Raw genomic sequence first — 57,671 nt, 5'->3', positions numbered from 1 at the left:
AAGTAGCTGGTCATGGAGCCGTGCGGATCGAGATCGACCACGACCACGCGCTTGCCCGCCTCCGCCAGTAAACCGGCTAAAGCGATAGAGGAAGTGGTTTTACCAACACCACCCTTTTGATTGGCAACGGCCCAGACTCTCATTCGGATTGTTCCTCCCGATCGACAAGGTCGATCGAGAAATAGCTCAACGTGTTAATACAGGTGACGGAGAATTGACGGCGCTCTCTCGTCCCGGCGACTTGACCGGGGTCGGTGCAGTTTGTGTGCCAGCACGCTTCAACGCGGCGTCCGGTTTTGCATTAGCGGTTCCGGTGCCCGTGAGGCTGCGGCGTACATCGAGATTTCGCGACACGACCAGCACAACGCGACGGTTGCGTGCCCGGCCCTCGGCGGTGGCGTTATTGGCCACTGGCTGGAACTCGCCGTAGCCCACCGACGCCAGGCGACCCGGGTTGACGCCCTGCATCGCCAGCATGCGCACGATGCTCGCCGAACGAGCCGAGGACAGCTCCCAGTTGGTCGGGTATTGCGCGGTACGAATCGGCTGATCGTCGGTAAAGCCTTCGACGTGAATCGGGTTGTCGAACGGCTTCAGAATATGCGCAACCTTGTCGATGATGTTGAACGCCATGTCGCTGGGCATGGCGTCGCCGCTGCCGAACAACAGGCTGGAGTTGAGTTCGATCTCGACCCACAACTCGTTGCCGCGCACGGTCATCTGGTTGGACTTGATCAAGTCGCCGAACGCCGCGCTGATGTCATCGGCGATGCTTTTCAGCGGATCGCTGGCTCCGGCAATACCTGCGTCAACCTGCTCGGCGTCTTTGACCAGCGGTTTGGCCGGGGTCACCGTCAGCGGTCGCTCTTCACCGATCGGAATCGGCTTGAGGGCGTGATCGCTGTCGGTAAAGACTCCGATCAGCGCCTCGGAAATGACCTTGTACTTGCCTTCGTTGATCGACGAAATCGAGTACATCACCACGAAGAACGCGAACAGCAACGTGATGAAGTCGGCGTAGGAAACCAACCAGCGCTCGTGGTTTACATGCTCTTCAGGTTGGCGACGACGAGCCATGATCCATATCCCCCATCAATCCATGAAGCCCTGAAGCTTCAACTCAATAGAGCGAGGGTTTTCACCTTCGGCGATCGACAGGATCCCTTCCAGCAACATTTCGCGATAACGCGACTGGCGCAACGCGACAGACTTGAGCTTGGCGGCAATCGGCAGCAACACCAGGTTGGCACTGGCCACGCCGTAGATGGTCGCAACGAAGGCCACGGCAATGCCGCTGCCCAGTTGCGAAGGATCGCCCAGGTTGCCCATGACATGAATCAGGCCCATCACCGCACCGATGATGCCGATGGTCGGCGCGTAGCCGCCCATGCTTTCAAAGACTTTGGCGGCCTCGATGTCGCGGCTTTCCTGGGTGTAGAAATCCACTTCCAGAATGCTGCGAATCGCTTCCGGTTCGGCGCCATCCACCAGCAGTTGCAGTCCTTTGCGCGAGTAGCTGTCGGGTTCGGCATCGGCCACACCTTCCAGACCGAGCAAACCTTCCTTGCGAGCCGTCAGGCTCCAGTTCACTACGCGATCAACGCCACCGGCCAGATCGACGCGGGGGGGAAACAGAATCCAGCCAAGGATTTGCAAGGCGCGCTTGAAGGCGCTCATCGGCGATTGCAACAAGGCTGCGCCAATGGTCCCGCCGATGACGATCAGCGCGGCCGGGCCGTTGGCCAGCGCCCCAAGGTGACCACCTTCCAGGTAGTTGCCACCAACGATGGCGACGAACGCCATGATGATCCCGATAAGGCTTAAAACATCCATCAGATGCACGCCTCGGCCAGGTGCCTGCCAATGTCGTCCAGGCTGTAAATCGCGTCAGCGAGGTCAGCTTTGACGATGGCCATCGGCATGCCGTAGATCACGCAGCTCGCTTCATCCTGGGCCCAGATTGCACTGCCACCCTGTTTGAGCAGACGCGCCCCTTCACGACCGTCGGCGCCCATGCCGGTCAGAACGACCGCCAGAACTTTGTCGCCGTAGGATTTGGCTGCCGAACCGAAGGTGATGTCCACGCACGGTTTGTAATTGAGGCGCTCGTCGCCCGGCAGGATTTTCACCGCGCCACGGCCGTCGATCATCATTTGTTTACCACCCGGTGCCAGCAGCGCCAGGCCCGGACGCAGGATGTCGCCATCCTCGGCTTCCTTGACGCTGATGCGGCACAGCTTGTCCAGACGCTCGGCGAACGCCTTGGTGAAGGCGGCCGGCATGTGCTGGATCAGCACGATCGGAGCCGGGAAATTGGCCGGCAGCTGGGTCAACACCCGTTGCAAGGCAACCGGACCGCCCGTGGACGTGCCGATGGCCACCAGTTTGTAGGCTTTGCGTTTCGGCGCTGGAGAGGACGGGCCCGTCGATGTCGGGGCCGATGTCGGGGCGTAGCTACGCGCCGGAACCGGTGCCGCTGCCGGACGCGCAGGCACGCTGCTGCCGTAGCTACTGACGCTCGAAGGCGCAGGGGCTGGCGCGGCGACCGGGGCCGGCGCGCTGTAGGTGTTGGCACGACGATTACTGCGCGAGATGCTGAGAATCTTCTCGCACAGCAGTTGCTTGACCTTCTCCGGGTTACGGGAGATGTCTTCGAAATTCTTCGGCAGGAAATCCACTGCACCGGCGTCCAGCGCATCGAGGGTAACGCGAGCGCCTTCGTGGGTCAGCGAGGAGAACATCAACACCGGGGTCGGGCAGCGCTGCATGATGTGCCGCACCGCTGTGATGCCATCCATCATCGGCATCTCGTAGTCCATGGTGATCACGTCTGGCTTGAGGGCCAGCGCTTGATCGATCGCCTCTTTTCCGTTGGTCGCCGTACCGACGACCTGGATATTCGGATCCGCTGAAAGAATTTCCGAGACGCGGCGGCGGAAAAACCCCGAATCGTCCACCACCAGGACTTTGACTGCCATAAACACTCCGTTAGACGGAGCGAGGCTTGGTCGCCCCGCTCCACCAGAATCAAATACGCCGCGTGGCGTAACGCTTGAGCATGCTCGGAACATCGAGAATCAGCGCGATGCGACCGTCACCGGTAATGGTGGCGCCCGACATGCCCGGGGTTCCCTGGAGCATTTTGCCCAATGGCTTGATGACCACTTCTTCCTGGCCCACCAGTTGATCGACGACGAAGCCGATCCGCTGAGTGCCCACCGAAAGGATCACCACATGGCCTTCGCGCTGCTCTTCGTGAGCGGCGGAGCTGACCAGCCAGCGCTTGAGGTAGAACAACGGCAGCGCCTTGTCCCGCACGATCACCACTTCCTGGCCGTCCACCACGTTGGTGGTCGAGAGGTCGAGGTGGAAGATCTCGTTGACGTTCACCAGCGGGAACGCAAACGCCTGGTTGCCGAGCATGACCATCAGCGTCGGCATGATCGCCAGGGTCAACGGGACCTTGATGACGATCTTCGAGCCCTGGCCCTTGGTCGAGTAGATGTTGATCGAACCGTTGAGCTGGGAAATCTTGGTTTTCACCACGTCCATGCCCACGCCACGGCCCGACACGTCGGAGATCTCGGTCTTGGTCGAGAACCCGGGTGCAAAAATCAGGTTGTAGCACTCGGTATCGCTCAGGCGATCGGCCGCGTCCTTGTCCATCACACCGCGTTTTACCGCGATGGAACGCAGGACGTTCGGGTCCATGCCTTTGCCGTCATCGGAGATCGACAGCAGGATGTGGTCGCCTTCCTGTTCGGCCGCGAGGATCACTTTACCGCCGCGGGACTTGCCCGAGGCTTCGCGCTCTTCCGGCGACTCGATGCCGTGGTCGACCGCGTTGCGCACCAAGTGGACCAGCGGGTCGGCCAGGGCCTCGACGAGGTTCTTGTCGAGGTCGGTTTCTTCGCCGACCAGCTCCAGGATGATCTCTTTCTTGAGCTGGCGAGCCAGGTCGCGAACCAGACGCGGGAAGCGCCCGAAGACCTTCTTGATCGGTTGCATCCGGGTCTTCATCACCGCGGTCTGCAGGTCGGCCGTGACCACGTCGAGGTTCGACACGGCCTTGGACATGGCTTCGTCGCCGCTGTTGAGGCCCAGACGGACCAAGCGGTTACGCACCAATACCAGTTCGCCCACCATGTTCATGATTTCGTCGAGACGCGCGGTATCGACCCGCACGGTGGTCTCGGCTTCACTCGCCGGTTTTTCCGGTGGCGGCGCGGACGGCGCGGCGCGAGCCGGTGCCGGTGCAGCAGCGGCAGCCGGTTTCGGCGCTTCAACTTTAGGTTCTGGTTTCGCTGCGGCAGCAGGCGCCTTGGCGGCAGGAGCGGTCACCACGGTGCCGGTGCCCACTTCGGTGAACTTGCCTTTGCCATGCAATTCGTCGAGCAGTGATTCGAATTCGTGATCGGAGATCAGATCACCGCCAGCCGCTTTAGCGGTCGGCGCAGCCGGGGCTGGAACCGAGGCAATGGCCGACTCCAGCGCATCAACGGCAAAGTTACCCTTGCCGTGCAACTGGTCGAGCAATGCCTCGAATTCGTCGTCGGTGATGTCGGAGCTGTCGCCTGCCGCCTTCGGGGCAGCCGGTGCCGCAGGAGCAGGCGCTGCCACCGCATCGACAGCAAACTGGCCTTTGCCGTGCAGTTGATCGAGTAACGACTCGAACTCGGCATCGGTGATTTCGTCACTGGCCGCCGCTTGTGCCGATTGCACCGGCGCAGCCGCCGGCGCCTCAGCCTGAGCCTTGACGGCGTTCAGCGAGTCCAGCAGTTGTTCGAATTCGTTATCGGTGATGTCGCCCGACTCTTCAGCGACCGGAGCCTGGACCACTTCGGCCACCGGTGCAGCTTCGTCGGCCATCTGCGGCTCGGCCAGACGGGCCAGTGCCGCAAGCAATTCTGGCGTCGCAGCCGTAATCGGGCTGCGTTCGCGGACTTCGGTGAACATGCTGTTCACCGCATCCAGCGCTTCGAGAACAACGTCCATCAGTTCCGAGTCGACGCGCCGCTCACCCTTGCGCAGGATGTCGAACACGTTCTCGGCGATGTGACAGCACTCCACCAGCTCGTTGAGCTGGAGGAAGCCGGCGCCCCCTTTTACAGTGTGAAAACCGCGAAAAATTGCATTGAGCAGGTCCGCATCATCAGGTCGACTTTCAAGCTCGACCAGCTGTTCGGACAGTTGCTCTAGAATCTCGCCGGCCTCAACCAGGAAATCCTGAAGGATCTCTTCATCGGCGCCGAAGCTCATTAAGGGGGGTGCTCCTAAAGGTCTAAAAACCTAAAAAACCTAGAATGCTGAAACTCTAAAATCCTAGGCTGGATAACAAATCGTCCACATCGTCCTGACCGGACACAACGTCTTCTCTTTTATCGGCATGAATCTGCGGACCTTCACCCTGAGAGAGATGTTTTTGTGGATCTTTTTCAGCCAGCATCGCTTCACGGTCATGCTCGATGCCCGCAAAGCGGTCTACCTGGCTGGCCATGAGCACGAGCTTGAGCAGATTGCTTTCAACTTCGGTGACCAATTGGGTCACACGCTTGATCACCTGACCGGTGAGGTCCTGGTAATCCTGAGCCAGCAGGATGTCGTTGAGGTTGCTCGACACCGTGCGATTGTCTTCGCTGCTGCGTGTCAGGAAACCGTCGACCCGACGAGCCAGTTCGCGGAACTCTTCAGCCCCGACTTCACGGCGCATGAACCGCCCCCAATCCGCGCTCAACGCCTGGGCTTCCTGGCTCAGGCCGTTGACCAGCGGTGTGGCGTTCTCCACCAGATCCATGGTGCGGTTGGCGGCGGCCTCGGTCAGCTTGACCACGTACCCCAGACGCTCGGCGGCATCGGTGATCTGGGACACTTCCTCGGCTTGCGGCATGTTCGGGTCAATCTGGAAATTGACGATCGCGCTATGCAGCTCGCGAGTGAGCTTGCCCACCTCCTGATACAGGCCGCGGTCACGGGTCTGATTGAGCTCATGGATCAGTTGCACTGCGTCGCCGAACTTGCCCTTTTCAAGGCTGTTGACCAATTCGACCGCGTGTTTTTTCAGGGTCGATTCAAAATCGCCCTGTGAAGATTCGTTATTGTCCATAGCTCCCCCGGTGACGCAGTGTCTCAACCGATGCGTTCGAAAATCTTTTCGATTTTTTCTTTCAACGCCTGGGCCGTGAAGGGTTTGACCACATAGCCGTTAACACCGGCCTGGGCCGCTTCGATGATCTGCTCGCGCTTGGCTTCAGCGGTGACCATCAGCACTGGCAGGTGCTTGAGCTTTTCATCGGCGCGCACGTGGCGCAGCAGATCGATGCCGGTCATGCCAGGCATGTTCCAGTCCGTTACCAGAAAGTCGATGCTGCCGCTGTTGAGAACCGGAATGGCGGTAGTGCCATCGTCAGCCTCGACCGTGTTGGTGAACCCAAGGTCACGCAACAGGTTTTTTATGATCCGCCGCATCGTTGAGAAGTCATCAACGATGAGGATTTTCATGTTCTTGTCCAATTCGACCTCCAAGCAGTCTTAAACGCGCCCAGCACCTGGACACGCCATTTCAATCAATCCGGCAATGCACTCGATGACTGTCTGGAGCACAACAGATCGCGACCGGTGCAGCTAATCCCGCACCGGTCCCGCTCGCAGTGTCCCCACACTGCCTTCAGCGCGCTCGCCACTCCCCCAAACGCCCCCGCAAGCGGGCCGCGCACTGGCTGTGTAACTGGCTGACCCGGGATTCGCTGACCCCAAGGACCTCACCGATTTCCTTGAGGTTCAGCTCTTCGTCGTAGTACAGCGCCAACACCAGTCGCTCACGCTCCGGCAAATTGGCAATCGCGTCCGCCAGCGCCGCCTGGAAGCGTTCATCTTCCAGATCGCGTGACGGTTCCAGATGTGCACTCGCGCCATCCTCGTGCAGCCCTTCGTGTTCGCCGTCCTGCAACAGATCGTCGAAACTGAATAACCGGCTGCCCAGGGTGTCGTTCAAAATCCCGTAATAATCGTCGAGACTCAATTGGAGTTCGGCCGCAACTTCGTGATCTTTAGCGTCACGACCGGTTTTAGCTTCAATAGAGCGAATTGCGTCGCTGACCATGCGGGTATTGCGGTGGACCGAACGTGGCGCCCAGTCCCCCTTGCGAACTTCATCGAGCATCGCGCCGCGGATTCGAATGCCCGCGTATGTCTCGAAACTCGCGCCCTTGCTGGCGTCATATTTGGTCGACACTTCAAGCAGGCCGATCATTCCGGCCTGGATCAGATCTTCAACCTGAACACTGGCTGGCAGACGTGCCAGCAGGTGGTAAGCAATGCGTTTGACCAGTGGCGCGTAACGCTCGATCAGCTCGTACTGCGCGTCACGTGCCGACTTCTTGTAGAGGTTGTAGCCACTGGCTGTCATAGGACGGGTCCTGCGGTCTGTTGCACGAGACGCTCAACGAAAAACTCCAGGTGCCCACGCGGGTTGGCAGGCAACGGCCAGGTATCGACCTTCTGCGCAATCGCCTTGAACGCCAGGGCGCATTTGGAGCGCGGGAAGGCTTCATAGACGGCGCGCTGCTTCTGCACGGCCTTGCGTACGCTTTCGTCGTAAGGCACGGCGCCGACGTATTGTAGGGCGACGTCAAGGAAGCGATCCGTGACCTTGGTCAACTTGGCGAACAGGTTGCGACCTTCCTGCGGGCTCTGCGCCATGTTGGCCAGCACGCGGAAGCGGTTCATGCCGTAATCGCGGTTCAGCAACTTGATCAGTGCGTAGGCGTCCGTGATCGAGGTCGGCTCGTCGCACACCACCAGCAAGACTTCTTGCGCGGCGCGAACAAAACTGACTACCGAGTCACCAATACCTGCAGCTGTATCGATCACCAGGACATCGAGGTTGTCGCCGATGTCGCTGAAGGCCTGGATCAGGCCGGCGTGTTGAGCCGGGCTCAGATGAACCATGCTTTGGGTGCCGGACGCGGCCGGGACGATGCGGATGCCGCCGGGGCCCTGCAACAGAACGTCGCGCAGCTCACAGCGGCCTTCGATCACGTCGGCCAGGGTACGTTTGGGTGTCAGTCCCAGCAGGACGTCAACGTTCGCCAACCCCAGGTCGGCGTCCAACAGCATGACGCGACGGCCGAGCTCAGCCAGGGCCAGTGACAAATTCACTGACACGTTAGTCTTGCCGACGCCACCCTTGCCGCCGGTCACCGCGATCACCTGTACGGGATGCATGCTGCCCATGTTATTTCTTTACCTTGTCTTGCATAGACGGAGGCCACATTACTGGCTGCGCGTTCTCAAACGGAACAATGCATGGCAGACCATCGATGTAGGTATGAAAACTGTTCATTACTACCTCAGCCAACCTGCTTGGTCGGACTGTGGTAAATATCAGCGAACATGTCAGCCATGGCTTCTTCGCTGGGTTCTTCCTGCATTTGCACGCTAACGGCGCGACTGACCAACTGATGACGACGCGGCAGATGCAAATCATCCGGAATCCGCGGGCCATCCGTCAGGTAGGCCACCGGCAATTCATGACTGATTGCCAGGCTTAACACCTCTCCCAGACTTGCCGTTTCATCCAGTTTAGTCAGGATGCAGCCAGCGAGCCCGCAGCGTTTGTAACTGTGATAAGCGGCGGTTAGAACCTGTTTTTGGCTGGTGGTTGCCAACACCAGGTAATTTTTTGATTTGATGCCTCGTCCGGCCAGGCTTTCGAGCTGCATGCGCAGTGCCGGATCGCTGGCCTGCAGGCCAGCGGTATCGATCAGCACCACGCGTTTGCGCAGCAAGGGTTCCAGTGCCTGGACCAGCGACTGGCCCGGATCAACGTGGGTCACCGACACATTGAGGATCCGGCCCAGCGTCTTGAGTTGTTCCTGAGCACCGATACGGTAGCTGTCCATGCTCACCAGCGCGATGTTTTGCGCGCCGTACTTGAGCACATAACGCGCCGCGAGCTTGGCCAGGGTGGTGGTCTTGCCCATGCCGGCGGGGCCGACCATGGCAATCACGCCGCCCTCTTCCAGTGGCTCGACTTCCGGTGTGGCGATCATCCGCGCCAGGTGCGCCAGCAGCATGCGCCAGGCCTGACGAGGTTCTTCAATATCGGTAATCATTGCCAGCAGATCGCGCGACAACGGACCGGACAAGCCGATGCGTTGCAGTCGACGCCAGAGGTTGGCCTGGGCCGGGCGGCTGCCTTGCAGCTGATTCCAGGCCAGGGAGCCGAGTTGTACTTCCATCAGTTCGCGCAGGCTGTTGAGCTCGAAACGCATCGAGTCGAACGCCCGAGGATCGACGCCGCCTGCCGCTGGCGCAGGGGCCGGCGCTGCACGACGGGGTTGGGTGTAAGTTGGCTCGATCAGCGGTTCGGCGGCGGTCAACGGCAGACCGGCGAACAACTGCCGATTGGTGGTTTTGTCGCCGTCGGTCTCGCCTTCGCCACGCAGGCTCAATTCGGCCTGGGCGGTGACGATCCGCGACTGGGTCTTGCGCAGCTCATCCTCGAGTTCCATGTTCGGAACACGAGGGGCCAGCGCCGACAATTTGTAATCGAGGGCAGCCGTCAGTTCGACACCGCCGGCGATCCGGCGATTGCCGATAATGGCGGCATCAGCGCCCAGCTCATCACGAACCAGTTTCATGGCCTGACGCATATCGGCGGCGAAAAAACGCTTAACTTGCATAAACCACTACCTCAGCCGTTGGGCCCTACTGTCGCAACGATGGTCACTTGCTTGTTGTCAGGAATTTCCTGGTAAGCCAACACATGCAAACCCGGGACTGCCAGTCGGCCGAATCGCGACAACATTGCGCGAACCGGACCGGCCACCAGCAGAATCACCGGCTGACCTTGCATCTCCTGACGCTGCGCCGCTTCGATCAACGAGCGTTGCAGCTTCTCAGCCATGCTTGGCTCCAACAGAACGCCCTCTTCCGAGCCTTGTCCTGCCTTCTGAAGACTATTGAGCAATATCTGTTCCAACCTTGGCTCCAGAGTGATAACTGGCAGCTCGGAGTCAGTCCCCACAATGCTTTGGACGATTGCACGGGATACGCCGACGCGCACCGCAGCGACCAGCGCGGCGGTATCTTGACTCTTGGCGGCATTGTTGGCGATGGCCTCGGCGATGCTGCGAATGTCGCGCACCGGCACCTGTTCAGCCAACAACGCCTGCAACACCTTGAGCAGTTGCGACAGCGACACCACACCCGGCACCAGCTCTTCAGCCAGCTTGGGTGAGCTTTTGGCCAGCAATTGCATGAGTTGCTGGACTTCTTCGTGACCGATCAGTTCGCTCGAGTGCTTGTAAAGAATCTGGTTCAAGTGGGTCGCCACGACCGTGCTGGCATCGACCACGGTGTAACCCAGCGATTGAGCCTGGGCGCGCTGACTGATTTCGATCCAGACCGCCTCCAGACCAAAAGCCGGATCTTTGGCGGTTATGCCATTGAGCGTGCCGTAGACCTGCCCCGGGTTGATCGCCAGTTCGCGATCCGGGTAAATCTCCGCTTCCGCCAGGATCACCCCCATCAACGTAAGGCGATAGGCACTCGGCGCGAGGTCGAGGTTGTCACGGATGTGCACAGTCGGCATCAGGAAGCCCAGGTCCTGGGAGAGCTTCTTGCGCACGCCCTTGATCCGCGCCAGCAACTGACCACCCTGATTGCGATCAACCAGCGGGATCAGGCGATAGCCGACTTCCAGCCCGATCATGTCGATCGGCGTCACGTCGTCCCAGCCAAGCTCCTTGGTTTCCATGGCGCGGGCCGGCGATGGCAGCAGCTCCTGCTGGCGCTTGACCTCTTGCAAGGCCTGAACCTTGACCACGTTCTGTTTTTTCCAGAACAGGTACGCACCGCCGGCCGCCAGGGCTGCCATGCTGAGAAAGGAGAAGTGCGGCATGCCGGGCACCAGCCCCATCACCGCCATCAAACCTGCGGCGACGGCCAACGCTTTCGGCGAGGCGAACATCTGGCGACCGATCTGCTTGCCCATGTCTTCCGAACCGGAAGCACGGGTCACCATGATCGCGGCCGCTGTGGACAACAGCAGTGATGGCAATTGCGCCACCAAACCGTCACCAATGGTCAACAGCGCGTAAACCTTGCCGGCGTCGCCGAAGCTCATGCCGTGCTGGAAGATCCCGACCGCCATGCCGCCAATCAGGTTGATGAACAGAATCAGCAGACCGGCGATGGCGTCACCGCGCACAAATTTGCTGGCACCGTCCATGGAACCGTAGAACTCGGCTTCCTGGGCGACTTCCATGCGGCGCAGCTTGGCCTGGTTCTGATCGATCAGGCCGGCGTTGAGGTCGGCGTCGATGGCCATCTGTTTGCCGGGCATCGCATCGAGGGTGAAGCGCGCGCTCACCTCGGAAATCCGCCCGGCACCCTTGGTCACCACGACGAAGTTGATGATCATCAAGATCGCGAAGACCACGATACCGACCACGTAGTTACCGCCGATCACCACCTCACCGAAGGCCTGGATCACCTTACCTGCGGCGGCATGCCCTTCCTGACCATGGAGCATTACCACCCGCGTGGAGGCCACGTTCAGCGCCAGGCGCATCAACGTCGCCACGAGCAGGATGGTCGGGAAGACGGCGAAATCCAGCGGCCGCAAGGCGTACACGCAAACCAGCAGTACGACGATCGACAGCGCAATGTTGAACGTGAAGAACACGTCCAGCAGAAACGGCGGCACCGGCAACATCATCATCGCCAGCATGACCAGCAGCAACAACGGCACACCCAGGTTGCCCCGACTTAACTCGGCAACGTTTGTGCGGGCAGTGTTGAGTAACTGAGAGCGATCCACCGGTTTTCCCCGTTTCTTTAAAGCAAACTTTTGACGCCCAGAGCAGGCGCAGGGCGGCTATTGCAAGAAGCCTTCCAACTTTTGCAGACGTTTGAAATAGAGGGTTTACCTGGGGACATTGTGCTGCCTGGGCTGACCTCATCGCGGACAAGCCCGCTCCCACAGGCAACCGAGTTCTTCCTGAGGAAATGCGAACAAATGCGGGAGCGGGCTTGCCCGCGATGGGGCCGGCACTGCCAGTGAGTTTTTCAGGAATCGCGACGCAGATCCGGTGGAATCGGCAAGTCGTCCTTGAGCGGGTCCGGGCGCTTGCCCTTGCCCGCGCGGTGCTGGCGAATCTGGTAGACGTAGGCCAGTACCTGGGCAACCGCCAGGTACAGCCCACCGGGAATTTCCTGCTCCAGCTCTGTGGAGTAATAGATCGAGCGCGCCAGGGCCGGCGATTCGAGCAGAAGCACGTTGTTGGCCACGGCGATTTCACGAATCTTCAACGCCAGGAAGTCGCTGCCCTTGGCCAGTAGCATCGGCGCGCCACCCTTCTCCGGATCGTATTTGAGGGCGACGGCGTAGTGGGTCGGGTTGGTGATGACCACGTCGGCCTCCGGGATCGCCGCCATCATCCGGCGCTGGGACATTTCGCGCTGCAGTTGACGAATCCGCTGCTTGACCTCCGGTCGCCCTTCCTGATCCTTATGCTCGTCGCGCACTTCCTGCTTGGTCATCAGCAGTTTCTTGTGGCTTTCCCACAGCTGCACCGGCACATCGACGGCAGCGATGATGATCAGCCCGCAGGCCATCCACAACGTACTCCAGCCCACCACTTGCAGGCTGTGAATGATCGCCATTTCCAACGGCTCATGGGCGATGCGCTGTAAGTCAGCGATGTCCGACGACAACACTGCGAGCGCCACAAACAGGACGATGATGAATTTGGCAAACGCCTTGATCAGCTCCACCAGCGCCTTGGTGGAAAACATCCGCTTGAGGCCACTGAGCGGGTTCATCCGGCTGAACTTCGGCGCCATGGAGCTGAACGCAAACAGCCAGCCGCCCAAGGAAATCGGGCCGATGATCGCCGCCAGCACCAACGAGATCATGATGGGCTGAATCGCCCACAAGCCGATTTGCCCCGAGCGCAGCAAGTAATTGGCCATGGATTTCTGGTCCATGATCACTTCCCGAGGCAGCGAGAAGTTGATGCGCATCAGCTCCATCATGTCTTGTGCCAGGGCACCGCCGAAAATCAGCAGCGCACTGGCGCCAACAAGCATGATCGCCAGGGTGTTGAGTTCCTTGGATCGCGCCACCTCGCCTTTGTCGCGGGAGTCTTTCTTGCGCTTGTCCGTGGGGTCTTCTGTTTTGTCTTGACCGCTTTCGCTCTCAGCCATGACTCAGCGCGCCTGTGCCAGTTCGCGCAACAACTGCAAGGCCTCGATGGCCATGGGTTGGTACTGATTGAGGATGTCACCCAGGCTGACCCAGAGAATGAACATCCCGAGTACCAGGGTCAGCGGAAAACCGATGGAGAAAATGTTCAGCTGCGGCGCCGCCCGGGTCATCACGCCAAACGCGATATTGACCACCAGCAACGCGGTGATTGCCGGCAGCACCAGCACTAACGCGGCACCCAGCACCCAACCGAGCTTACCGGCCATTTCCCAGTAATGATTGACCATGAACCCACTGCCGACCGGCAGCGTGGTAAAGCTTTCGGTGAGCACTTCGAAGACCACCAGGTGACCATTCATCCCCAGGAACATCAGCGTCACCAGCATGGTGAAGAACTGCCCGATCACCGCCACCGACACACCGTTGGTAGGGTCGACCATGGACGCGAAGCCCATGCCCATCTGAATCGCGACAATCTGCCCGGCCACCACAAAGGCCTGGAAGAACAACTGAAGGGAGAAACCCAGCACTGCACCGATAAGGATCTGTTCGCCAATCAGCAGCAGGCCGCTGAGGTCCAGCGGATTGACCGGCGGCATCGGCGGTAGTGCCGGGGTGATCACGACCGTAATCGCCAGGGCCAGATAGGCCCGCACCCGCCGGGGGACCAGGGTTGTGCCAAAAATCGGCATGACCATCAGCATCGTGCCGACGCGAAACAGCGGCAACATGAACGTCGCCACCCAGGTGCTGATCTGGGTATCGGTCAGTTGCAGCAGCGACGACATGAATTAGCCGATGACCATGGGAATACTGCCGTACAAGCGCTGGATGTATTCCATGAAGGTCTGCACTAGCCAAGGGCCGGCGACGATCAGCGTCACCAGCATCACCAGCAGACGCGGCAAGAAGCTCAGGGTCTGTTCGTTGATCTGGGTCGCCGCCTGGAACATCGCCACCAACAGGCCGACCAGCAGACTCGGAATCACCAGCACCGCGACCATCATGGTGGTCAGCCACAGGGCGTCGCGAAAGATGTCTACGGCGACTTCTGGCGTCATGGCGAAACACCTCCGAAACTGCTGGCCAACGTACCGATTATCAACGCCCAGCCATCCACCAGCACAAACAGCATGATCTTGAATGGCAGGGAAATGATCAGCGGCGAAAGCATCATCATGCCCATCGCCATCAGCACACTGGCCACGACCAGGTCGATGATCAGGAACGGAATGAAGATCATGAAGCCAATCTGGAACGCGGTTTTAAGCTCTGACGTGACGAACGCCGGGACCAGAATGGTCAGCGGCGCCTGATCCGGCGAAGCGATGTCGGTGCGCTTGGACAGGCGCATGAACAGCTCGAGATCGCTGCTGCGCGTCTGGGCCAGCATGAAATCCTTGATCGGCACCTGGGCCTTGGCCACGGCATCCTGGGCGGTGAGTTTTTCCGCCAGGTACGGCTGCAAGGCGTCCTGATTCACCCGGTCGAATACCGGCGCCATGATGAACAGCGTCAGGAACAGCGCCATGCCGGTGAGGATCTGGTTCGACGGCGTCTGCTGCAAGCCCAGGGCCTGACGCAGGATCGAGAAGACGATGATGATCCGGGTGAAACTGGTCATCAGCATGACGAACGCCGGGATAAAACTCAGCGCGGTCATGATCAGCAGGATTTGCAGACTGACCGAGTATTCCTGGGCGCCGTTGGCATTGGTGCCCAAGGTGATCGCCGGGATCGACAACGGATCGGCGGCGAACGCCAGCGGCGCGGCCAGCACCAGGGCCAGCGTCAAGACGATGCGTAACGCACCCATTACTTCTTATCCTTCTGATCCTTGCCGAGCATCCTTAACAGATGCTGGGCAAACTCCGGAGTCGCTTTCTCGGTACCGCCAGGCACTTGCACCGGCTCCTTGAGCACGTGCAGCGCGGTGATGGTGCCAGGGCTCAAGCCAAGCAGGATCTGCTCGTTGCCGACCTGTACCAGCATCAAACGGTCACGCGGGCCCAGCGCGCGCGAGCCGATCAGCTCGATCACCTGCCCTTTGCCCGCCGGCCCGGCCTGCTGGACCCGGCGCAACAGCCAGGCGAGGAAGAAAATCAACCCCAGTACCAGCAGCAAACCGAACACCAACTGCGTCAATTGCCCGGCCACACCACTGTTGACCACCGGCGCAGCAGCGACCGTCGCAGCGCTCACCACCGGCTCGGCAGCCAGAACACTGAACGGCAACGCCAGCAGCAATCCCGGCAAAGCACCCAGAACCTTTTTCACTTAGCGCAGCTTCTTGATGCGTTCGCTTGGGCTGATCACGTCGGTCAGGCGAATGCCGAACTTCTCGTTGACCACAACCACTTCGCCGTGAGCGATAAGGGTGCCGTTGACCAGTACGTCCAGCGGCTCACCGGCCAGGCGATCCAGCTCGATCACCGAGCCCTGGTTGAGTTGCAGCAGGTTACGGATGTTGATGTCGGTGCTGCCCACTTCCATGGAAATCGACACCGGGATGTCGAGGATCACGTCCAGGTTCGGACCGTCCAGGGTGACCGGCTCGTGATTCTTCGGCACGCTGCCGAACTCTTCCATCTGCAGACGGTTGGAGCCCGACGAACCGCTATCGGCCGCCAGCAGCGCATCGATATCGGCCTGCCCGGCGTCTCCGGTTTCTTCCAGGGCCGCGGCCCATTCATCAGCCAGTGCCTGGTCGTCCTGGGCGTTCATATCGTCGTTCATCATGTGTCCTCGGCGGGCAACTGCTCAATCAAGAGCAGCGAATTAAAGGGGGGATTGGAGCGCCGGTCAGCGGCGCTCGATCGGCTCGATCACCTGCAACGCGAGGTTGCCTTTGTGCGAGCCCATCTTGACCTTGAAGGCCGGCACGCCGTTGGCGCGCATGATCATTTCTTCCGGCATGTCGACCGGGATCACGTCCCCCGGCTGCATGTGCAGAATGTCGCGCAAACGCAACTGGCGACGGGCAACCGTGGCACCGATCGGCACGTCGACATCCAGCACGTCCTGGCGCAAGGCGTTGATCCAGCGCTCGTCCTGGTCGTCCAGGTCCGACTGGAAGCCGGCATCGAGCATCTCGCGCACCGGCTCGATCATCGAGTACGGCATGGTTACGTGCAGGTCGCCGCCACCACCATCGAGTTCGATGTGGAACGTCGACACGACGACGGCCTCGCTCGGGCCGACGATGTTGGCCATGGCCGGGTTCACTTCGGAGTTGATGTACTCGAAGTTCACTTCCATGATCGCCTGCCAGGCTTCCTTCAAATCGACGAAGGCCTGCTCCAGCACCATGCGCACCACGCGCAGTTCGGTGGGGGTGAATTCACGTCCTTCGATCTTGGCGTGACGACCGTCGCCACCAAAAAAGTTGTCCACCAGCTTGAACACCAGCTTGGCGTCGAGGATGAACAGAGCGGTGCCGCGCAACGGCTTGATCTTGACCAGGTTGAGGCTGGTCGGGACGTACAGCGAGTGCACGTACTCGCCAAACTTCATCACCTGCACACCACCGACGGCAACGTCTGCCGAGCGGCGCAGCATGTTGAACATGCTGATGCGGGTGTAGCGGGCGAAACGCTCGTTGATCATTTCCAGGGTCGGCATGCGTCCGCGGACGATACGATCCTGGCTCGTCAAGTCGTAGCTTTTGACGCTGCCGGGTTCAGCAACGTTATCGGTCTGTACCAGACCATCGTCGACACCATGCAACAGCGCATCGATCTCATCCTGGGACAGCAGGTCTTGCACGGCCATGTCGTGTTCCTACTGCAGTACGAAATTAGTGAAAAGCAGCTGTTCGATCACCACTTTGCCGAGTTCTTTCTGCGCCACTTCCTGGACGCTGGCCGTGGCCTTCTGACGCAACATCTCCTGGCCGACCGGCGTCGCCAGCGTGGCGAAATCCTGGCCGGAGAACAGCATCACCAGGTTGTTGCGGATCACCGGCATGTGCACTTTGAGCGCTTCGAGGTCGGCCTGATTGCGACCTTGCAGGGTGATGCTCACCTGCATGTAGCGCTGGCGACCGTTCACGTTGTAATTGGCCACGAAGGCCGGGGCCATCGGTTCGAAGATCGCTGGCTGCTTGCCGACCACGGCCGGTTGCGCCTCAGCAGGTTTGCTCTGGGCGCTGTGCATGAAAAACCAGGTCGCCCCCACAGACACGCCAATCGCCAGCAGCAGAGCCACCACGATCAAAATGATCAGCTTGATCTTGCCTTTGGTTGCGGGGTCTTTTACTGCTGCGTCGCTCTTCGCCATGCCAATAATCCGTCACTATTCGGGTTTTCACAGTCGCACGGCAAGGCAAGAGCAAGTGTTATGCCAGAAGTGTCTGACGAGGGCTGGGCGGGGATTGATGGACACCATAAAACAAATGTGGGAGCGAGCCTGCTCGCGATAGCGGTGTGACATTCAACATGCTCGTTGACTGCTACACCGCTATCGCGAGCAAGCTCGCTCCCACAAGAGCGGGTATTGCGTTTGATCAGGCGTAGTAGTCGACGGCGCTGGAGCCGATGACACTGGTGGCCGTGGCGGCGGCCACTTCGGCGACGCTCGGAGTGATCTCGTCATCCATTGCGTCGAGGCGACCACCACTGGCATTGGTACGGCCACCCTGCCCTTGCTGCGCCTGTTCCTGGCCCTGCCCCTGACCTTGCCAGCCACGCGACTGGTCGGACACGTTGACGTCAACCTGACCCATGCCCTGTTGCGCGAACATGTCGCGCAGGCGATGCATTTGCCCGTCCAGCGCCTCGCGCACGCTTGGATGGGCGCTCATGAAGGTGATCTGGGTCTGCTGATCGGGAATCATGTTCACCCGAATGTCTAGACGCCCCAGTTCAGCGGGTTGCAACTGAATGTCCGCTGCCTTCAGGTTGGCGCTGGAGAGGTACATGACCCGGTTGACCACCTCTTCGGTCCAGCCGCTCTGGTGCATGGCGATTGGCTGGTTCACCGGCAAGGCATTGGCGGTTTTGGGGGTGGCCGCCTGGGTCAATGCCGCCAGACGGTTGGCAAAGTCATCGACACGGGTGTCGCTGGTGGCGCTCTTCAGGTCCTTGAGACCGTCATCGATCAGACCGCTGAAGGCTTTCTCGCCACCCTGGCTGGTGCTGTCCTTGTCGGCTTGCACATTGAGCATGTTGGCCATGCCAGCGGTAAAACTCTGCGCCGAGGTCAGTTCGCCGTCGGCCTGAGTCTGTGCGGGCGTCGCTTTAGGCTGAGCCTGGCTGCTGGCTGAGACGTGACCACTCTGCTCCATGGCCATGCGTACGGCTGGCAGCGCATCGAGCGGGTCAGCTGCAGGATCGAAATCGCTATCGGCAGCGGTAGCGGCGGCCGCCGGCGCTGGCGTAGGTGCGGCAATGACAGAGGCCACTGACGCTTCAACCTGCGGCTGACCACTCTGGGCAACCGGCGGGGCCGATGGCGCGACCGGAACGGTTACCAGCGGCAGCACCCCCGTCATCAAGGCAGGGTCCACCGGCGTCGTATCGGCCACAGGTGTTGCAGTGACGTCAGTCTTGTCATCGCTGGTGGTCGTGTCGTTAGCCTGCGCCGGTTTATCGGCAGGCAAGGAATTGCCGCTATCGGCAACCGCCGGCTCCGGGGCGGCAGGCTTATCGTTGCTGACATCCTTTTTGCCCGACCCCTTTGGGCCGCTGTCAGTAACAGGTTTGGCAGGTTTATCCGCTACCACAGAAGGCTTGTTCTGGGCTTGGTGAGCGTAAACATCAGCGAAGCTGGACGCCTTTCCCGCTGGTTCAGAGGCCGGTGCCGGGGTATTGGCGCTGGCGGCTTGAGTCTTGGCCGTGGCAACAGCCTGAAGAAGCGAATGTGGGGTAACGGGCATTAAACAGTCTCCGCTGCACTGAGATCGTAGGTACAGTTGAGAGAGTTGATTGCAAAGGTCGAGCCAGGTCTGACCGACCGATGTCAAAAGTGCCGAGTGGTCGCTTTAGTCAGCGAGAGAGCGTTGGCGCTCCGCCTCATACAGCGGCCGGATAACGGCGAACTCGTCGTCGATTTCCCCGACCAGTTTTTCAATGCCAGCGAGTTTTTTTTGCTCGGCGCGCTGCTCAAGTTCATTGCACAGCTCAGCGAGGCGTGTAGCGCCCATGTTGCTGCTACTGCCCTTGAAACTATGGGCGGTCTCCTTTATCTGGACGGTATCTTTAGCCTTTCGCAACACGCGCAAACGTTCTTCGGAATCGGCGATGAAGGTATCCAACAACATCGGATACTCATCTTCCATAATTTCCCGCAACGAGCTCAGCGCCTCGCGGTTCAGGTGTGTGTCAGCCACTTGCTCACTCCTTGATCAAGAATGGGTGAATTATGCCAGAGCCTCCCAGAAAAACTCCACGCGTGCACTACGACCATTGTCGGTCCAGCTCGCGTTGCGGCTCAACTGACGGATCAGACTGACGCCGCGCCCCGACAGACGACCGCCATCGACGGGACGCTCCATCACCCGGGCCACGTCAAAACCTTCGCCGCTGTCTTCTACCCGGATAATCAGATGACCGCCTTCGCCGTGTGGCGCGACCTGCAGATGCACCCGCACGCAACCGTCTCGCAGCTCATCCAGCCGCTCATTGCGCTGCTGGTAATAGCGGGCGAAACCCGCCGCATCGCGTTTGAGGCTGGAATCCAGGCCGAGCACGCCATGCTCCAGGGCATTGGAATAAAGCTCTGCCAGTACACTGTAGAGCGCACCACTCTGAGCCCGCAGGCCATGCACCTCAAGCAGTAATTGCAACAGGTACGGCAACGGGTTGTACCGTTTGAGGGTATCGGCACGAAACTCGAAACTTACCGACCAGTCCAGCGGGCATGACTGACCACTGTCGGAGTACACCAACGCTGGCGGGCTCAGTTGCGCCGCTTCCAGCAGACTGATCTCCACCATGCTCACGTCATCGCGCGCTTCGCCACGGAAATCCCGCAACGCCTGCTCGATCTCCTCGAACAGCGCATCAGGCTCTCGATTGGCCGCAAACACCCGCTGCAAGCGTTCCACGCCAAACAACTGTTCGTTGGCATCGCAGGTGTCGATGACCCCGTCGGACAACAGGAATACACGATCGCCAACGGCCATCGGAAACACTTCGGTGCTGTCATTGAAGGTTTGCGGGCTAAGCACCCCCAGCGGTAAATGTCGCGCCAGCAGCGGCGTGCGCTCACCACTGGCGATGCGGTGCAGATAACCGTCCGGCATCCCGCCGTTCCAGACCTCCACCGAACGTCGCTGAAAGCTCAGGCACAGCAGCGTCGCGCAACAGAACATATCCACCGGCAGGATGCGTTTGAGCTTGGCGTTCATCTCGCGCAGGGTTTCTGCCAGGCCGTAGCCCTTGGCCGTCATGCCGTAGAAGACTTCAGCCAGAGGCATGGCGCCAACAGCGGCGGGCAGACCATGACCGGTGAAATCGCCCAGCAGCACGTGCATGTCGCCGGCCGGAGTGAACGCCGCGAGCAGCAGATCGCCGTTGAACAGCGCATAAGGCGATTGCAGGTAGCGGATGTTCGGTGCGTTCAGACAGCCCGAATGCGCCACCTTGTCAAACACGGCTTTGGCTACCCGCTGCTCATTGAGCAAGTAGTCGTTGTGCTTGGAGATCAGGTCGCGCTGCTGCAGCACCGTGGCCTGCAACCGTCGCAAGCGGTCCATTGCCTTGATTTTGGCGGCGAGGATCACCTGGTTATAGGGTTTTGCCAGAAAATCGTCGCCGCCGGCCTCCAGACAACGGGCCAAGGCTTCGCTTTCAGTCAGCGAGGTCAGGAAGATGATTGGCACCAGGGTTTCCCCGGCCAGATCCTTGATCTGCCGCGCCGCTTCGAATCCATCCATGACCGGCATCATGGCGTCCATCAGCACCAGGTGCGGCCGTTGCAGGCGAAAAACCTCGACGGCCTCGGCACCGTTGGCGGCTGTCAGGACTTGATGCCCCTGGCGACGGACGATGCTCGACAGCAGCATGCGATCGGCCGCGCTGTCTTCAGCGATGAGAATTGTCAGCGGCTCGAGTGACGGCTGTGGGGCAGTCATGCAACGTCGAAAATTTGTTCGAAGTTGGAGATCGCGAGAATCTTGCGCACATCGGCGTTGGCATTGGTCAACTTGATTTCGGCATTCTCACCACCGGCGTGATCACGCAACAGCAAGAGCATCCCGAGCGCCGAACTGTCGAGGTACGTGGCATCCTTCAAATTCACTTCGAAGGATTCCGGTTTTGGCTCAAGGTTTTCGTAGGACTCACGAAATTCCGAATGTCTGGCGAAATCGAAGCGCCCCTTGATCGAAATCGTCAGCTTGGTCCCGTCCTTGGAGGTTTCTGTAGTAACTGACATCTAACGGCTTCCTTGTCATGGGTGAGCGTACGTGTACAAGGTTTAGCACTTGCTTGGTACGGCGGCAAGAACAACTCTTAATACGGATCATGCCGCGGCAACCGCTGAGACAATTCATCCAGCAACTTCTGCTCGCGCTTGTCTTCGAGCTTGCGCGCTTCGGCCATGTAACGTTGTACAAGTTTTCGCAACCCTTCAACCCGTGCAAACGCCTGCTGCCAGGACTCGCGCGCCTTGTTGAGGTTGTTCTGGTGCCAGTTCAGGCTCTGGCGCTGTTGATCGATGGCCGTGCCCAATTGTGCAAGAAAGCCTTGATAGCCGAGCAACCATTGGCCGGAAACGCCACTGCTGCCGCGTACGATCCATTGCTCCTGATAATCGAGGCGAAAGCTTTCGAGGTCGGCGAGTTTGCTCTCCGCCAGACGCACCTGGCCCTGAAAGTGCCCAAGGCGCATGACCGCGGTTTTTTCGGCCTTTTCAGCCATTTCCACCACGGGTGCCAGGCGTGCCGCACGGCTCTGGGCCATGGCCGGTTAACCGCCCGCTGCCGGGGCGAAGATGGTAGCGAGATGGTTCTCGCTGGCCGCCATGCCGATGTTGTCGTTCAAACCCTGACGCAGATAGGTGGTCATGGCCGGTTGCAGCGAAATCGCGATGTCGGTTTCTCGGTCACCGCCCGGCACGTAGGCACCGACGCTGATCAGGTCGCGACTTTGCTGATAGCGCGACCAGTACTGCTTGAACATCTGCGCGCGCGTCATGTGCTCGGGACTGACCACTGACGGCATAACCCGGCTGATGGACGCTTCGATATCGATGGCCGGGTAGTGACCTTCTTCAGCCAGACGCCGGGACAGCACGATGTGCCCGTCGAGCACGCCTCGCGCCGAGTCGGCAATCGGGTCCTGCTGGTCATCGCCTTCGGACAATACGGTGTAGAACGCGGTGATCGAACCACCGCCCTTCTCGGCATTGCCGGCCCGCTCTACCAGCTTCGGCAGCTTGGCGAATACCGAAGGCGGATAGCCTTTGGTAGCCGGAGGCTCGCCGATGGCCAGGGCGATTTCCCGCTGGGCCTGGGCGAAACGGGTCAGGGAATCCATGAGCAACAGGACATTCTTGCCCTTGTCGCGAAAATACTCGGCGATGCGCGTGCAGTACATTGCGGCGCGCAGACGCATCAACGGTGCATCGTCCGCCGGCGACGCGACGACCACCGAACGCTTGAGCCCTTCTTCACCGAGGATGTGCTCGATGAACTCTTTAACTTCACGACCCCGCTCACCGATCAGCCCGACGACAATAATGTCGGCCTCGGTGAAGCGCGTCATCATGCCCAGCAGCACGGATTTACCGACACCGGTACCGGCGAACAGGCCGAGACGCTGACCACGACCGACCGTCAACAATCCGTTGATGGTGCGAATCCCCACGTCCAGCGGCTCGCTGATCGGTTCACGCTTGAGCGGGTTGATGGTCGGGCCATCCATCGGCACCCAGTCTTCGGCTTTCATGCCACCCTTGCCGTCCAGCGCACGACCGGCACCGTCGAGCACCCGCCCGAGCATGCTCATGCCCATCGGCAAGCGACCGGTATCGGCCAACGGCACGACGCGGGCACCCGGCGCAATGCCGGCGACGCTGCCGACCGGCATCAGGAAAACCTTGCTGCCGGAAAAGCCCATGACTTCAGCTTCGACCTGCACCGGCTGATAACTGTCGTCGTTGATGACCATGCAGCGACTGCCCATGGCGGCGCGCAAGCCCTCGGCTTCGAGGGTCAGGCCGACCATGCGCAGCAAGCGACCTTCAAGGATCGGCGTCCCGGCGAGCTCGGTAACCTCGGCGTAGCTGCCCAGGCGCTTGGCGAAGCTGGTGCGATCAAGGCGCATCGGGATCGTCCGCGCGCCCTTCTACCGGCGCCACTGCCGGTTTGTCGTCGATGGGCAATTCCAGGCTCAGATCCGGCTCCGCCGGGTGCAAGGCCTGGTCATGCAACTGATCGAACAGTTTGACCATGACTTGCGCCACGCGGGTTTCGACGGTGGCGTCGATGCGACTGTGTTCAGTTTCGACCCGGCAACCGCCGGGCAACAGGGACACGTCCTCGACGATGCGCCAGGTTTCTTCATGGCGCTCGCGCAGGGCTTTGACCTGTTCGAAATCTTGCGGGTTGATGTACAAGCGCACATTGGTCGCGCCCAACGGCAAAAGCTTGAGGGCCTCGCGCATGACGTGTTCGATCTGCGTCGAGTCGATGGCCAGTTCGCGCTGAATCACCTGCTTGGTGATGTGCTGCACGAGGTCGATCAGCGACTTTTCGATCTGGGTGTCCTGCTCGGCGATGGGCTCGAACAGGTTGACCATCATCTGCTCCAGGCCTGCGACTTTGGGCGCCAGGATCGCTTCCGCTTCCTGACGAACCTTGAGCGTGGCGCTGTGAAAACCTTCTCTCTCGCCCACCGCGAAGCCTTCGTTGTAGGCCTCCTGGCGAATGCTTTCGAGCTCTTCCAGGGTCAGTGGCTGGACTTCGTCCAGCGGCACCTCTTCCATTTCCGGCGGCTCGGGCTCGGGTTCCGGCTCGGGCTCTGGCACAAAAGGGTCGAAACTGGGCAACGCCCAGACGTCAAAACCGGCGACGGCCTTGCCACGGATCAGGTCGGTCTGGGACTCATCATGTTTGGACGACATAGTGACCTTAGATCATCTCTTCGCCGCCCTTCCCGCCGAGAACGATTTCTCCGGCTTCGGCCATACGGCGGGCAATGGTGAGGATTTCTTTCTGTGCGGTTTCCACGTCGCTGACGCGCACCGGGCCCTTGGCCTCGAGGTCGTCGCGCAACAGTTCGGCCGCACGCTTGGACATGTTCTTGAAGATCTTCTCCTTGACGCCTTCGTCCGAACCCTTGAGGGCCAGCACCAGCACGTCGGAAGACACTTCGCGCAGCAATGCCTGGATCCCGCGGTCGTCGACATCGGACAGGTTGTTGAACACGAACATGAGGTCTTCGATCTGACCGGACAGGTCTTCGTCGACTTCGCGAATCGAGTCCATCAACTGGCCTTCGATCGAGCTGTCGAGGAAGTTCATGATATCGGCCGCGCGCTTGATGCCACCCAGGGTGGTGCGCGAGGCATTCGAGTTACCGGAGAACTGCTTCTCAAGAATCTGGTTGAGTTCTTTCAGTGCGGCTGGCTGCACCGTGTTCAACGAGGACACTCGCAGAATGATGTCCAGGCGCACCTTGTGGTCGAAGTTGCCCAGCACTTCACCGGCCTGGTCCGGATCGAGGTACGCCACGACGATCGCCTGGATCTGTGGGTGCTCGTAACGGATCACGTCGGCGACGGCGCGCGGTTCCATCCACTTCAGGCTGTCTAGGCCACTGGTGTTGCCGCCCAGCAGGATGCGATCGATCAGGCCGTTGGCCTTGTCTTCGCCCAGTGCCTGGGTGAGCATCTTGCGCACGTAGTCATCGGAACCGACGCCCAGGCTGGTCTGGTCGCCGACGATGTCGACGAACTCGCTCATGACCTGCTCGACCTGTTCGCGGTGCACGTTGCCCATCTGGGCCATCGCCACGCCCACACGCTGGACCTCCTTGGGCCCCATGTGGCGCAGCACTTGCGCAGCATCGGTGGAACCGAGGGACAGCAGCAGAATCGCGGCTTTGTCGACCTTGGTCAGTTTGGCGGCAACGGCTCGGTTATCACTCATCTGCGTTAATCCACTCTTTCACGACCTGGGCCACACGGCCCGGATCTTCTGCCACCAAACTCTTGATTGCGTTCAACTGCGCGTCATAGCCTTCGCTCGGGCTCGGCAGCAGGATGCTGGTCGGGCCACCGAGGCTGACGCGGTCGTTGGACAGTTCGCCGTCCAGGCCGCCCATGCCACCGAGTTCCACGTCGCTGCCCAGACCTGCAAGTTGCTTGCCTTTGCCGCCACCGGTGATGTTGTTGAGCACCGGGCGCAGCACTCCGAACACCAGCACCAGGATGAACAAGACACCCAGCACTTGCTTGACGATGTCCCAGAACCACGGCTGGGAGTAGAACGGAATATCGGCAATCACTTCACCGCGCTCGGCGGAGAACGGCATGTTGATCACGCTCACGCTGTCACCACGGCTGGCGTCGAAACCGACGGCGTCCTGGACCAGGCGAGTGAAGCGCGCCAATTCGTCGGCGCTCCACGGTGCACGGGTGGTTTCGCCGTTGGCTGCGTTGACCTTGACCTGATCGTCCACCACCACCGACACCGACAAGCGATTCAAACGCCCCTGCTGCTGCTTGGTGTGGCTGATGGAACGGTCAAGCTCGAAGTTCTTGGTGGACTGTTGACGCTTGTCCGCCGGGTACGGTGCAAGCATCGGCTGACCGGTAGCCGGGTCCATGATTTGCTGGCCGTTGGCATCGATCAATGGCTGGCCTGGCTGAACCATGCCGGCCGCTGCGGTGCTGCCACCGGTGGTTTGCGGCGCAGAGGCCGGCGATGGCGGCTGGTTGCTCAAGGCACCCGGCACACCTTGCGGGCCATTGCTGGCGGTGCGTTGTTCGTTGACCGACTGCTCGCTGCGCAACGCCGGTTGATCCGGGTTGAATTGCTCTGACGTCGACTCGATGGCGCTGAAGTCCACGTCGGCCGAGACTTCGGCTTTATAGCGATCGTTGCCCAGCACCGGTTGCAGGATGTTGTGCACGCGCTGGGTCAGCATGCTTTCCATGCGACGGCTGTAATCGAATTGCTTGCCGGCCATGGTCAGTTCAGAATTTTCCGCCTGATCGGACAGCAGGTTGCCCTTCTGGTCGACCACGGTGATCTGCGATTTGCTCAGCTCGGGAACACTGGTTGCCACCAGGTTGATGATCGCCAGTACCTGGCCCGGCTCCAGCGAGCGGCCGGAATACAGTTCAACCAGGATCGACGCGCTTGGCTTGCGCTCGTCACGCACGAACACCGAGCTTTTCGGAATCGCCAGGTGCACGCGGGCACCCTTGACGTTGTTCAGGCTGGAAATGGTGCGCGCCAGTTCGCCTTCCAGGCCGCGACGATAACGGGTCGCTTCCATGAACTGGCTGGTCCCCAGGCCCTGGTCCTTGTCGAGGATTTCAAAGCCGATGTTACCGTCGCTGGGAGTGACACCAGCAGCCGCGAGCTTGAGCCGCGCACGGGACACGTCATCGGCCTTGACCAGCAAGGCACCGGAGTTGGGTTCAACGGTGTAGGGAATGTCGGCAGCGGCCAGGGTTTCCATGACCTGTTTGGCATCCATGCCGGCAAGACTGCCGTACAGAGGCCGGTAATCCGGCTGCTGGGACCACAACACCACGGCAAAGCCAATCGCCACGCTCGCAGCCAGGCCGACCAACAGGCCCACCTGACGCAACATGGTCATCTCGGAGAGGTTTTCCAGGAAGGACAATCCGAACAGCGGCGGTTTGCCGTCTACCGGAGTGGCCTTGGCCGGAACGTTATCGGCGATTGCTTCTGCCATGACTCAATACGTCCTTAAACCGGCATCTGCATGATGTCTTGATAGGCCTGAACCAACTTGTTGCGCACTTGGGTCAACGCCTGGAAAGACACGCTCGCCTTCTGCGAGGAAATCATCACGTCCGTCAGGTCGACGCCGCTCTTGCCGATCTCGAAGTCGCTGGCCAACTGATTGGATGCTTGCTGCGTGTCATTCACTTTATTGACAGCCTGACCGAGCATGTCGGAAAAGCTGCTGCCACCCAGTTCTGGAACGGCGGCAGTCGATTTCGGCGCAGACATGGCATCCATTTGCATGGAACGCATGTCCAGCATCAACCGATTGAATTCAATACCTTGGCTCATGGCTTCTCTCTTTGACGAGCTTACGTCGTTGGCGACCCGCAATTTTTTGACACTCACTCGGCGGGTAGTGAGGTGTTAGCAACAAGGGTGCCAGCTCCGTCGCCGTTCTGAACAAAAGCCCTTCCCGAGCGTTGTCCCTGACGAATCAGGTGGCGAACAAGTAGGCTTCGACGTCCATTCCGGCGTCGCGCATCTGCGCCAACTTGTAGCGCAAGGTGCGCGGGCTGATTCCCAGCCGCTCGGCCGCTTCCTTGCGACGACCACGCTCAGCACGCAAGGTGTCGATGATCATCTGAAATTCACGACGTCGCAGGTCATCGCCCAGCGCTCCGCCCGACTCGGCTTCAACCTCGACTGCGCGCACGGGTACCGCCGCCAACACCGGCAACGGCGCGCAGGCCACCGGCCCGGACAGGCAAAAATCCTGCGGCTGGATCAAACCGCCCTGCTGCAGAATCAGCGCGCGCTGGATAGCGTTATCCAGCTCACGCACATTGCCCGGCCACCGATAAGCAATCAGGCACGCTCGCGCTTCGGGCGAGAGTGTTGCCGCCGCATGCTTCATTTTATTGACGTGTTTGGCCAGCAGGCGCTCGGCCAACGGCAGGATGTCGGCGGTACGCTCGCGCAACGGACGCCAGGCCAGCGGGAACACCGACAGCCGATAATAAAGGTCTTCACGAAAACGTCCCGCCGCCACTTCACCGGCCAGGTCGCGATTGGTGGTGGCCACGACCCGAATATCCAGGGTGATCGGTTTGCGCGCGCCGACACGCTCGACTTCGCGCTCTTGCAAGACGCGCAGCAACTTGGCCTGCAGGCCGAGGGGCATCTCAGAAATTTCGTCGAGCAGGATGGTGCCGCCATCGGCCTGTTCGAATTTGCCAGCCTGCGCCGCTATGGCGCCGGTGAACGAACCTTTTTCATGACCGAACAACGTGGCTTCGAGCATGTTGTCCGGGATCGCGGCGCAATTGATCGCAATGAATGGCTGAGTGGCGCGATGGGAATGCTGGTGGATATAGCGCGCCAGCACCTCTTTGCCGGTACCGGACTCGCCAGAGATCAACACGGTGGAGTCACTGCGCGCGACCCGCGCCGCCAATTCCAGCAGTTGCGCACTGGCAGGCTCGAACGCAATCGGCCCTTCGCTTTCGCCCGCACCGAGATTACCCAGCGCGTGTCGCGCCACCAGATCGAGCAAGGCCTTGGGCTCGAACGGCTTGACCAGATAATCCGCCGCACCTTGACGCATCGCATCGACCGCACGCTCGACAGCGCCGTGAGCGGTCATCAGCAACACCGGCAACTGTGGCTGTCGCGCTCGCAGCAAGCCGAGCAATTGATGCCCGTCCATGCCCGGCATATTGACGTCGCTGATGACCAGGTTGAACGCCTCGACAGCCACCGTCGCCAGCGCCTCTTCGGCCGAACCGACCGCCGTGTAATCGTGCCCCGCGAGCAGCAGCGTATCGGCCAGCGCTTCGCGTAGCGCGCGGTCGTCCTCGACCAGTAAAACCTTGATTGCCATGTCCTTCACTCGGCTCCCTGAACGCTGGTTTGTTCACCCGAAAAAAGCGGCAGGATGACCTGCGCACACGTGCCGCGACCTGGCCTCGAACGCAATTGCAATTCTCCTTGATGAGCGCGGGCCACCGCTTTGACCACGGTCAACCCCAGGCCTGTGCCGGTGGTCTTGGTGGTAAAAAACGGCTCGCCCAGACGCGCCAGGACACTTGCCTCGATACCACTGCCGCTGTCACTGACGCACACGCGCAGGGTGTTTTCACGGGTATAGAGATGAACCTTCAGACGCACATTGCCGGCACTGGCCTGAATCGCGTTCTCGATCAGGTTGAGGATCGCCCCGATCAGGGTGTCGCGATTGCATAGCAATTCGCCAGCATGACTGTCGCACTGCCAACGGATCGGTAACTCCTGAACATGGGTCAGCGCCGCCGATTGCAGCGACTGCATCAACACCCTGGGCGTGACGCGATCTGTCAGCGGCAACTCGCCGCGAGCGAACACCAGCATGTCGCGCACCTGATGTTCGAGCTCGTGCAAACGCTCTTTCAAGCGTCCGGCAAATCGCTGCTGCGTGGCCACCGGCAGTTCCTGCTCGGTCAAGTGACTGGCATAGAGCAAAGCGGCCGACAACGGCGTACGAATCTGATGAGCCAAGGAAGCGACCATCCGGCCGAGAGACGACAGGCGCTCATGGCGAGCCAGCTGGCCTTGCAGTTGACGGGTTTCAGTCAGGTCGTTGAGCAACACCAACTGACCCGGCTCGGCATCCAGCGAGCGGGTGGCAATCGATAGACGCCGACCGTCCTTGAGAGAGATTTCGTGACCGTCGTCTTCGCGAGGTGCAAAGCAGCGGGCAATGACATGGCGCCAGAGTTCGCCTTCGAGGGGCAGACCCAGCAGTTCGCATGCCGCCGGGTTGGCTTCGCGCACGATGCCTTGGGCGTCGATGACGATAACACCGCCGGGCAACAGATCGAGGAGGTTTTGCAGGCGGTTGGCCAGGCGTTCTTTTTCCGCCAGCTCCTGCATGCGCTGGGCACTGACCACCGCCAGCTCACCCTTGAGCTCGGTGACCCGGGCTTCGAGCATACTGTAGGAATCGGTCAACTGGCTCGACATCTGGCTGAACAGCGCAAACGCCTGCTCAAGGCCAAGCCGGCTTGCCTGCTCTACGGACGACGGTTGCCCCGAAGTGTCAGGGACAGGAGACATCTGGGCGGCTTGGGGCATCGTGCTCTCTCGCTTGGCTGACCGTCAGTTAAACGGAACGTTGCGAGGGATGTAGCAATACCCGTGCCTAAAAAAAAACGCCCATAAATGAACGACTTGAAAAACAGGCGTCAATCATCCGCCTGTTCATCTCCATCGCGACGGCTCATGCCGTACTTGCGCATCTTCTCCACCAGCGTGGTGCGGCGAATGCGCAGGCGTTCAGCGGCACGGGCGACGATACCGTTGGCATCATCCAGCGCCTGCTGAATCAGACCCTGCTCCAGACCACCGAGGTAGTCTTTCAGGTCCAGACCTTCAGGTGGCAGCATGGCGTTAGCGGTGAAGTCCGGAGTGTGACCATTGATGGCCACCCGCTCTTCAAGATCGCTGCGCAGGCTGTCGACCATCTGTTCGTCTTCGTCATCGACGTAACGGAATTTCTTCGGCAACTCGACCACGCCGATCACCCCGTACGGATGCATGATCGCCATGCGTTCCACCAGGTTGGCCAGTTCGCGAACGTTGCCCGGCCAGCCGTGGCGACACAGCGACATGATCGCCGCCGAGTTGAAACGGATCGAACCGCGTTTCTCGTGCTCCATGCGCGAGATCAATTCGTTCATCAGCAGCGGAATGTCTTCGACACGTTCGCGCAGGGGTGCCATCTCGATCGGGAACACGTTCAGGCGATAGTACAAGTCTTCGCGGAAGGTGCCGATCTCGATCATGCTTTCGAGATTCTTGTGGGTCGCCGCGATGATGCGCACGTCGACGCTCTGAGTCTTGTTACTGCCCACGCGTTCGAAGGTGCGCTCCTGCAACACGCGCAGCAACTTGACCTGCATCGGCAGCGGCATGTCGCCGATTTCGTCGAGGAACAGGGTGCCACCATTGGCCAGTTCGAAACGCCCGGCGCGGCTGGTGATTGCGCCGGTGAAGGCACCCTTCTCGTGACCGAACAGTTCGCTTTCCAGCAACTCGGCCGGAATCGCCCCGCAGTTGACCGGCACGAACGGCGCATCGCGACGCTTGGAGTGATAGTGCAGGTTACGCGCAACCACTTCCTTGCCGGTCCCGGACTCGCCAAGGATCAGCACGCTGGCGTCGGTATCGGCCACTTGCTGCATCATCTGACGGACGTGTTGAATCGCCCGGCTGGTGCCGACAAGGCTACGGAAAAGATTGGGTTCGCGATGACGACCGCGCTCGCGGGCCTGGTCATACATCTCGCGATAGACCTGGGCACGGTGCAGTGAGTCGAGCAATTTGCTGTAGCTGGGTGGCATTTCGAGGGTCGAAAGCACTCGGCGACGCTGGTCTTCCGGCAATTCAACGGAAGAATTATCGCCCATCAGCAAAACCGGAAGGAACTCATCCCAGGTTGCGAGTGTCTTTAACAGGCCCGGAAGTGCGCCAGGAGCATTGACCGTCCCGATAAGGACACAGATCACTTCACGACTTGATGACAAAGAGCCGACCGCCTGCTGCCAGTCATGGCTCCCGCAGGGTAAATTTTCTTCACCGAGAAAATTTAAAATCACCGCCAGGTCGCGGCGACGGACGCTATCGTCATCAATCAGCAGAATTTTGGTTTCACGCCACATGCAATAGCAACTTCCCTAGTCAACTCAATGCCCGAAATGAGGGGGCAAGCTAGACGCTTGCAGACACGTTATGCCTGTAGACGCCTGAAATCTGGAACCAGCCACTAGTTAAGTCAAAAAACCGTGCACAGTCAAATTTATGGCGCACTATGTTTGGATTAACTGCGGATTAACCAAACAGATGGTAAACCTTTGCTGCGTTCTGTGCTTGGTGGATCTGGGACATCTCGTCGACAATCGCCTGCCTCTCCCCCATCGCCACCTCGAGAAGTTCCTTGTAGACCCCCAGCAACTCCTCCAGGTTGGCACGCAACGCCACCTCGTCCAGCGAGTCTTCATTCAAGACGTCTTCCATGCAGGAACGGCAATCAAGGTCCAATTGACCGATAGCTTCCCAGTTGCGCTCGGCCAATGCTCCGACCAACGCTTCACGGGTGTGTTCGATTCGCTGCAATACAAGACTCATGATGATCTCCTTAAAACTGCGGACCTGGCGCGGCGATGGCGTCCCAGCCTTCTTTGACCGTGCGCAGCAAACCTGCGACTTCGTCGAGAATAAGCGGGTCGCTCTTGATGTTCGCCTCGGCGAGGCGCTTCATCATGTAAGCGTAGAGACGGTCGAGCTCGCCGACAGTTTCCGCAGCCTTTTCAAGATCCAGGCCTTCACGCAAGCCACCAATGATCCCGATGGCCTTGCTGATAGACACACCCTTGCCGGGAATGTCATTGCGCTCCATCGCGCCCTTGGCCTGAGCGATGCGATCCAGACCACCTTCCATCAGCATTTGCACCAAGCGATGCGGACTGGCTTCTGACGTCTGGGCCTGAGCCCCGACCTTCTGATATTGCCGAAGGGCTAACCTCGGATTCATGTTCTACCTCACTGCCACTCAATGACTCGTATGATCAGTGTATCGTCTTCGAGACTGAAAACTTTAGACCAGAAGACAAAAACCCGGCACACGCCGAAAAGCGTAGCCGGGTTTTTGTCGTCAGCCCATATCTACCTGCTGGACTGCTGAGCGTTCAACGTCTGGAAGAAGCCGGTGATGTTGCTGGCAGTGGCCTTCATCTGACCGACCAACAGATCCATCGCGTTGTACTTGGCCGTCAGGGATGCGGTGAGGTTGGTCACGCGTATATCCAGCGCCGTCTGCTGGCTGCTCAGATCCTTCTGGACCTTGCCCAGGTTGCTGCTTCGTTGATCCAGAATCCCGCCAGTCTGGGAGTAAGGCGTGATCGCTGCCGACATACGCGTCAACAGGCCATTTTTTGTGTCAGTACCCGTGAACAGGTTCTGTACCGAACTGCTCATCCCGGGGGTTGCCATAGCCTTGGCGTACTTGGTTGGGTCGATGGTCAGCGTACCGGTCTTCTGATCGGTCTGAATACCCAACTGCGACAGTACCGACAATTGACCGCCCGCTCCAGGCGCTACCAGCTCATTGCGCACAGCAGTGATCAAGTTCCGCGGCAACGAGTCACCGGTCATTGCCGCGCCGATGGTCGGCTTGCCTGAGTCGTCCAGACTTGGCTTGGTCAGAGCGGTCAGGGTGTTGATGACGTTGTTATAGGCATCGACGAACGACTGCAGCGAGGTCTTCAGGCCATCGGTGTTAGTGCCGACGGTGACCGTAACCGGCGCGGCACTTTTCGCCAGCAAGGTCATGTTGATGCCACCCACCGCCTGGCTGATCGTGTTGCTTTTACTGGTGACGGTAAGGCCATCGATTGTGACCGACGCATCCGAAGCCAAGCCACCAATGTTGCCAGAAGCGCCGGCAGCAGGAGTGGTCCCCAGGCTATTGGTTCCGTCGATTTCCAGCCCGGCAATACCGCTGACCGTAAGATCGGAGCCCGCGCCTGTCACCGTCGAACCAATGACCAATCGCGAACCATTGCCGTCGGTCACGATGTTGGCGCTGATGCCTTTGCCTTGAAGCGTGGTGTTGATCGCGTCACGGGTCGACTGCAACGTCGCGCCGCTCGCGATGGTCACCGGGTAATCAATACCATTTTGACTGATTTTCAACGTACCAGTCGGAATGGCACTGCTGGCACCGCCGGCAAACGCCGCGCTTGCCACTTTGGAGCCGGTCGCCAGGTTGTTCACTACAACGCTATAGCTACCATTTACCGCGGTGTTATCAGACGTGACGGTCAACGTGGTCGGCGTACCCGACGTCGCGGTAAAACCGGAAAACGCAGGCGCGTCTTTCTTACCGAGGTTGGTCATGGCCGTCTGGAACGCTGCGAGAGCCGATTTCAACGAGCCGGTAGCAGAAATCTTGGCCGTGTTGATGGACGTCTGTTTGGTGATCAGCGTCTGCTTGGCCGATTTGTCGGAGTTGACCAGCGCGGTCACGATCGCACCGATGTCGAGACCGGAGCCTAGGCCCGAACCCGGTAGAATTGGACTTGCCATGTGCATCTCCTTGTCTATGTGCTGCCGGTCTATTGACCACTAGCCGCGGTCAATGATCGTACAAACACGTTTCATGCCAGTGTCAGGCTTTGGCATCGAACAATACGTTTCTGGCGTTGTGCAGGCTTTCAGCCAGTTTCATGGCTTCGGCGGATGGAATCTGTCGGATGACTTCACCGGATTCGCTGGCAATCACCTTCACGATGACCTTGCCCGTCGACTCATCGATGGAAAACTCCAGGTTGCGCTTGACCGACTGAACGAACTTTTCGATCTCCTGAACGGCCATTTTCAACTTATCCGAGTTGTCCGAATCTGAGCTTTTACCCGTTGCAGCAACAGGCTGGGTGCTTTCAGCGCTAGGCTTTTCGGCCGGCTTATCAGTAGTGCTGACCGCCGACTTCACGGCTGGGTAAGACAAGTTCAGCTTAACGCTCATGTCCATGACCATCACCTCTTAAACGGAAAAAGCGAGAGAGCACGCAAGCGCACCCCCCCGCTAAAACTCAATCCGATATTACTGAAGCAGTTTCAGTACAGCGGATGGCAGCTGGTTAGCCTGGGCCAGAACAGCGGTGGAAGCTTGTTGCAGAGTTTGCTGTTTGGTCAGGTTAGCGGTTTCTGCGGCGAAGTCGGTATCTTGTACGCGACCTTGTGCAGCAGTAACGTTTTCAGTGATGTTTTGCAGGTTGGAGATGGTGCTGGTCAGACGGTTTTGCGAAGCACCCAGGTTTGCACGGGTTGCACCGATGGCAGCGATTGCAGCGTCGATCGCGGTGATCGCGTTGTCGATGTTCGAAGCGGCAGCAGCGCTGGTAGCACCGGTCAGAACAACAGTACCGCTACCTACGGACAGGCTGACGGCGTCGAACTTGGAGCTCAGAACCAGGTCGATGTGGTTTGCAGAACCGGTGTTGGAACCCACTTGCAGGGTCATGGTGCCAGCCGAACCGTCCAGCAGTTGCTTGCCGTTCAGGTTGGTCGAAGCCGCGATACGAGTCAATTCGTCAGACATCTGACCGAATTCAGCGTTGGTTGCGGTCTGGTCAGCAGTACCGTTGGTGCCGTTACGTGCTTGTACAGCCAGTTCACGCATACGTTGCAGAATGTTGGTCGATTCTTGCAGAGCGCCTTCAGCGGTCTGAGCCATCGAGATACCGTCGTTGGCGTTTTTTACCGCAACGTTCTGGCCGCGAATCTGGCTGGACATACGGTTGGAGATCTGCAGGCCAGCAGCATCGTCTTTAGCGCTGTTGATTTTCAGGCCGGAAGAAAGACGAGACATCGAAGTCGACAGAGCGTCGGCGGCACGGTTCAGGTTTTTCTGAACGTTCAACGACGTGGTGTTGGTGTTTACTGTTAAAGCCATGACGAATTCCTCGTTGGTTGGGTACTGCGGCTTCCGGCCCTGGCAACCGCCGGGTATGGCCTAGAGAACCTTCGTAATAGTTATCGTCGGGATTGCAGGTTGCTTGAGGGCTTTTTAAAAAAAAATTGCCATCACACTGCCATCGCCTAAAAAACAAGGGCTTAGCCGCCCCTCACCAACCGAAAAATGACGCCATAAAACTGTCCGACACCCAAACATCCCAACCAGAGCTGTCCGCCCCGTTTTTAAACCTGAACGCTGTCCAGCAAATCCACCAATTCGTACTCCATGAAATCAGCAAGCCCGAGCCAATCCTGACGCTCCTGACAGGCCAGCATTTGCGTGAGCACCTGCGTCCACTTCAGTTGCACATCCTGGGGCGCCGCAAGCAAAAGCCGCTGAGCCTCGTCGAACAGATCAACCATGGTCAACGCCGCTTCGACATCCCGGCCCAGGCGAAATAACCCTGCACATTGACGGCATTCGTTGATGCATTGCGAAAGCGCGCTCACTGCACGAACTCCGGATTGAACTGTGTGCCGGCAATCATCGCGCCCGCCCGACTGCTGTTAAGGAAACGTACCTTGGGGTGCCCGGCGATGTATCGCTCCAGCTCGCACAGGTAGCTGCGGAAATTCAGCTGCGTGCGGACCCTTTCGCCATACCCGTCGCGCACCCAGTGCCGGGCCAGATTCACCCCGGGCCCCAAATCCCCGTCGCGCCAGCCGGCATGCGTCTTGTTCATCGGAAAGGCAAAGTCGGCACCAAACAACGTAATACACCCGGCGCCCATTTTGACGGCCAGGTCCACGGCCGGATGAATCACGCTGCCGCCTACATACAGTTCCGCCCTGGCGTGCTGGCGACGCAAGGTGGCGTAGATCGGACTGGCAGAGTAACCGCCATAGCGCTTGCCCTTCCACGCTTTCAACACTTCAGGATCGCTCATCGGCAGGTACACCAGCGGAATGCCGTCGGAGTCCTCGAAGGGCAAGTGCCGAAAGCTGATGCGCTGGTCAATGCTCACGACCAGATCAGGCTTGATCCCGTGCTCTCGCAACGGTCGGTAGGCGGTATCGACGCAAATGAAAAAAGGCCGTTGCGCCTGCTCACGTATCGCCGCCAGTTGCTCGAAATGGCTTTCAAGGCTTGGCCCGGTGGCGATCACATAGACTTCCTGGCCGGCGCACGTATTGAACAACTGAGCAACGTCGTCGTCGGCGAGTAGCACGTCGAGACTGTCCTGCAAGCGCTGGAGAATAATCGGGGATTGCGGATCGAATTCGCGATTATTGAAACTCAGGTGGACTTCGCTGACCAGGCGATCGCGAATCTTTGCATTGAAGTCATCCGCCAGCACCATCTCCGAAGGCAGTGCAAAAAATGGCGTGTAGATATCCGCTTGATCACCGGCATACAGCAGCTCTATCCGAGGATCGTCGAGCCATTGGCGCTGATCAAGCAACTGCAGCACCAAGGCAAACAGGGCACCGTTGAGGATATGCACGTACAGCCGCTCAAGCTCGTTGCGCTCCAGCAGGACCGTCGGCAAATCGCCCAGCCCCGTGCCGTAGACATGCAACTGTGGCTTGCCGGTCGGCAGGCTGGCCGCCTGCACCCGGGCTTCGTGGACGCGATCATGACGACTGGTGAGTTGAATGCCATCGATGCTCAGCGTCGACCCCAACCCTTCGGACAATTCAGCCTGGATCGCCGTACTGTCTTCCAGCATCAGCCTGGCGTAAAGCATCGGCCAGCGCCGTTCTATCACCCGAGCATTGTCGTCAAAGCTTTCGCTCATGCTGCCTCACTGTTTTCGCAGGCAAAAAAATAGCGTTCAAAATGTACACCTTGAACGCTATTTTTTGTATTGGTGGGTGGTGGATCAAGGACGATAGATAATCGCCGAGCCCCACGACAGCCCTACACCAAAACCACTCAGTGCAACCCGCTTCCAGTCGGAATCCAGGACGTGCTTCTCAAGTAGCAAAGGAATGCTCGACGACACCGTGTTGCCAGTCTCGACCATGTCCTTGATGAATTTCTCAGGATCGCCTTCAAAGCGTCGCGCCACCGCATCGACAATCGCCGCACTGCCTTGATGGATGCAGAAAGCATCGATATCGGCAGCCGTCAGTTGCGAGTCGGCCAGCAACTCGTGCAAGTGCGCCGGGACTTTGAGCAACGCAAAGTTGAACACCTGGCGACCGTTCATGAAAAACACGCCATCGGTCACCTTCAGGTGCGGCGCGCCGGAACCGTCGGTGCCGAACTTGGCTTTGCCCAACTGCCATGGAGCGTTTTCACCCATCCAGGTCGCGGTGGCAGCGTCGCCAAAGAGCATGGTGGTATTGCGGTCTTCCGGATCGACGATCTTGGAGTACGGATCGGCAGTGATCAGCAGGCCATTTTTCAAGCCGGCGGCTTCCATGAAGCCCTTGATCGCGTAGATGCCATAGACGTAGCCGGAACAACCCAGGGAAATATCGAACGCGGCAACAGTGGTAGGCAGACCGAGCTTGTCCTGAACGATGGCAGCGGTGTGCGGCAGGCCTTCTTCGTCGCCGTTCTGGGTGACGACGATCAGCACGTCGATGGCGTCGCGTTTCAGATCAGGATTGTTGGCAAACAGCGCATTGGCTGCTTCGACACACAGGTCGGAGGTTTCCTGCCCGGCGTCTTTGCGCGGCAGGAAGGCCGAACCGATTTTGCCCAGGATGAATTCTTCATCCTTTTCGAATTTTGCACCTTGTGCGTAATTGTCCACGCCGGCTACAGGAACGTAGCTCGCAATGCTTTTTATGCCAATCATTACGGCTTCCCAATAATAAACAGCCCAATACCACCGCTCGTAATGATTCGAGGGGCGCCGACAAACAGAGAAAAACGTCGCCCTGCAGAGGCGACAGCGGGAAGAATAAAAGGCTATCACCGGGCTGAAAACAGGCCGGGCGCCACCTTCCCGATTTATACAATACAGTGAAGATGCGCGTTATGACTCGCAGGTCACTCTATTTTGCCGAATCAGGCCGATAAGACGTTATTCGACCAACGACCAGTCCAGCGGCGTTCCGCGCTTGATGGCATGGCGGGCACGGCGACCCAGAAGGGTTTCAGCGTGTTTGGGAGGCAAGCCCAGCCCCGGGCGGATGGCACGCAGGTTCGCGGTCGTGAAGGGCTCTCCGGCAGCCATGTCCTGGGTGACATACAGCGAGCGCCGGTACACCAGGGACTTGCGCTCCGCGTCGGTCACGCCGTAATGCACCTGGCCCATGGCCTGCCAGGCCCGCTCGGTCTCGATCACCAGGCTTTCGAGCTCAGCAGGCTCCAGCGAGAAACTGGCGTCCACGCCACCGGCAGCACGATCCAGGGTGAAATGCTTCTCTACCACCGTTGCGCCCAGCGCCACCGCCGCCACGGACACGCCCACCCCCATGGAGTGATCGGACAGCCCAACCTCGCAGCCAAACAATTCGCGCAGGTGTGGAATCGTGCGCACATTGCTGTTGGCGGGCGTCGCCGGGTACGTGCTGGTGCACTTGAGCAGCACCAGGTCCTTACACCCGGCCTCACGGGCGGCGCGCACGGTTTCATCCAGCTCGGCGATGCTGGCCATGCCGGTGGAGATGATCAACGGTTTGCCGGTGGCGGCGACCCGTCGAATCAATGGCAAGTCGGTATTTTCGAAACTGGCGATCTTGTAGGCCGGCACGTCGAGGCTTTCGAGGAAGTCCACTGCGCTGTCATCGAACGGTGTGGAGAACGCCAGCATGCCCAGTTCCCTGGCGCGGGCGAAAATCGGTGCGTGCCACTCCCACGGCGTGTGGGCCTTCTCGTAAAGGGCATACAACGAAGAACCGGCCCAAAGGCTGTTAGGGTCCTTGATGAAGAACTCGCCCTCGGACAAATCCAGGGTCATGGTCTCGGCGGTGTAGGTTTGCAGCTTCAAGGCGTGGGCACCGGCCTTGGCCGCGGCTTCGACGATTTGCAGCGCCACGTCCAGCGACTGGTTATGGTTGCCACTCATCTCGGCAATGATGAACGGCGGCGCATCGGCACCGATCACGCGCTCGCCAATCTTGAAGCTAGTCATTGCCTTGATCCTTTAAAACGCGGGTGAACGCGCAAGCTTGCTGAGAGAAACCGGCGTCGCGAAATACCTGCAACGACGGCTGGTTCGCCGGCAACACATGCGCAGTGATGGCGGTCAGTTGGGGCCAATGAGCGGTCACGAACGCCTCGCCCCGGGCCAGCAGCGCCCTGCCCCACCCCAGGCCGATGCGATCTTCGAACAGGTAAATCGAGACTTCGGCTTCAAACCCGCGCAGGTCATAACGCAACACACCCACCGGTCCGTCGTCGGCCTCGGCGATCAACAGCAAGCGCTGCGGATTGCTCAAACTGGCGGTCAGCCAATTCTGATGCGCCGACCATTCAATCACGCCCATCTCCAGCGACCAGCGGCGTACCGCCTCGGCATTGCGCCCTTCAAACAACAACTGCGCATCGTGGGCGGTCGCCCGGCGGACCTGCAACACCGCGCCAGCCAACGCTGCCGCTACGCGCTGCGCGCCACGGCCATCGACCAACTGCCGGGAACGTTCAGCCATGCTCTGACGCAAACCCCGATTGCCCACGACAAAACCGACGGCCTGGCGCAGTTGTTCGACACTGACCTGCTCACGCGCCCCAAGAAACACATGAGCGCCAGAACTCGCCATGACCTCGCCGTTGGCCTGCTGATTATTCGACACCGCAATACAAATCGTCGGCAACCCCAAGGCCGCCCGTTCCCAACTGGTGCCGCCACCGGCGCCGACAAACAGATCGGCTTCAGTCATGAGCTGGTAGAAGTCGCTGACAAAACTGCGCAAGCGCCAGTTCGGACGGTCCGCCGCCAGTGCCTGCATTTCGTCCCAGGCCGGGTTGTCGGCACCGGCGACGAAGTCGACGTCCAAGTCATTGAATTCCGCCAGCGCCCGCATCGCGTGATGGGTTTGTCGCGCCGCATCAAAGCCGCCGAAATTAACCAGCAGACGCTTGGCCCGGGGTTTGATGGCAATCGCCGGGCAGCAGAACTCATCACGCAGCATCGCGAAGCGTGGACCGAGCAAGGCCCGGCAATCGGGGGCAAGCAGTCCGGCATAAGCCTCAGGCGTACCCGACAGATTCTGGTTCAGCAACAAATCGACGCTATAGATGCGCGTCGCCAGATCATCCACCGCCGCGATCCGTGGCGCCCAGCGCCGGGCAGCGGTCTGCCAGAGATGGTCGAGACCGTAGTGGTCGACGATGATCCAGTCGAAGCCCGCAGCGTGTTCCAGCGCTTGCGCGAGTGCAGCGATGTCCGCCTGCCACGGCAACATGGCCTCGATCGGCTGTTGCGGGTCTTCGTCGGGATAGCGATCCGGCAACGCGAAAGTTTCAAAACCTTCGGCGGCGAGGCTGGTGAGCCGATGACCCGGCAACTGGCGACAGGCAAACGCCACGTGTGCACCCTGCCGGCGCAGCACCCTGGCCAGCGTCAGGCAGCGGGCAATGTGACCGCTGCCGATGGTCGGCGAGGCGTCGGCTCGGATCAGAACTCTCATTGCAAATCCCCTCCTGCCTTCAGCGCCGCGTAAAGGTATTCGGCGCGCTTCCAGTCTTCGGGGGTATCGATGTCCTGCACCAGATAGCGCGGCAGGATCACCGGCAGGCTTTGCGGTGAATACAACACCTCGCCCTGGCGCCAGGCACTGCTGCGGCCCCAGTAAAACTGCCCGGCGTCCTGATAGGCCGGCGGCAGGTCCTGAGAGCGGGTTTGACTGAATTGCGGGTACAACGCGGTCAACGCGCCCTGACTGTCAACGGTCAGGGCGCGCTGCACCGGAAAGCCGAAATCGCAGACCGAGAAGGCGAAGGATTTATCCGGATGCTGCTCCAGCAGGTTTAAGCCCTGCTGTAAAAATCGGGTTTGCAGCAGCGGCGCCGTGGCATAGATACAACAGGCGAAATCAAAATCCTGCCCCTGCCGATGCAGTTCCTCCAGCGCATGTGCAATCACTGCCGCCGTACCGGTGAAATCATCCGCCAATGCCGCTGGCCGCATAAACGGCACTTGCGCACCACGGGCTCGAGCCAGCTCGGCGATTTCTTCATCGTCGGTACTGACCACCACCTGGGCGAACAACCCGCAATCAAGGGCAGTTTGAATCGAACGGGCAATCATCGGCACGCCGTCGAACGGCTTGAGGTTCTTGCGCGGTATGCGTTTGCTGCCACCGCGAGCCGGGATGATTGCAACGTTGTTCAAGGGCGTTTTTCCAACAGGAACCAAGTGATGTCGTCCACCGGGAATTGCGGATCGCGGTGGTAACCGAAACCGTAGTCCAGCAGTTGCAGATCATCGTAACGATCAAGCATTTCACCGGCAAAATCACGTTTGAACAACTTGCCGCTGTTACCGCGATAGGACACTTCGACCGGTGCCGGGTTGTAGTACTCGGCGATCAGGATGTAACGCTGGCTCAGTTCATACAACTGCGCATAGGCCGCCGGCAGCAACTCCGGCGCCAGATGGATCAGCACGCCTTTGCTCAGGGTCAGGTCAAAGCTGCGTTCGCGGGGGAAATCAAACAGCGAACCGTGCCAGATCTGTGCGATATCCAGCGCCTGGGCCTGGGCACAAGCGCTGGCATTGATCTCCACACCGAACAGTTCGCACCGGGGCAACAGGTGATGCAGCGCCTGCAAATTGTTGCCGGCGTTGGTGCCCAGTTCCACCAGGCTTTCAATTCGCCCGGCGCGGGTCAGCGCCTTGGCAAACAGTGCCAGGTTCGCCGCCACCAATGGCTGCCCGACGTTGCGATCAACGTATTGGTTACCGAAGTCGCCCTGCCAGAATTTTTCCTGCTCGCTCAGTTCACGCATCGTTTTCTCTCATTTGAAGCACAGCGCCTGGGGGACCGCGCCTGACCTACTGGCCGTAATTATTCAGTCAGCCGCCGCAGTTGTTCGACCACGTAGTCCTGCTGCTCGTCGCTGAGCAACGGAAACAGCGGCAGGCTGATGGCTTCTTGGTAGTAACGCTCAGCTTGCGGAAAATCACCTTCAGCAAACCCCAGGTCACGGTAATAAGGCTGCAAATGCACCGGAATGTAATGCAGATTCACACCGACCCCGGCAGCCCGCAACCCTTCGAACACCTGTCGATGACCAAGGCTGATGCGATCAAGCTGCAAGCGCACCACATACAGATGCCACGCCGACTCGGCTTCAGGCTGAGGACTGGGCAAGGTCAGCGGCAAGTACGTAAGCAAACGGTCATACCGTGCCGCCAGCTCACGACGGCGTTCGATGAAGTCATCCAGTTTGTTCAACTGAGACAACCCGAGGGCAGCCTGCAGGTCGGTGATCCGATAATTGAAGCCCAGCTCAATCTGCTGGTAATACCAGGGACCATGGCTGGACTCGGTCATTTGCGCCGGATCGCGGGTCATGCCGTGGCTGCGCAAGCGTTGCAGGCGCTCGGCCAAGTCCCGACGATTGGTCAGAACCATGCCACCTTCGCCGCTGGTGATGATTTTCACCGGATGAAAGCTGAACACCGTCATCGCCGCAAAATCGCCACAGCCCACCGGGCGCCCGGCATAGGAGGCGCCGACCGCGTGGGAGGCATCCTCAATCACCGTGAAACCATAACGCTCGGCCAGTCCGGCGATCATCCGCATGTCGCAGCTCTGCCCGGAGAACGCCACCGCCACCAGCACTTTAGGCAGCGTGCCGGCGTCCTCCGCCGCTTCCAGCTTGGCTTTGAGGGCGTAGGCGTCAAGGTTCCAGGTCAGCGGATCGATGTCGACGAAGTCCACCTCGGCGCCACAGTAACGACCGCAATTGGCCGAGGCCAGAAAGGTATTGGGCGTTGTCCATAAGCGATCACCCGGCCCGAGCCCGGCCGCCAGGCAAGCAATGTGCAATGCCGCCGTTGCGTTACACACCGCCACGGCGAAATCGGCTTGGCAACGTTCAGCCAAGGCCTGTTCGAAGCGCTCGATCGTCGGTCCCTGGGTCAGCCAGTCGGACTGCAAGACGGCGACGACCGCGTCGACATCGGCCTGATCGAGACTCTGCCGGCCGTAGGGAATCATGCCGACAAGTCCGCGTGCAGATCGGCGATCTGCCCGACCGACAGGAACCGCGGGTTGGTGTCGGAGCGGTACTCGAAGTCTTCACTCACTGGCTTGCCCTGCTCGCCCAGCTTGTCCACGGCAAAATCCACGTCAACGCTGGTGAAGCGGATCGACGGCTGAATCGTGTAGTGATCGGCGAATTCCAGGGTCATCCGTGCATCGTCCAGCGGCACCATCAACTCATGGAGCTTCTCCCCCGGACGAATCCCGACATGCTTGTGCGGCAAGTGCTCGGCCATGCCCAGCGCCAGATCAACAATGCGGATCGACGGGATCTTCGGCACGAACACTTCACCACCGTGCATCCGCGCAAAGCTGTCGAGCACAAATTGCACGCCGTGATCGAGGGTGATCCAGAAGCGCGTCATGCGCTCGTCCGTGATCGGCAGTTCGGTGGCGCCTTCGTTGATCAGCTTGCTGAAAAACGGCACCACCGAGCCCCGCGAACCGGCGACGTTGCCGTAGCGCACCACGGCAAAACGGGTTTGCTGCTCGCCGGCAATGTTGTTGGCGGCCACGAACAGTTTGTCCGACAGCAGCTTGGTCGCGCCATACAGGTTGATCGGGCTGGCCGCCTTGTCGGTGGACAGCGCGACGACAAGTTTGACGCCATTGTCGATGGCGGCGGCGATGATGTTTTCCGCGCCGTTGACGTTGGTCCGAATGCATTCGGTCGGGTTGTACTCGGCGGCCGGCACTTGCTTCAAGGCCGCCGCATGCACCACGTAATCGATGCCACGCATGGCCTGGCGCAAACGCTCGGCATCGCGCACATCGCCCAGGAAATAGCGCATGCACGGGGCGTTGAACGTCTGCTGCATCTCGTACTGCTTGAGCTCATCACGAGAAAACACCACCACGCGCTTGGGCTGGTATTGCTCCAGCAAGCGACGGATGAAATTGCGCCCGAACGAGCCGGTGCCGCCGGAGATGAAAATCGATTTGCCGTTGAACATGCCTTGAGTCCTTGTGCCTGTCAGCCAGGTTTATGCGAGCAACTGTGCCCAGTTGATCGGAGCGCTTTCACCCAGGGCAAAACCCTTGCCGGTCAACGCCAGATTGGCGTTGTAGGCCTGGTCCTGTGCAAAGGCCGAGGCCCATTTTTCCCGCAGGGCGTCGAGCACCTCGGGAGCCTGCGACACCACGCCCGGATGAATCACCTGAACCCGCGGCGTCCACACGGTGAGATAACCCGCCTGCCCGGCCTTGAGGCACAGATCGACGTCGCTCAACCCTTCGGCGAATGTCTGGTCATCCAGGCCACCCAAGGCCTCGAACAATTCTTTGCGCACCATCAGGCAAGCCTGCGACACCGCCGAATAGTTCTGATCCAGTGCCAAGCGCTGCAGGTAGCTGTTGCTGGCGTCATAACGGTCGCCGATAAACGCTGAACCGACTCCGTCACGCATCCCCAGAATCAGACCGGCTTGCGTGACCTTGCCTTCACGATCGACAAGCGTGGCACCGACAATCCCCACTTCCGGACGCTGGGCATGGTTGAGCAGCGACTCGATCCAGTTCGGATTGACCACTTCACCGTCTGCATCCAGCAGCACCAGGTATTCACCCTGCGCTTGCTGACTCGCGGCGTTGTACAACGCCACGTTGCTCAGCGTCTGGTCTGCATACAGGACGCGCACCTTGGCGTTCTGTAGCGTGCCCAGCCAATCGTTGACCTCGGCCGACTGAGTCGGATTCGCCGCAATCAGCACTTCGTAGCGCGTGTAGCGGGTACGCAGCAACACGCCTTGCACGCACTGTTGCAGCAGGGCCAGGTCATCCCCTGCAGGAACGATGATCGAGACCAGTGGACGCTCGGTGTGACGGTAGTCGACCTGATAAGTGCCAGGGGTCGCCGAGGTGATTTTGGCCTTGTAGCCACGGTTGCCCAGATGACGCAGCAGCGCGAGGCGTTCGTCGGCGTTCTCTTCCAGTACCGGCGCCTGCGCGATCAGCAATGGCTCGTCGAGGTGCGCCAGACCGCTCAGGCCGCCCGCCTCGATGATACGCAGCAGCAAATCGAATTCCAGGGCCTTTCTGAAATCGGGCTGGTAACCACCCGCCTCGATCAACACGTCGCGGCGGATCAACCAGTGCCGCGCCATCAAGGCGGGCAGGCTTTGCAGCAGGTCCAGGTTGAAGCCCGGCCGGAACACATCCACCAGTGCGCCGTTGTCGGTACGCTGGATTTCATCGGTCGCTACCGCGCGGATGTCACTGGCGGACAACAGCTCCAGGCTGGCACGCAACAGACCACCCGGGGTGAACTCATCCCCGGCCTCGGCCAGCAGCAGCCAGTCACATGGCGACTGACGGGCGCTCTGATTCAGCTTTTCGACAACGTTGCCTGGCGTCACACGGACAAAGTGCAGGGTGTTCTGTGCCGTGGTCGCCGCGAGCGCTTCGCCGGTGGTGAAGACCACAACTTTGAAGGCCTTGCAGTGGCCTTCAAGCAAGCTGTCGAGGGTGACCTGCAATTTCTCGACATCGTTATCCAGGTCCAGCAAAAGGATGCCGAAGTGTGGCCCCCCACCATTCTCTGCCAAGTGTCGGGCAATTGCCTCAGCCTGTTCGGCATCGGGCGACCGGGTCTCCAGCCACTTGAGCAGGCGACCCGAACGCATGTTTTCAAACGTCGAGTGATGATCCACGACCGACAACGCATCAAGGCGTGCGACCCAGTCGCGCATCGATTCAGCTTCTTCGTCCTCGCCCAGCAGCTCCAGTTGCGCCACCAGGCGCTTGACCACCGTACGGTTGAACGCATTGGCGTCGTAGGCCTGCCACAAACGGTCGACCACGCTTTCCGACGTATCGTTGTTACGCGGGCTCAGCAAGTGTTCCTGGCGAGTCCACACGCCCTCAAGCTGTTCGAGCTGAAGGCGACCGGCCGGCATCGCATGAAGCATGAATTCGAACTGGGTCAACTTGTCGAAGAACGCCTGATTGTAGAACGGCATTTCGACGTACTGTTTTGGCCCGAAAAGACGATCGGGAGCCTTGAGGGTGTTGTTCCAGATGGACTGGAAAACCAACTCCGCGGTCAGGGCACGTCCGGTTTGCAGGCTGTCGATCATGGCGTCGAAACTTTCCATGACGAAGGCTTTGGCCTGTACCGGATCGAGCCCCTTGATCCCGGTGGGCAACGAGGCCAGGAATTCAGCAAAGGCGTCACGCTCGGCCACCGATTTGGCGTCGGTATACGTCAGCGAGTGATACACCTCGGTGTTGTGCTCGGAGTTGCCATAGTTGATCTCACGCACCACATAAGGGGTTGGCAGGATCCGCGCCTTGGCGCACGCCAGCATGTAGTAGACGTGACCGATCTCCTGCCATTGGAAACTGGTGCCCGGCGGCAACAGCGAATACCAGGATTTCATCAGCGAAGTACGGGTCACCGCGTAAAACGGCGGCAGGTATTGGTGCATGTACTCGACGACCCGATCCTGAGGTCGCTCGGAGGAATAGTCCTCGCACACCTTCTTGTCGCGCCGGTAGTAGCTCACGCTATTGGCGAAGGTCAGGTACATCAGGCAATAGCCGTGGCACATGCCGTAGTCGCGGTTCGCTTGCAGGAAGTCCACCGACTCGGCCAGCGCATCGTGCACGATGAAGTCATCGTCGGCCGCCAACACCATGTACGGAGTGGTCACTTGCTCCACGCCATAGGCGATTTTGGCCTGGAAGCCACTGTAGGCGTATTGCGGCACATGCCGGTATTCGACGTCAGGCAGTTCGCCCTTGAAAGGTTCAGTGGCGGAGTCGAGCACCAGTACTTTGCAAGGCAAGTCACCGTAATACTTCATTGCCCGGCGCAAAAAAGCCGGACGGTTGTGGGAAATCAACACCACCGTCAGCAACTCATTCAACGGCAACATGTGCTCAGAAACGGACTTGCCTTGCATAACTTCTCCCACTGCCGGCGAAACGCCTGACTAACACTTTAATGATGTGCCGAAATTAACGAACGCGACGCAGGTAGCCGTCCGGTGCAACGGTGAGCAGCAGCTTGTTTTGCATCTGCTGGTCAATCTCGAAATCCTTGTTCTCTTCAAGGTATTTCCACACCGCGGTTTTCGGGTTGTCGCCCGGGCCCCATGGACGGTCCGGGAAGAAATCGGCCGGCATGTCTTCGACAACGGTGTCCATCACCACGCAGTAGCTGTCCACCGACACCAGTGGCGCGTACAGGCGCAACTCTTCCAGCACGTGGTCGTGGGTATGGTTGGAGTCGAGCACCAGAATGACTTTCTTGCCTTCGGCCGCAGCACGAACCTGGGCAGCGATCGCCGGGTCGATGCTCGAACCTTCGATCATTTTGATGCGCTTGCTCATCGCGTGGCTTTCGATGGCTTCGCGGTTGTGCGGGCGAATATCGAGGTCGATGCCCAGCACTTCACCGTGGCCTTGCAACTCCAGCAAGGACGCGTAGTAGATGATCGAACCGCCGTGGGCGATGCCGCATTCGATCACCAGGTCTGGCTTGACCTGCCAGATGATCTCTTGCATCGCCATCATGTCTTGCGGCAGCTGGATGATCGGACGGCCCATCCACGAGAAGTGGTAGCTGTACTTGTGTTTGGCCGATTCGTTGAAGAAATCCCGGGCCAGACCGGTCAGTTTCTGGTCGTCGCCCTGACGCGCGATTTCTGCCTGGCACTCGGCTTCGAAGGCTTTATTGATGGTGTTGTCGGTCATTTTTCTAATCTCAATAGTCACTGGAACGAAGCGCTGTCGACGGCGTGATAGACATAACGTCCACCGGTCATCCGCTTGATTTCTTCGAGGTAGTTGGAGTTCATCACAAACAGGTTGGCGCCTTCGGGCAACGCATCCATGGCCTCTTGCGGCGAGGACACCCGCACGCCGCTCAAGGGCAGATACCGCCCCTGTTTGGCCGGGTTGATGTCCACCACGCGATCCACCGCCACACCGGCCCGTTGCAGGAACAGCGAATAAATCACGCCTTTGGACGAGGCACCCCAGATCGCCGAACCTTGCTCGGGGGCGTCCTGGATAATCTGCACCGCGCGCTCAAGGCTGCTGGTGAAACCCTGTGGCAATTCAAGGCGCGGTACCGGTTGCTCCGGGGTCAGGCGCAAGGTCGACAGGTCTGCCACGATGTACAGGTATTGGCCACCGAACAGGTGACCGGCCTCGTGCACCGTGCCGAACATCCGGCGCAGGTCATCGAGACGGAAATAATTGACGTGCTCGTAGAACAGGTCGAACCAGGCGCGATGCTCCAGGATCCAGTCGAAGCACGGCACTTCGATGTAGATCTGCCCGCCCTGATTGGCCTCGGCCATCTCGGCGAGAAAACTCACTGGGTCCTGGATATGTTCCAGCACATGACGCAGCACGATGGCGTCCGCCGCCAGACCGAGGCCACGGGTGAACGGCGCCTTGATCACGTCGGCGTTGCTGCCTTCGTAAGCCGGGTCGATGCCGGTGATGGCGTAGCCCAGGCCCTTCAACAGTTCGAGAAAGTAGCCTTTGCCGCAGCCGACTTCGATCAGTTCCTGGTCCTTGAAATGGCGGGCAATGATCCCTTCCACATCGCTCAAGTGCTTCTGGAACTGCCCCGAATGCGCTTGCTCATTCTGGTAGTCGGCGTCATAGCTGAGCTTGTCGGCATCGAAGGCCTGATTGAAGATCAACCCGCTCAGTTCGTCCTGCACCAGGACCATGTCGGCGCTGGCAGAGGCCCGGGCCGAATCCGCGTCGACGAAGGTGCGGTTTTGCAGCACCGGCAGGTCAGCGACCCGATACAACTCATGCTTCATGATTGCCTCCCAGCAGCTGTTGCAAACGGTCCGCCACGCCCCAGAAGGCCATCGGTTCGTGGGTCGGGTAAGGGTAATGACCGAGGTTCAAACGGATCGATGCGCCAAGTGCGCGCAATCGCTGCTCGACCAGCGCCCGCACAGACACCGGCTGGCCGCTGGAACAATTGATCAGCCCATTGAATTCCCGCTGTTGCAGGATTGCCGCCAGGTAATCGGCGGCGATGTCGATGGCCAGGTAATCGCGCAACTGCTCGCCGGCCGACATGTTGAACGTGTCGTCACCGGCATCGATTGCCCGGTCCAGTGCTGCCAGCAGACTGTTGGGGTTCTGGCCCTCGCCGTGCAGGTAGAACAGCCGCGCCCATTGCAGGGTGAACGGCTGGACCCGCTGCAAATTTTCCAGAAACAGCCGCAGGGTGTTTTTGGCCAACCCATAAGGATTGCTCGGCTGCGGTGTGGCCTGCTCGCTGAGCGGCCCGCTTTGCATGCCGTATTCGAAACAGGTTCCGGTCACCAATACTTGCGACACGCCCGCCTCGACCGCGCCCTTTATGAACCGGTAATCGGCCATCAGGTTGTGCTCGAAATGGAACAGCGCCTGATAGTTCGGCAACCCCGGCCACGCCAGATGCGCCAAGGCATCGATGTTCGCGGTCAGCGCGGTGATGTCCAGATCGTCGGCGTGAATGTCCGCCGCCATGAACTCCACGGCGTTGATCCATGGCATCGTCGCGGCCGTTTCGGCGTTACGCGCCACCGCCCGGACTTCGCAGCCACGGGCGAGCAAGGCGGCGACCAAATGGCGGCCGACGAAGCCGGTGGCCCCGGTTACAAGCACTTTCACAGGACGGTCAACTCAGGCACGGCGATCACGAAGCGAGCGTCCCACTGACGTACCTGCGCCAGTTGCTGACTGACTTCGTGCAGCAAGTTCCAGGGCAGGACCAGCACGTAGTCCGGTTTCTCGATATCGATCTGTGCCGGCGACACGATTGGAATGCGACTGCCCGGCAAGTACTTGCCCTGCTTGTGCGGATTGGCGTCGGCCACCCACGCCAGCAGGTCGGGCTTGACCCCGGCGTAGTTGAGCAAGGTGTTGCCTTTGGCTGCAGCGCCGTAACCGACCACCCGCTTGCCGTCGGCCTTGGCCTGCAACAGGAAACGCAGCAGTTCGTGCTTGATGCGTTCGGCGGCTGGCGCGAGGGTCGCGTAATACTCGGGGGTTTTCACGCCGGCTTCGAGTTCAGCGTGCAGTTGTTGAGCAACCGTCGGCTGCACCTCGCGGCGAATACCGTCGATGCGCTGGACGAACACGCGCAGCGAGCCGCCGTGAGTCGACAGCTGACTGACGTCGAACACTTCCAGGCCATTGCGCTCGCATAAGGTCTGCACGGCGGTCAGCGACAGGTAGGAATAGTGCTCGTGATACAGCGTGTCGAATTGCTGCCCGGCCATCAGCGTCAGCAGCTGCGGAAATTCGAACGTGGCCACGCCGGTCGGTTTGAGCAAGGTTGCAAAACCGCCGAGGAAATCGTTGATGTCCGGCACGTGGGCCAACACGTTGTTGGCGGCCATCAGGTCTGCCGACCAGCCTTCGCTGACCAACTGCGCAGCGCTGTCACGGCCAAAGAACAGTTCACGAATCTGCAGGCCTTTTTCCCGGGCCGCTTGCGCGGTGCTGCGGGTAGGCTCGACGCCCAGGCAAGGGATGCCGCGCCCGGCGACGTACTGCAACAGGTAACCGTCATTGGCGGCGATTTCCACCACACGGCTGTCGGCGGTCAGGCCGAAGCGTTCGGTCATCTCGGCGACGTAGCGCTCGGCATGGGCCAGCCAGGTGCTGGAGAACGAACTGAAATACGCATACTCGGCATCGAACAGACTGTCGGCGCTGGTGTAATCCTCGGTCTGCACCAGCCAGCACTGCTGACATACCGCAACCTTCAACGGCACCCATTGTTCGGCTTGCTCCAGCTGATCGGCACGCACATAGGCGTTGGACGGCGGCGAGGTGCCGAGGTCAATCAGCGGCAAGGCCAGGGAAGTCCCGCAACCACGGCAGTTCATACTCGCACTCCAGCGAAATGGTCATCGAGCAAGGGATGGCTGGAATCCCGCGCCGACAGATTATTGACAGGCAACGGCCAGGCAATCGCCAGCCGTGGATCGTTCACGCTCAAACCACCCTCGTGCACCGGCGTGTAGTCCGCGCTGTGCAGGTAGAGCAATTCGGCATCGTCGGTCAGGGTCTGGAAACCGTGGGCGAACCCGGCCGGAATCAGCAGGCTGCGACCGTCGCCGGCGCGCAGGTGTTCGGCGTGCCAATGCAGGAAGGTCTCGGAGCCGGGCCGCAAGTCCACCGCCACGTCCCAGACTTCACCGCGCAGGCAGGTGATCAACTTGGCTTCCGGCGCACTGGCATTCTGGTAATGCAGACCGCGCACACTGCCGCGCTCGCGGGTGCAGGAGTGGTTGATCTGGCGGATATGAAACGGCTCGCCGAACGCACTCAGGCTGCCTTCGCAGAACAGCCGCGCGAAGTGCCCGCGCTCATCTTCAAAGCGTTTGTGCTGCACGCTGAACAGTCCGGCCAGGGGCAACGGCTGCAACAGAAATTCGCTCACAGCGCGCCTCGGTACAGGTTCAACTGGCCCAACGTCATGGCGCGCATGTCGTCGCCGTTCTGCCACGCCAGGTGCCAGTCGAGTGTGTGGGTCAGGCACTCTTGCAACGACCAGCGCGGCTGCCACGCCAACAGTTGACGGGCGCGGCTGCTGTCCAGGCGCAGCAGGCCGGCTTCGTGCAAATCACTCGGTTCGATGCGCAAACCACGGGCTTGCGGCCAGCGGCTGGCGAGCAATTCGACGACTTCGCCGACGCTGCACATGTCCGCTTCGCTCGGGCCGAAGTTCCACGCGCCAGCAAACGCCGGACCTTGTTCATAGAGGCCGGCGGCCAGTTGGAGGTAACCGGCCAGCGGTTCCAGCGCGTGCTGCCACGGGCGCACGGCTTGCGGGTAACGCAGGGTCACCGGTTCGTCGGCCGTCCAGGCCTTGAGCACGTCGGGAATCAACCGCTCGGGTGCAAAATCTCCCCCGCCCAGCACATTACCGGCGCGCGCCGTGGCCAGCGCCAGACCGTGCTCGTCATGCTTCTCGGCCGGGAAGAACGAGGCGGCGTAAGACTGCGCCAACAATTCGCAGCAGGCTTTGCTGCTGCTGTAAGGATCGTGTCCACCGAGGGCTTCGTCTTCGCGGTACGGCCACAGCCATTCCTGATTGGCGTAGACCTTGTCGGTGGTCACCAGCACGCAGGCACGCACGCAGCCGACCTGACGAATCGCTTCAAGCAGATTCAGGGTGCCCATGACGTTGCTGGAATAAGTGCCCAGCGGGTCGCGATAACCTTCACGCACCAACGGCTGGGCCGCCAGGTGCAAGACAATCTCTGGCTCGGTGTCGGCAATGATTTCAAGCAGCGCACCCAAGTCACGCAGGTCGCCGCGCTGATCGTTGATGCCTTCGTGCACCCGTGCCAGTTCGAACAGGCTCGGTTCGGTGGACGGATCAAGGGCGAACCCGATGACCTTGGCTCCCAGGCTTTGTAGCCACAGCGTCAACCAACTGCCCTTGAAACCGGTGTGCCCGGTGACCAGAACCCGCTTGCCGCGCCAGAATTGCGGACTCAGTCCCATTGCTTCCATGGGGCCTCCCCGCTCTGCCACAACGCCTCAAGGTGATTCTTGTCACGCAGGGTGTCCATCGGATGCCAGAAACCGTCGTGCTGGAATGCCTGCAGCTGTTCTTCACTGGCCAATGCCGCCAGGGGCTCTGCTTCCCAGGAAGTCTGGTCGTCGCCGATGTACGGCAACACCTTGGGCGACAGTACGAAAAAGCCGCCGTTGATCCAGCCGCCGTCGCCCCGTGGTTTTTCGATGAAGCCTTTGACACTGTCACCGTCGCGCTCCAGGGCACCGTAGCGGCCTGGCGGTTGCACGGCGGTCACGGTCGCGAGTTTGCCGTGGGCCAGGTGGAAGTCCACCAATGCACCGATATTGAGGTCCGAGACACCGTCTCCGTAGGTAAAGCAGAAGGCCTTTTCGCCCTCCAGATAACGCGAGGCGCGACGCAGGCGGCCACCGGTCATGGTGTCTTCGCCAGTGTCGATCAACGTGACGCGCCACGGTTCGCTGTAGTTCTGGTGAACGTCCATGCGGTTGTTGCACATGTCGAAGGTGACGTCGGAGGTGTGCAGGAAGTAGTTGGCGAAGAAGTCCTTGATCGCGTAGCCCTTGTAGCCAAGGCAGATCACAAAATCGTGGATTCCGTGCGCGGAGTACTGCTTCATGATGTGCCAGAGAATTGGCTTGCCGCCGATCTCGATCATCGGCTTGGGCTTGAGGTGCGACTCTTCGCTGATTCGCGTGCCCAGGCCACCCGCCAAAATAACTGCCTTCATCCTCTACCCTCTCTTGTTCGTCACAGGGCTCAGCCAAGCTGTATCAAGCTTTTGCAGGCCTTCTGGATAAAACGCTCAACGCCGCCGTGTGGACTGCCCGCAACGCTGCAAGTGCTCGTTTTATGGCGATATAAAGGGGGACTTGCAGGAAACGCGCCAGCTCCTGGCGTCCGGCGGGTGGTGGTGGTGCTAGGCAAATGCAGGGGGTACATATCCGTTTTTGGGGTAACGGCGGCTATTGGTTCCGCCCTGACGGCGGGTCACTTGGAGAAGCGCCAAGTAACCAAGCGCTTTTGCCCCTGACGTTCGGTGCCTCGCTAATGCTCGGCATGCCCTCGCTCCGGTCCTGCTCCGTGGGCCCGCCGCCATCGGCCATCCATGGCCGGGGGCGGCTACCGCGGCATCCTTGCCGCGGTGCCCACTGCGCAGAACCTGCGCTCGGCCTCACGAGGGGGCGTGCACCGCCAAAGCAAAACGAGGCGGCCTACCGGCCGGCCTGTTTGCTCAACGCTTGCGCGTGGTGATCGTTCCCATGCTCCGCGTGGGAATGCCGCCGGGGACGCTCTGCGTCCCGCTGTCGACACCAGGCTTGAGTCTTGCGCGATGGTGACGCGGAGCGTCACGGGATGCATTCCCACGCGGAGCGTGGGAACGATCAATCGGCGCACAGCTTTTGCTCGTCACCACTCATCAGGTCGAGCGTTAGCTCGCCTTCCGCTTTTGATTTTGATCTTGATCTGCCCCGTCGGGAGGCCGAACGCAGGTTCTGCGTAGTGGGCAACCCGGCATGGATGCCGGGTTAGCCGCCCCCGGCCATGGATGGCCGATGGCGGCGGGCCCACGGAGCAGGACCGGAGTGAGGGAATGCCGAGCCACAGCGAGGCACCGGACGTCAGGGGCGCTAGCGCTTGGTTACTTGGCGCTTCTCCAAGTGACCCGCCGTCAGGGCGGAACCAATAGCCGCCGTTACCACAGAAACGGATATGCACCCAACTGGCAGGGAACGGGCAGGGACCGGCTGATGATCAATCCGCCAACCAGCCATTTTCCCAGTAGCGCAGATTGTCACCGCGCAACACGTAGTCGCGCAGAACCACCTCGCGCAACTCATCGCCCATGCGGTAGCTGGCGTCCGGGTCGGCCAGGTGCATGCGGATCGCTTGCAGCCACTCATCGGTGGAGTTGGTTTTGATCCGGGTACATGGCAGGTACCCGCGATAAGCCTCGGTATCAGTGCAGATCACCGGGTAACCGCAAGCCCCGTACTCCAGCAGACGCAGGTTGCTCTTGCAGTCGTTGAAGATGTGGAATTCCAGCGGTGCCAGCGCCAGGTCCAGGTTCAGGCTGGCCAGCTTCGCCGGGTAGACGTCCAGCCCGATCACACCATGGAACTCATGCATATACGGACGCAAATCATCCGGGCACATGCCGAAGAACACCCAGTCGACTTCGTTGGCCAGTTCGCGAACCACGTCGGCGATCACCGCCAGGTCGCCGTGGTGACTGGTGCCGCCGCCCCAGCCGACCCGAGGTTTTTTTGAAGTACGGCGCTGGCTGCGCATGTCGCTCCACAAGTGTTTGGCCAGCATGTTTGGCACGACACGAATGTCGTCATGCATGTCCGACAATGCGTTACCCAGCGCGTCGGTGGAGACCACCACGCGGTCGCACATGCCGATCGCGCGCCGTACCAGTTTCTCCATCTCATCCTTGCCCGGCATGTTGCGGATATGCGCATTGCGATGGGGGACGTTGATGACATAGTCATCCAGCTCGTAAATCCGTCGGGCGCTGGAGTAGGTTATCAGGCCCGGAATCTCGTTGATCGGGCCTTCGGAGTAACGACCTTGCAGGATGATCACGTCAGGTGACTGACGCTCGACCTCAATGATCGACGGCAAGTTGTAGTGAATACGTCCGTGAGCCCTGCCCGCCGCTTCCAGTTCGATCAAAGGCTGCGTCACGCGGTAGTGACCGATGGCCGAGGCATTGACTGGCAGTGCAAGAATTGTCGGCAACTGAGATTTCGAGAACGGGCTCCAGCCGGCACGCAGGCCCGGCTCAAGACTGAAGCTCGAACCGCCCAACCCGTGCAACGACAAATTGACGTTATAGGCCGGATCGCGAGCCACGATAGGCAGCCAGCGCTTGTAAAACACTTGCTGTTCCTGAGTGCGCGAGGCCTGATCGGCCTCCGACAACGTTACCGCCGGCTGAGCGCCCAAGGCCAGTTTGGCAAAGGGTGTCCAGACCACCAGATAACCGTCCTTACCTACACGCAGGCACAGGTCCACTTCGTTGAGGCTCTGGCCCAGGTTCTGCTCGTCCAGGCCACCAATCGCGTCAAATACGGCTTTGCGGATCATCAGGCAATCAGCGCCGACGGCGCTCAAGTCATGGGCTACCTGCAGGCGATACATATAGCCCGCGGCGTTCAACGACTCGCCGTAAAACGGTACGCCGGCCGGCCCTTGCAAACCAAGAATCAGGCCCGCGTGCAGAACTCGTCCATCCGGGTTGAACACCTTCGCCCCCACCACGCCGACTTCCGATCGTTGTGCGTGATTGAGCAATTCATCCAGCCAGTCGCTCTGGGTGATCACGGTGTACGGGTTAAGCATCAGCACGTAGTCGCCAGCAGCCTGCTTCACGGCGAAGTTGCGCACCGCCGCGCCATTGCCTTGCTGTGGATACGTCAACACGCGAATCCGCTCGCTGCCCAACTGCGCCATACCCGCCAGCCACGCGAGGGCCTCGGCGCTTTCGCTACCGTTGTCGACAAGCAGCAACTCATAGTCGGTGTAGGCGGTTTTTTCCAGCAGGCTCTCGACACAGCGCTGCATGGCGATGGTCTGATCCTTGCCAACGATGACGATCGACACTAACGGACGATCCTCATGGTGATAGTCGACTCGGTTAAGCAGCGTCGAACCCGCATCGCGAATCACATGCGCGATGCCCATGCGGTCCAGGTGCGCTTGCAGCAACAGCGGATTGTTATTGACCACTTCGGGCTGGGACAGCCACTTGGCAAGATCGAACGGCGACTCCAGCAGAATTTCGGCAACGTGTCCGATCACTTGCGGGCCGTCATTTTCGACCAGACGCCAGAGCACATCATGAGGGGCCAATTCGCCAAAGACGGAATCAAAACCGCCCAACGCCAGAAACGCTTCACGGTCAAACGCCAGCGCACGCCCCACATAAGGGTAGCTGCGCATCAAGTCCAGGTTAAAGTCTGGCTTGAACGCCGGCTCGGCCGACTCGCCCTGCCGCAGGCCACCTTCATCGCTGTACAGACACTTCAGCGTGCGCGAGAGGGCAATCCGCTCAGCCATTACCAGCAAGGCCGGCGCCACCAGGCGATCGCCGGCACGCAGCAGGTAGAACCAGTCAGCCCCGTCCAGTTGCGGCAACAGTTCATTGATCTGCTGCTGCCAGTCATCTTGCAGCGGCAAACGGAAAATCCGCTCATCCAGCTCGGCTTCCATGCACGACGAGGACAACACCAGTGTCAGTTCAGGTGGATAGTCTTGCGCGGCAAGGGATTGCAACGTGTGGTCCACCGCTGAGCGACTGCCCTGCTCATCAATAATGATCGGGACGATTTTTGGCGTGCGCGGCCAGCTCACCAATGTTTCGGGCAACAATGTGCGCTGACCGTCGGTGAGGCAGCGGCACG

At 60.0% G+C, this 57,671-nt stretch carries 55 protein-coding genes (2 of these 55 only partly in view); all 55 read right to left on the bottom strand.

Features of this window, described 5'->3' with window-relative positions; all coding sequences use genetic code 11:
• Positions 1–143, bottom strand: partial view of a ParA family protein gene (locus ACM6I0_RS19505; protein ID WP_414923049.1) — the start only. The gene continues 646 nt to the left of window position 1, outside the view; only the first 143 of its 789 coding nucleotides appear in the window; it begins with the start codon at positions 141–143; the stop codon falls past the left edge of the window.
• A 43-nt stretch (positions 144–186) separates the two neighbouring features.
• Positions 187–1,077, bottom strand: coding sequence for a flagellar motor protein MotD (gene motD / locus ACM6I0_RS19500; protein ID WP_285434793.1), 891 nt, complete (start codon positions 1,075–1,077; stop codon positions 187–189).
• A 15-nt stretch (positions 1,078–1,092) separates the two neighbouring features.
• A complete protein-coding gene (locus ACM6I0_RS19495) occupies positions 1,093–1,833 on the bottom strand; it encodes a flagellar motor protein (protein WP_285434792.1) in 741 nt (246 codons plus the stop codon).
• A complete protein-coding gene (locus ACM6I0_RS19490; RefSeq protein ID WP_285434790.1) occupies positions 1,833–2,978 on the bottom strand; it encodes a protein-glutamate methylesterase/protein-glutamine glutaminase in 1,146 nt (381 codons plus the stop codon). The genes ACM6I0_RS19495 and ACM6I0_RS19490 overlap by 1 nt, the downstream gene beginning before the upstream one ends.
• A gap of 49 nt (positions 2,979–3,027) precedes the next feature.
• A complete protein-coding gene (locus tag ACM6I0_RS19485) occupies positions 3,028–5,259 on the bottom strand; it encodes a chemotaxis protein CheA (protein ID WP_414923048.1) in 2,232 nt (743 codons plus the stop codon).
• A gap of 55 nt (positions 5,260–5,314) precedes the next feature.
• Entirely contained in the window at positions 5,315–6,103 is a 789-nt protein-coding gene (locus ACM6I0_RS19480) for a protein phosphatase CheZ (protein WP_285434787.1), read from the bottom strand.
• A gap of 23 nt (positions 6,104–6,126) precedes the next feature.
• Complete coding sequence (locus tag ACM6I0_RS19475) at positions 6,127–6,498, bottom strand: chemotaxis response regulator CheY (RefSeq protein WP_003183998.1); 372 nt, start codon at positions 6,496–6,498, stop codon at positions 6,127–6,129.
• 166 nt (positions 6,499–6,664) lie between these two features.
• Entirely contained in the window at positions 6,665–7,405 is a 741-nt protein-coding gene (gene fliA / locus ACM6I0_RS19470; protein WP_007894214.1) for an RNA polymerase sigma factor FliA, read from the bottom strand.
• Positions 7,402–8,232, bottom strand: coding sequence for a flagellar synthesis regulator FleN (gene fleN, locus ACM6I0_RS19465; protein ID WP_003222917.1), 831 nt, complete (start codon positions 8,230–8,232; stop codon positions 7,402–7,404). Before fleN ends, fliA begins: the two co-directional genes overlap by 4 nt.
• Positions 8,233–8,348: 116 nt before the next feature.
• On the bottom strand, positions 8,349–9,683 hold the full coding sequence (gene flhF, locus ACM6I0_RS19460; RefSeq protein ID WP_090181562.1) for a flagellar biosynthesis protein FlhF: 1,335 nt from the start codon (positions 9,681–9,683) through the stop codon (positions 8,349–8,351).
• Between the two features lie 11 nt (positions 9,684–9,694).
• Positions 9,695–11,824: a flagellar biosynthesis protein FlhA gene (flhA, locus tag ACM6I0_RS19455; RefSeq protein WP_285434785.1), complete on the bottom strand. Its 2,130-nt coding sequence runs from the start codon at positions 11,822–11,824 to the stop codon at positions 9,695–9,697.
• A 248-nt stretch (positions 11,825–12,072) separates the two neighbouring features.
• Complete coding sequence (gene flhB, locus ACM6I0_RS19450; RefSeq protein ID WP_285434784.1) at positions 12,073–13,212, bottom strand: flagellar biosynthesis protein FlhB; 1,140 nt, start codon at positions 13,210–13,212, stop codon at positions 12,073–12,075.
• A gap of 3 nt (positions 13,213–13,215) precedes the next feature.
• Positions 13,216–14,001, bottom strand: coding sequence for a flagellar biosynthetic protein FliR (gene fliR / locus ACM6I0_RS19445; protein ID WP_285434782.1), 786 nt, complete (start codon positions 13,999–14,001; stop codon positions 13,216–13,218).
• 3 nt (positions 14,002–14,004) lie between these two features.
• Positions 14,005–14,274 (bottom strand): flagellar biosynthesis protein FliQ, encoded by a 270-nt coding sequence (fliQ, locus tag ACM6I0_RS19440; protein WP_054049350.1) that lies wholly within the window; start codon positions 14,272–14,274, stop codon positions 14,005–14,007.
• Positions 14,271–15,029, bottom strand: coding sequence for a flagellar type III secretion system pore protein FliP (gene fliP / locus ACM6I0_RS19435; RefSeq protein ID WP_285434781.1), 759 nt, complete (start codon positions 15,027–15,029; stop codon positions 14,271–14,273). Before fliP ends, fliQ begins: the two co-directional genes overlap by 4 nt.
• Positions 15,029–15,490, bottom strand: coding sequence for a flagellar biosynthetic protein FliO (gene fliO, locus ACM6I0_RS19430; protein WP_414923047.1), 462 nt, complete (start codon positions 15,488–15,490; stop codon positions 15,029–15,031). The genes fliP and fliO overlap by 1 nt, the downstream gene beginning before the upstream one ends.
• On the bottom strand, positions 15,491–15,949 hold the full coding sequence (gene fliN / locus ACM6I0_RS19425) for a flagellar motor switch protein FliN (RefSeq protein ID WP_285434778.1): 459 nt from the start codon (positions 15,947–15,949) through the stop codon (positions 15,491–15,493).
• Positions 15,950–16,015: 66 nt separating this feature from the next.
• On the bottom strand, positions 16,016–16,984 hold the full coding sequence (fliM, locus tag ACM6I0_RS19420) for a flagellar motor switch protein FliM (protein WP_090181552.1): 969 nt from the start codon (positions 16,982–16,984) through the stop codon (positions 16,016–16,018).
• 9 nt (positions 16,985–16,993) lie between these two features.
• Positions 16,994–17,491 carry a flagellar basal body-associated protein FliL gene (fliL, locus tag ACM6I0_RS19415; RefSeq protein ID WP_285434776.1) on the bottom strand — a complete coding sequence of 166 codons (498 nt, stop codon included), beginning with the start codon at positions 17,489–17,491 and terminating at the stop codon, positions 16,994–16,996.
• A gap of 226 nt (positions 17,492–17,717) precedes the next feature.
• On the bottom strand, positions 17,718–19,088 hold the full coding sequence (locus ACM6I0_RS19410; protein WP_414923046.1) for a flagellar hook-length control protein FliK: 1,371 nt from the start codon (positions 19,086–19,088) through the stop codon (positions 17,718–17,720).
• Positions 19,089–19,193: 105 nt separating this feature from the next.
• The gene (locus ACM6I0_RS19405) at positions 19,194–19,541 is read right to left on the bottom strand and encodes an Hpt domain-containing protein (protein ID WP_414923045.1); all 348 of its coding nucleotides are present in this window, start codon (positions 19,539–19,541) and stop codon (positions 19,194–19,196) included.
• A 30-nt stretch (positions 19,542–19,571) separates the two neighbouring features.
• Positions 19,572–21,287, bottom strand: coding sequence for an ATP-binding SpoIIE family protein phosphatase (locus tag ACM6I0_RS19400; protein ID WP_414923044.1), 1,716 nt, complete (start codon positions 21,285–21,287; stop codon positions 19,572–19,574).
• Positions 21,284–21,589: an STAS domain-containing protein gene (locus tag ACM6I0_RS19395; RefSeq protein WP_285434770.1), complete on the bottom strand. Its 306-nt coding sequence runs from the start codon at positions 21,587–21,589 to the stop codon at positions 21,284–21,286. The genes ACM6I0_RS19400 and ACM6I0_RS19395 overlap by 4 nt, the downstream gene beginning before the upstream one ends.
• 77 nt (positions 21,590–21,666) lie before the next feature.
• The gene (gene fliJ / locus ACM6I0_RS19390; protein ID WP_208671854.1) at positions 21,667–22,116 is read right to left on the bottom strand and encodes a flagellar export protein FliJ; all 450 of its coding nucleotides are present in this window, start codon (positions 22,114–22,116) and stop codon (positions 21,667–21,669) included.
• A gap of 6 nt (positions 22,117–22,122) precedes the next feature.
• Positions 22,123–23,481 carry a flagellar protein export ATPase FliI gene (fliI, locus tag ACM6I0_RS19385; protein WP_285434768.1) on the bottom strand — a complete coding sequence of 453 codons (1,359 nt, stop codon included), beginning with the start codon at positions 23,479–23,481 and terminating at the stop codon, positions 22,123–22,125.
• Positions 23,471–24,280, bottom strand: coding sequence for a flagellar assembly protein FliH (fliH, locus tag ACM6I0_RS19380; RefSeq protein WP_414923043.1), 810 nt, complete (start codon positions 24,278–24,280; stop codon positions 23,471–23,473). Before fliH ends, fliI begins: the two co-directional genes overlap by 11 nt.
• A gap of 7 nt (positions 24,281–24,287) precedes the next feature.
• The gene (fliG, locus tag ACM6I0_RS19375) at positions 24,288–25,307 is read right to left on the bottom strand and encodes a flagellar motor switch protein FliG (RefSeq protein WP_007894195.1); all 1,020 of its coding nucleotides are present in this window, start codon (positions 25,305–25,307) and stop codon (positions 24,288–24,290) included.
• The gene (fliF, locus tag ACM6I0_RS19370) at positions 25,300–27,087 is read right to left on the bottom strand and encodes a flagellar basal-body MS-ring/collar protein FliF (RefSeq protein WP_414923042.1); all 1,788 of its coding nucleotides are present in this window, start codon (positions 27,085–27,087) and stop codon (positions 25,300–25,302) included. The genes fliG and fliF overlap by 8 nt, the downstream gene beginning before the upstream one ends.
• A gap of 14 nt (positions 27,088–27,101) precedes the next feature.
• A complete protein-coding gene (gene fliE, locus ACM6I0_RS19365; RefSeq protein WP_414923041.1) occupies positions 27,102–27,431 on the bottom strand; it encodes a flagellar hook-basal body complex protein FliE in 330 nt (109 codons plus the stop codon).
• A gap of 145 nt (positions 27,432–27,576) precedes the next feature.
• Positions 27,577–28,962, bottom strand: coding sequence for a sigma-54-dependent response regulator transcription factor FleR (fleR, locus tag ACM6I0_RS19360; protein ID WP_285434763.1), 1,386 nt, complete (start codon positions 28,960–28,962; stop codon positions 27,577–27,579).
• Between the two features lie 5 nt (positions 28,963–28,967).
• Positions 28,968–30,173 carry a sensor histidine kinase gene (locus ACM6I0_RS19355; RefSeq protein WP_414923040.1) on the bottom strand — a complete coding sequence of 402 codons (1,206 nt, stop codon included), beginning with the start codon at positions 30,171–30,173 and terminating at the stop codon, positions 28,968–28,970.
• A gap of 128 nt (positions 30,174–30,301) precedes the next feature.
• The gene (locus ACM6I0_RS19350; RefSeq protein WP_090181532.1) at positions 30,302–31,777 is read right to left on the bottom strand and encodes a sigma-54 dependent transcriptional regulator; all 1,476 of its coding nucleotides are present in this window, start codon (positions 31,775–31,777) and stop codon (positions 30,302–30,304) included.
• 169 nt (positions 31,778–31,946) lie between these two features.
• The gene (locus tag ACM6I0_RS19345; protein ID WP_259151135.1) at positions 31,947–32,243 is read right to left on the bottom strand and encodes a flagellar protein FliT; all 297 of its coding nucleotides are present in this window, start codon (positions 32,241–32,243) and stop codon (positions 31,947–31,949) included.
• Between the two features lie 10 nt (positions 32,244–32,253).
• Positions 32,254–32,649 carry a flagellar export chaperone FliS gene (fliS, locus tag ACM6I0_RS19340; RefSeq protein ID WP_285434761.1) on the bottom strand — a complete coding sequence of 132 codons (396 nt, stop codon included), beginning with the start codon at positions 32,647–32,649 and terminating at the stop codon, positions 32,254–32,256.
• Positions 32,650–32,780: 131 nt separating this feature from the next.
• Complete coding sequence (fliD, locus tag ACM6I0_RS19335) at positions 32,781–34,202, bottom strand: flagellar filament capping protein FliD (protein ID WP_414923039.1); 1,422 nt, start codon at positions 34,200–34,202, stop codon at positions 32,781–32,783.
• An 82-nt stretch (positions 34,203–34,284) separates the two neighbouring features.
• Positions 34,285–34,647: a flagellar protein FlaG gene (locus ACM6I0_RS19330; protein ID WP_222585231.1), complete on the bottom strand. Its 363-nt coding sequence runs from the start codon at positions 34,645–34,647 to the stop codon at positions 34,285–34,287.
• A 72-nt stretch (positions 34,648–34,719) separates the two neighbouring features.
• Complete coding sequence (locus ACM6I0_RS19325) at positions 34,720–35,571, bottom strand: flagellin domain-containing protein (RefSeq protein ID WP_090181524.1); 852 nt, start codon at positions 35,569–35,571, stop codon at positions 34,720–34,722.
• A gap of 245 nt (positions 35,572–35,816) precedes the next feature.
• On the bottom strand, positions 35,817–36,083 hold the full coding sequence (locus tag ACM6I0_RS19320) for a hypothetical protein (RefSeq protein ID WP_285434757.1): 267 nt from the start codon (positions 36,081–36,083) through the stop codon (positions 35,817–35,819).
• Entirely contained in the window at positions 36,080–37,372 is a 1,293-nt protein-coding gene (locus ACM6I0_RS19315) for a motility associated factor glycosyltransferase family protein (RefSeq protein WP_285434755.1), read from the bottom strand. Before ACM6I0_RS19315 ends, ACM6I0_RS19320 begins: the two co-directional genes overlap by 4 nt.
• A gap of 84 nt (positions 37,373–37,456) precedes the next feature.
• Entirely contained in the window at positions 37,457–38,383 is a 927-nt protein-coding gene (locus ACM6I0_RS19310) for a ketoacyl-ACP synthase III (protein WP_285434754.1), read from the bottom strand.
• Positions 38,384–38,611: 228 nt separating this feature from the next.
• Positions 38,612–39,664: a pseudaminic acid synthase gene (gene pseI, locus ACM6I0_RS19305; RefSeq protein ID WP_285434753.1), complete on the bottom strand. Its 1,053-nt coding sequence runs from the start codon at positions 39,662–39,664 to the stop codon at positions 38,612–38,614.
• Positions 39,657–41,162: a UDP-2,4-diacetamido-2,4,6-trideoxy-beta-L-altropyranose hydrolase gene (gene pseG / locus ACM6I0_RS19300; RefSeq protein ID WP_414923038.1), complete on the bottom strand. Its 1,506-nt coding sequence runs from the start codon at positions 41,160–41,162 to the stop codon at positions 39,657–39,659. The genes pseI and pseG overlap by 8 nt, the downstream gene beginning before the upstream one ends.
• On the bottom strand, positions 41,159–41,866 hold the full coding sequence (pseF, locus tag ACM6I0_RS19295) for a pseudaminic acid cytidylyltransferase (protein ID WP_414923037.1): 708 nt from the start codon (positions 41,864–41,866) through the stop codon (positions 41,159–41,161). Before pseF ends, pseG begins: the two co-directional genes overlap by 4 nt.
• Complete coding sequence (locus ACM6I0_RS19290) at positions 41,863–42,483, bottom strand: pseudaminic acid biosynthesis-associated methylase (RefSeq protein ID WP_090181512.1); 621 nt, start codon at positions 42,481–42,483, stop codon at positions 41,863–41,865. Before ACM6I0_RS19290 ends, pseF begins: the two co-directional genes overlap by 4 nt.
• Before the next feature lie 59 nt (positions 42,484–42,542).
• Positions 42,543–43,700 (bottom strand): UDP-4-amino-4,6-dideoxy-N-acetyl-beta-L-altrosamine transaminase, encoded by a 1,158-nt coding sequence (pseC, locus tag ACM6I0_RS19285; protein ID WP_285434747.1) that lies wholly within the window; start codon positions 43,698–43,700, stop codon positions 42,543–42,545.
• Positions 43,697–44,698 carry a UDP-N-acetylglucosamine 4,6-dehydratase (inverting) gene (pseB, locus tag ACM6I0_RS19280; protein ID WP_285434745.1) on the bottom strand — a complete coding sequence of 334 codons (1,002 nt, stop codon included), beginning with the start codon at positions 44,696–44,698 and terminating at the stop codon, positions 43,697–43,699. The genes pseC and pseB overlap by 4 nt, the downstream gene beginning before the upstream one ends.
• A 30-nt stretch (positions 44,699–44,728) precedes the next feature.
• Positions 44,729–47,647, bottom strand: a complete 2,919-nt coding sequence (locus tag ACM6I0_RS19275) for a TIGR00180 family glycosyltransferase (protein WP_414923036.1) — start codon at positions 47,645–47,647, stop codon at positions 44,729–44,731.
• A 55-nt stretch (positions 47,648–47,702) separates the two neighbouring features.
• The gene (locus ACM6I0_RS19270; RefSeq protein WP_414923035.1) at positions 47,703–48,440 is read right to left on the bottom strand and encodes a cephalosporin hydroxylase family protein; all 738 of its coding nucleotides are present in this window, start codon (positions 48,438–48,440) and stop codon (positions 47,703–47,705) included.
• Positions 48,441–48,457: 17 nt separating this feature from the next.
• The gene (locus ACM6I0_RS19265; RefSeq protein WP_414923034.1) at positions 48,458–49,528 is read right to left on the bottom strand and encodes a class I SAM-dependent methyltransferase; all 1,071 of its coding nucleotides are present in this window, start codon (positions 49,526–49,528) and stop codon (positions 48,458–48,460) included.
• The gene (locus ACM6I0_RS19260; protein WP_414923033.1) at positions 49,518–50,375 is read right to left on the bottom strand and encodes an NAD-dependent epimerase/dehydratase family protein; all 858 of its coding nucleotides are present in this window, start codon (positions 50,373–50,375) and stop codon (positions 49,518–49,520) included. Before ACM6I0_RS19260 ends, ACM6I0_RS19265 begins: the two co-directional genes overlap by 11 nt.
• Positions 50,372–51,598, bottom strand: coding sequence for a methyltransferase domain-containing protein (locus tag ACM6I0_RS19255; RefSeq protein WP_414923032.1), 1,227 nt, complete (start codon positions 51,596–51,598; stop codon positions 50,372–50,374). The genes ACM6I0_RS19260 and ACM6I0_RS19255 overlap by 4 nt, the downstream gene beginning before the upstream one ends.
• Positions 51,595–52,155 carry a dTDP-4-dehydrorhamnose 3,5-epimerase family protein gene (locus ACM6I0_RS19250; protein WP_090181495.1) on the bottom strand — a complete coding sequence of 187 codons (561 nt, stop codon included), beginning with the start codon at positions 52,153–52,155 and terminating at the stop codon, positions 51,595–51,597. Before ACM6I0_RS19250 ends, ACM6I0_RS19255 begins: the two co-directional genes overlap by 4 nt.
• Complete coding sequence (rfbG, locus tag ACM6I0_RS19245; RefSeq protein ID WP_414923031.1) at positions 52,152–53,234, bottom strand: CDP-glucose 4,6-dehydratase; 1,083 nt, start codon at positions 53,232–53,234, stop codon at positions 52,152–52,154. The genes ACM6I0_RS19250 and rfbG overlap by 4 nt, the downstream gene beginning before the upstream one ends.
• Positions 53,216–53,989 (bottom strand): glucose-1-phosphate cytidylyltransferase, encoded by a 774-nt coding sequence (rfbF, locus tag ACM6I0_RS19240; protein ID WP_285434735.1) that lies wholly within the window; start codon positions 53,987–53,989, stop codon positions 53,216–53,218. Before rfbF ends, rfbG begins: the two co-directional genes overlap by 19 nt.
• Positions 53,990–55,014: 1,025 nt before the next feature.
• A protein-coding gene (locus ACM6I0_RS19235; protein ID WP_414923030.1) for a glycosyltransferase crosses the window boundary here: on the bottom strand, positions 55,015–57,671 show its 3' portion. It continues 940 nt past the right edge of the window; only the last 2,657 of its 3,597 coding nucleotides appear in the window; its start codon lies off the right edge, out of view; its stop codon occupies positions 55,015–55,017.

This window comes from Pseudomonas sp. IT-P294, assembly GCF_949767865.1.
Lineage (GTDB): Bacteria > Pseudomonadota > Gammaproteobacteria > Pseudomonadales > Pseudomonadaceae > Aquipseudomonas.
Note: the sequence above shows the minus strand (reverse complement) of the source record. Positions and strands in the feature narration are given on the sequence as shown.

Coding starts and splice junctions, on each gene's coding strand:
- motD (WP_285434793.1), bottom strand. CDS start 1,077: ATGGCTCGTCGTCGCCAACCTGAAGAGCATGTAAACCACGAGCGCTGG.
- ACM6I0_RS19495 (WP_285434792.1), bottom strand. CDS start 1,833: ATGGATGTTTTAAGCCTTATCGGGATCATCATGGCGTTCGTCGCCATC.
- ACM6I0_RS19490 (WP_285434790.1), bottom strand. CDS start 2,978: ATGGCAGTCAAAGTCCTGGTGGTGGACGATTCGGGGTTTTTCCGCCGC.
- ACM6I0_RS19485 (WP_414923048.1), bottom strand. CDS start 5,259: ATGAGCTTCGGCGCCGATGAAGAGATCCTTCAGGATTTCCTGGTTGAG.
- ACM6I0_RS19480 (WP_285434787.1), bottom strand. CDS start 6,103: ATGGACAATAACGAATCTTCACAGGGCGATTTTGAATCGACCCTGAAA.
- ACM6I0_RS19475 (WP_003183998.1), bottom strand. CDS start 6,498: ATGAAAATCCTCATCGTTGATGACTTCTCAACGATGCGGCGGATCATA.
- fliA (WP_007894214.1), bottom strand. CDS start 7,405: ATGACAGCCAGTGGCTACAACCTCTACAAGAAGTCGGCACGTGACGCG.
- fleN (WP_003222917.1), bottom strand. CDS start 8,232: ATGGGCAGCATGCATCCCGTACAGGTGATCGCGGTGACCGGCGGCAAG.
- flhF (WP_090181562.1), bottom strand. CDS start 9,683: ATGCAAGTTAAGCGTTTTTTCGCCGCCGATATGCGTCAGGCCATGAAA.
- flhB (WP_285434784.1), bottom strand. CDS start 13,212: ATGGCTGAGAGCGAAAGCGGTCAAGACAAAACAGAAGACCCCACGGAC.
- fliR (WP_285434782.1), bottom strand. CDS start 14,001: ATGTCGTCGCTGCTGCAACTGACCGATACCCAGATCAGCACCTGGGTG.
- fliQ (WP_054049350.1), bottom strand. CDS start 14,274: ATGACGCCAGAAGTCGCCGTAGACATCTTTCGCGACGCCCTGTGGCTG.
- fliP (WP_285434781.1), bottom strand. CDS start 15,029: ATGGGTGCGTTACGCATCGTCTTGACGCTGGCCCTGGTGCTGGCCGCG.
- fliN (WP_285434778.1), bottom strand. CDS start 15,949: ATGAACGACGATATGAACGCCCAGGACGACCAGGCACTGGCTGATGAA.
- fliM (WP_090181552.1), bottom strand. CDS start 16,984: ATGGCCGTGCAAGACCTGCTGTCCCAGGATGAGATCGATGCGCTGTTG.
- fliL (WP_285434776.1), bottom strand. CDS start 17,491: ATGGCGAAGAGCGACGCAGCAGTAAAAGACCCCGCAACCAAAGGCAAG.
- ACM6I0_RS19410 (WP_414923046.1), bottom strand. CDS start 19,088: ATGCCCGTTACCCCACATTCGCTTCTTCAGGCTGTTGCCACGGCCAAG.
- ACM6I0_RS19400 (WP_414923044.1), bottom strand. CDS start 21,287: ATGACTGCCCCACAGCCGTCACTCGAGCCGCTGACAATTCTCATCGCT.
- ACM6I0_RS19395 (WP_285434770.1), bottom strand. CDS start 21,589: ATGTCAGTTACTACAGAAACCTCCAAGGACGGGACCAAGCTGACGATT.
- fliJ (WP_208671854.1), bottom strand. CDS start 22,116: ATGGCCCAGAGCCGTGCGGCACGCCTGGCACCCGTGGTGGAAATGGCT.
- fliI (WP_285434768.1), bottom strand. CDS start 23,481: ATGCGCCTTGATCGCACCAGCTTCGCCAAGCGCCTGGGCAGCTACGCC.
- fliH (WP_414923043.1), bottom strand. CDS start 24,280: ATGTCGTCCAAACATGATGAGTCCCAGACCGACCTGATCCGTGGCAAG.
- fliG (WP_007894195.1), bottom strand. CDS start 25,307: ATGAGTGATAACCGAGCCGTTGCCGCCAAACTGACCAAGGTCGACAAA.
- fliF (WP_414923042.1), bottom strand. CDS start 27,087: ATGGCAGAAGCAATCGCCGATAACGTTCCGGCCAAGGCCACTCCGGTA.
- fliE (WP_414923041.1), bottom strand. CDS start 27,431: ATGAGCCAAGGTATTGAATTCAATCGGTTGATGCTGGACATGCGTTCC.
- fleR (WP_285434763.1), bottom strand. CDS start 28,962: ATGGCAATCAAGGTTTTACTGGTCGAGGACGACCGCGCGCTACGCGAA.
- ACM6I0_RS19355 (WP_414923040.1), bottom strand. CDS start 30,173: ATGTCTCCTGTCCCTGACACTTCGGGGCAACCGTCGTCCGTAGAGCAG.
- ACM6I0_RS19350 (WP_090181532.1), bottom strand. CDS start 31,777: ATGTGGCGTGAAACCAAAATTCTGCTGATTGATGACGATAGCGTCCGT.
- ACM6I0_RS19345 (WP_259151135.1), bottom strand. CDS start 32,243: ATGAGTCTTGTATTGCAGCGAATCGAACACACCCGTGAAGCGTTGGTC.
- fliS (WP_285434761.1), bottom strand. CDS start 32,649: ATGAATCCGAGGTTAGCCCTTCGGCAATATCAGAAGGTCGGGGCTCAG.
- fliD (WP_414923039.1), bottom strand. CDS start 34,202: ATGGCAAGTCCAATTCTACCGGGTTCGGGCCTAGGCTCCGGTCTCGAC.
- ACM6I0_RS19330 (WP_222585231.1), bottom strand. CDS start 34,647: ATGGACATGAGCGTTAAGCTGAACTTGTCTTACCCAGCCGTGAAGTCG.
- ACM6I0_RS19325 (WP_090181524.1), bottom strand. CDS start 35,571: ATGGCTTTAACAGTAAACACCAACACCACGTCGTTGAACGTTCAGAAA.
- ACM6I0_RS19315 (WP_285434755.1), bottom strand. CDS start 37,372: ATGAGCGAAAGCTTTGACGACAATGCTCGGGTGATAGAACGGCGCTGG.
- ACM6I0_RS19310 (WP_285434754.1), bottom strand. CDS start 38,383: ATGATTGGCATAAAAAGCATTGCGAGCTACGTTCCTGTAGCCGGCGTG.
- pseI (WP_285434753.1), bottom strand. CDS start 39,664: ATGACTAGCTTCAAGATTGGCGAGCGCGTGATCGGTGCCGATGCGCCG.
- pseG (WP_414923038.1), bottom strand. CDS start 41,162: ATGAGAGTTCTGATCCGAGCCGACGCCTCGCCGACCATCGGCAGCGGT.
- ACM6I0_RS19290 (WP_090181512.1), bottom strand. CDS start 42,483: ATGCGTGAACTGAGCGAGCAGGAAAAATTCTGGCAGGGCGACTTCGGT.
- pseC (WP_285434747.1), bottom strand. CDS start 43,700: ATGATTCCCTACGGCCGGCAGAGTCTCGATCAGGCCGATGTCGACGCG.
- pseB (WP_285434745.1), bottom strand. CDS start 44,698: ATGTTCAACGGCAAATCGATTTTCATCTCCGGCGGCACCGGCTCGTTC.
- ACM6I0_RS19275 (WP_414923036.1), bottom strand. CDS start 47,647: ATGCAAGGCAAGTCCGTTTCTGAGCACATGTTGCCGTTGAATGAGTTG.
- ACM6I0_RS19270 (WP_414923035.1), bottom strand. CDS start 48,440: ATGACCGACAACACCATCAATAAAGCCTTCGAAGCCGAGTGCCAGGCA.
- ACM6I0_RS19265 (WP_414923034.1), bottom strand. CDS start 49,528: ATGAAGCATGAGTTGTATCGGGTCGCTGACCTGCCGGTGCTGCAAAAC.
- ACM6I0_RS19255 (WP_414923032.1), bottom strand. CDS start 51,598: ATGAACTGCCGTGGTTGCGGGACTTCCCTGGCCTTGCCGCTGATTGAC.
- rfbG (WP_414923031.1), bottom strand. CDS start 53,234: ATGGAAGCAATGGGACTGAGTCCGCAATTCTGGCGCGGCAAGCGGGTT.
- rfbF (WP_285434735.1), bottom strand. CDS start 53,989: ATGAAGGCAGTTATTTTGGCGGGTGGCCTGGGCACGCGAATCAGCGAA.